Here is a 57,671-nt window from a genome sequence, read left to right as displayed (position 1 = left end):
ATGTACATACTGTTAATTTACAGAATGTTTGGGTGGCTAGTATAACATTATTGATTCATAAATTTATGTAATAACTCACTTTTCTCAATACATAAATAAAAAAAAGCCACCCATTGGGTGGCTTTTTTTGTAACTGTATATTTTACTATACAGTTATTTTGCTAATACTTACTGAACAACCATATCTTTAGTTTGTTCAACAGTCATTGTTTTGTCACCAGTGATGATGGCATAAACACGACGGTTCATAGCACGACCTTCTTCAGTGTCGTTTGAAGCGATTGGGTTGTTGTAACCATAGCCTACAGTTGATAGACGGTTTGGAGCAATACCGAATTCGTTAGTTAGCATAGATTTAACAGCAACGGCACGAGCTTCAGATAGACGTTGGTTATAACGTGCTGAAGGACCAGTCTTAGAAGCATGACCTTCTACACGAGCGGTAGAGTTAGGATACTCACGCATCTTCTCTGCTACTTTAGCGATTTCTGGCTTGTACTGGTTTTTGATAGCTGACTTGTCGTTATCAAAGAATACACGTAGTTCCATTTTCAGTTCGTCAGTAATGTCTACTGGTACTGGGCAACCGCGCTCATCAACTACAACGTTCATTGGAGTGCCTGGACATGCATCGATGCTATCAGGTACGCCATCACCGTCAGAATCAAGATCAGCTTCAACAAGGACTACTGGAGTGTTGTCAACTACTGGCTCTTGCATAGGTGGTACTGCTACTGTAGGTGCTAAATGGCCACCTAGTACTACTTCTAGACCGGCCAAAGCCATGCCTTCCCACCAGTTGTTGTCAAAGTTATGAATCGCACGAGCTTCACCACGTAGGCTTAGCGCGTCATTGATGCGATACATAGCACCTAGACCTAGGTTACCGATAGTGTCTTTAGAGTTTGATACTTCAGTACCAGCAGCTACTGTAGATGTAGAACCATCGGCGTTAGTTACGTCATAAGACTCTTGGTTTTCTACTTTAATCTTAGATTGACCAGCACCTACTAGTACATATGGCTTAAGTGCGCTATCAGTGTAACCAGTGAATTCTTCAGTACCGATCAAGAAGTTACCAGAAATCATAGTCTGTTCGATATCAAAGCGGTTAACGCCTGCATCAGCTGAATCTTCAGAAGCTTCGCCGTTTGCGTCAGATACACCATACTCTACTTGGAACTGAGTAGAAGGAGTAAGTTCGATACCTAAAGCTGCACCAGTGTATAGGCTGCTTTCTTTGGCTACGCCACCATTGCTGTTACCACGGCTACCATCACCGATAACATCGCCATTAGCGTTTTCATACAAGTTTTTACCACCAGTGGTAAGAACTTCACGCTGTTTGTCAGAGGTATCACTGAATTCTTCAGTCATGTGATAACCAAGTAACAATGGGCTAATAGTAACACCAGCATTAGCTGCCATCGGTGCAGCCGCTACAGCAACAAGGGCTAGAGCTATTTTATTCAATTTCATGGACTTCCTCCAAAGGATAATTTTAGTGATGCATTAAGCAAAACCGATTCTCAAGACGTACTAAGATAGACATCTCTTACGCATTTTAAGTTACAAAGCAAAACCAATTAAGGAGTAGCTTAGCGATTATTAATTCAGTTTACAACTTTTTTCGTTAACGAGCTACACATTATTACACGATAATGTTGTAACTAAAACACAATAAACCGTCTAAGTTACCCAGAACTAACACACCTTACGCTTCTTATCTTTTACACAGCAGTTTGCGATAGATGAATAGTCTATTGATAGCTATTTTCTTGAAGTATTTTATTACAATTAGAATTTTTTCTCTATTGTTAATGTCGTTCTTTCACTAATTGAAACATTTTTTGACAGTCGCTATATATTACATATATATTGTAAAAAACCAATATTCTTCTGAAAATCAAGTAATTAGGTGTTGTATGTGTTTTATATACAGTGGAATAAGAGAAAGTCTAAAGAATTTAGACAATTGGTTAGCTTAAAAGATAGTCAACACAAGGGTGTGTGAGACGTTGTTTTTACTTCAAAGATAAACAGCTATAGGATGTAGCGCATTATGAACTTGCTTAGTAAGATACTGGCCCATTATAAGAGAATAGCCATTTTTACCCTTTGTTTACCTATTTGTAAAAACGGCAGGTATGGAATTGATAATTTATTAGCTATTGCATCTAGGTTATTCAATAAACTATTGAAGTTTGTCATTTATAGGAAACCACTCCTTCAAAACGATAATATTTTAAATGCTAAGCAATCAAACGGCTTTACTCTCGTTGAGCTAACTGTGACGACAATGGTATTAGGAATTATTGCAGCTATTGCGGCGCCAAGCATCTTAACGCACTTAGCACGGATGGAAGCGCAACGTGTCAAGCATCAACTAGAGAGTACCTTATCATTAGCAAAGGCTGAAAGTTACATAAGTCGGCAGGATGTCTTGGTTTGTTTATCGAATGATGCACAGCAATGTCATAGGAACAGTGATAAAACGCTTCTGCTATTCGTAGATAAAAACAATAATAAGCATTTTGATTCTCAAGTAGATACCTTATTAACTCAGCAATCCTTAAACCTAAGATATAGTACAGTGAAATTAAGAGTTGGCGGTAGGCGTCACTATACTAAATTTTGGGGTGATAGTGGCAGACCACGAGGACACTTCGGTCATATAAAATATTGCCCTACCTCTTCTTATAATAAATCAATGTACCAAATCTCTTTTAACCAATCCGGTATCGTCAAACATAAACTTAACGTAGACCACCCTACGAAATGTAATGGGTAATAGATGCCGTATATGCAAACCTATTTATGCATGGCCTCTTTCATCATTGTCACAGCGCTTTCTAGTCCTACGAAGACCGCATCTGCAATAAGTGCGTGACCAATATTTAACTCATAGATACCATCAATCTTTGCAATAGCATTCACATTGTCACACGTTAGACCATGACCCGCGTTAATAAGCAATTTATCGTCTAGGCTCTGTGCTGTAGCTACTGCTTGTTCAAGTCTTTTAAGTTCAGCCAACTGTACGTCAGTATCATTTGCTAAGCCTGCTTCGGCATAAGCACCAGTATGCAACTCTATTGCGTCTGCGCCACACTCTATTGCGGCTGCAATCTGCTTGTCATCAGGATCAATGAATAAGGAAACCTTAATATTAGAGGCTTGCAGTTTATGAACATACTCTTTTAGAGATATGACTTGCCCTGCAACATCAAGACCACCTTCTGTCGTTAGCTCTGCACGCTTTTCAGGTACTAGACATACCCAAAAAGGTTTAACTTTGCAGGCAATTGCAAGCATCTCATCCGTTGCGGCCATCTCTAGATTCATTCTCGTCGACAACTGCCCTGCCATTTCATAAACATCCGCATCTTGTATATGACGACGATCTTCACGTAGATGTATAGTGATACCATCTGCCCCTGCCTTTTCGCACAATAATGCAGCAGCCAAAGGATTTGGATAACTCACACCACGCGCTTGACGCAATGTTGCCACGTGATCAATATTCACGCCTAACAAAGGTTTTTTTGAATTGTTTTCAGATGAGGTAGATACAGAGATGCTCATAAAAAATCCTTCGGACAATTAAGCCTAACTTATATAGTTGATACTACGAGAATATTTGAGAATGCAGTTATTGATAACGCTGCTGTTGCTGCCATAACAAACGACTTTGTAGCGGCTGATAATCAAGCAAATGATCAATAAGATGTCTATGTAGCTTTGACCAATGGCTCAGCGTCTGTTCAGTAATACCTAAACGTGCCATTTCTATGATATCCGTACCCTTAAAAACAGTCTGTCCAGACTCACTGGCTAAATGCTCAGACTCTTCATTATGTACCAATACAGGGAGCAAACCTATATCTGGTAAAAAACGGTAAGTACAATCAGACTCGATGGGATCTTCAACGTTGTCATGCGTTAACGTTAAAGTGAATCCTAATTCGGTAAATAGATACTGCTCAAACTGACGTAGACAGAGACGAAGCTCGCTATTACTTAAGGGCTGCTTGAGTTGTTGTAGACTGATTTGATAATGCTGCCACAATACAGGCATTGGGTCTTCAGTAGGTAACAGCCGCCACAGAATCTCGTTTATATATAGTGCGGCATACTGATGTTGACCGCTGATATTAGCGTAAGGTACGGCTTCTAAAACAGCAGGTGTACTATCTTTTTGAACACTGTCTTTTTGAACACTGTCAGCTTGAGTCGTATCTTGCGAAGCAATATTAATTTGACTAAAGGTTTTTAGGTCGCGTTTACCAGTAGCAAAAAGCTGTAATGGCATAAATAGTGGCGCGCCTTTTTTCCCAACGCCATGTATTACACCATGTTGTTGAGAAAAAAGATAATACAAAGCGCGCTTTTCTTGATAAGGGCGCTGATGCAATAAATACCCGACGAGCGCTTCATTACGCATTTTTTATTACCTAAATAGCTAAAAGGCAGACAGTGCTTTTGAAGCGTTCGTTCTTAACCGCTATCAATAGCCCAAACTGGTCAACGCACGCTCATCATCAGACCAACCACGTTTCACTTTGACCCACAAAGTTAACATGATTTTTTTACCAAACAACTGCTCCATATCTTTACGAGCATCCATACCAACTTGTTTGATACGCTGGCCTTTATCACCGATAACGATGGCTTTTTGACCACCACGTTCAACATAGATAGTCGCATCGATGAAAGTACAAGCTTTGCGTGGACGCCCTGTTTTTGGATCAGTATGTGCAGGTTCGTCTTTAAACTCATCAATCTGTACCGTTAAATCATATGGCACTTCATCACCCGCACTACGCATGATTTTTTCGCGAATGATTTCACTGGCTAAAAATCGCTCAGAGCGATCTGTGATTTGTTCTGTATCGTAAATAGGCGCAGCGACTGGTAAATGTGAGGCAATCACTTCTTGCAAACGATCTAAGTTTTGATTTTTTAGTGCAGATACAGGAACGATATCAGCAAAATCGAAACTATCGTTGAAAGTTTCGATAAGTGGTAGCACGCTGCCTTTATCTTTTAGAGTATCTGACTTATTAATAACCAATACGACTGTTAGATTGGTCTCACCGAGCTTTTGCAAGGTCAATAAATCATCGTCACGCCATTGATCTGAATCGACAACAAACAGTACTAAATCTACATCTACTAACGCCGATACCGCCGCTTTATTCATACGTTCGTTAATAGCACGTACTTCGTTACGGTGAATACCTGGTGTATCAACAAACACCGCTTGCATTTCATGGTTTGACAAAATGCCATGAATACGATGACGGGTGGTTTGTGGTTTGCGTGAAGTGATAGACAACTTTTGACCCAATAAGTGATTCATCAAAGTTGACTTGCCCACATTTGGTCGTCCAACAATGGCCACATAACCTGCTCTAAAATCATCAGCCATCCGAGTATTACCACTTGGCGCAAAAAACTCTTCAATAGCCATATCATTGTCTAATGCAATATCTTCTGCATCAATAGCATGAATCTCTTCGGTAACTTCGATATTGTTTTGGCTTAAATCAATATCTGTATTCTCACCCAAATTTTGGGTGCTGTCTTCATTGTTTGATGGCAAATCAGTATGATTGCTCATAAGTTAATCCTATAGGGTTTGTGACTAGCCGAACAGTCTTTGATGGTAAATTTATTTAGTCACCATTAAAAACGGGCTAGAAACATTTAAAGTTTTAAAATGAATAATATGTGAGGTAGTTTTAATGTATGTTTGCCAAGTTATAAACCAGTCTAAACAGATACTATGCATCTAAAAACGCGTTTATGGATGTCGGCTATACACGTTTTTTGGCAGATCCTGGCAATTTATGTAATTGGTTAATCATAAGCTCTGCTGCTTTCTGTTCAGCAATACGGCGGCTCTCACCAGATTCAGTAATATCAGGGCAATTATTGATATTGACATGGCAACGTACAACGAAAATTTGATGCGGTGCATTACCACGCGTTTCCATGAGTTCGTAGTTGGGCAAGTCAAACTGCTTAGATTGTAGCCACTCTTGTAACCGACTCTTGGCGTCCTTCAGCGCTTTTTGGTCATTGACATTATCAATCAGATCACCATACCAAGAGAGAACACATTTGCGAGTAATATCCATATCTTGGCTGTCTAAATAGATAGCACCAATTAGAGACTCTACGGCATCGGCCAGTATAGAAGCACGATTGCGACCGCCACCTTTGCGCTCACCTACTCCTAATATAAGATGGTTAGACAGCTCTAAATTTTGAGCGATAATTACCAATGACTCTTGGCGCACCAATGTCGCACGCATACGCGTTAAGCGCCCTTCATTTTGACTAGGATAACGATGATATAAAGCTTCACCCACAATCATCCCTAAAAGTGCATCACCTAAAAACTCTAGGCGCTCATAGTTTTTTTTGCTATCAAATGAGCGATGCGTTAACGCAAGTTTAGGTAGACTCAAGTCATTGAACTCGTAGCCTAACTTACGCGTTAATACTGCTAACCGCTGAATAAATTCCGAGCTAACAACAAGCGTGTCAACAGATGTACTATTTTTTTGGGAAGTAGAAGCCGCTTGGGAATGGTGCGAAGTTGGTTTCATGCGTGGTTTGTGGTTATCCCTTCTGCTTGACAGATTTAGTTTAATAATATTATTTGATATATTTTATGAAATAATGAAAGCGCTATGTCGTACTATGATGGCTTACTCTGCTGTTGCCATCTCGATGTTACCTTCGAAACGGTTTACGATGTCGACATTGCTAAAAAAGTTATTAGTTACTGCATATTCTTTATAGATAGCTAATTGACCTGTTTTTTTATCGGTAAAGGTAAATACCTCTTCTGCCTTGGTATCATAGTCAGCATTGATAGATAACTGTTTGTTGACACGTTCAACAAATTGTTTGGCTGTTTCTTTATTATTATTGGCTTCTTTTAGCTGCGCACTTAATACTTTGGTCAGTTGGTAGTCACCAATTTGAGCTGGTACAATAGCTACTGTCAATTTAGTCGCAATACCCAAAAGCATAATAATGAGAACAACATTTGTCACACTGGCGCCGCGCTGCATAGCCAAACCAGATAATTGCTGCATTATGATATCCTTCTAAAGATAAACGACTATTTTGAATAAGTGTATAAATAATAAATAGCTATTTATTAGATAGCAACGATATTAGCATAAAACCATTGTCAACAAATCAACCGATAAACAATCACACCGCCTTAATTGATAGTACCATTACGCTCAAAGGTTGGTAGGTTAAGACCAGGTGGTTTATGCATCCAAATATAAACTGCCTTACCTGCTAGGTTTTCATCAGGAACGAATCCCCAAAATCTACCGTCTGCACTGCGATCTCGGTTATCACCCATCACAAAATACTGACCTTCTGGTACGTCAATGCGCCACTCAGTACCTTCTGACTCAACCACTTCTGGCGATTGTTGTTGTAAAAATGGCGCGTACTGTGAACTGTTCATGCCATCTAAATAGCGCACGAGATGATTGTTGTCACCTTGTACTTCTTCAAAATATTGTGCCGCATCTTCTTCTTGTTGACCCATTGCAGAAGCACTCTCTTCGGTCAGCACTTGACCTGGACCAACCTGGCCTGGTAAGTATAACTGTGAAGTCAATTCAGCATTTGCCGCGAAATCTACAGACTTAGTCTCAACAGGTACATCATTGATAGATAACGTGCCTTGACTATAACTTACGGTGTCACCAGGCAAACCGATAACGCGTTTAATATAATAAATGCTCGGGTTTTCAGGATAGCGAAACACTGCCACATCACCATGCTCAGGTTCACCAGTATCTATCACCTTATTGTAGGTTAACGGCAGGCGCACGCCATATGCGTACTTATTGACAGCAATAAAGTCACCCGTATATAGCGTTGGCACCATAGACGATGATGGAATATTAAAAGGCTCAATTAAAAATGAGCGTACTATCAATACCACTGCTAACACAGGAAAAAAGTCATAAGCCCAGCGAACTAGTAAGCCTTCTTGACCTCGACCACGAGTTTTGCGCTGTTTGAGCGCTAGCTTATCTAACAGCCAAACAATTCCTAGGACTATAGTTAACGGCACTAAAATTAAATTAAAATCAAAATCCATACCAAATTGCCTATTAACGAGCGGCTTATCTAACACCTTTACGATAAGACTCACTACATTTGACTGTTATCTACAATGACTATCTTAGGTTACGTTTAGCGATTAGCTATCAACTTGCAACACAGCTAAGAAGGCTTCTTGTGGAATTTCCACGTTACCTACTTGCTTCATACGTTTTTTACCAGCTTTTTGCTTAGACAGTAGCTTTTTCTTACGTGACACATCGCCACCATAGCATTTTGCTAATACGTCTTTACGCATGGCTTTTACCGTACTACGACCAATGATTTGGCTACCGATAGCCGCTTGAATGGCGACATCAAACATTTGACGTGGAATCAACTCTTTCATCTTAGTAACTAGGGCATTACCACGATAACGTGATTGGGTTTCGTGCACGATCATCGCTAAGGCATCAACTTTATCGCCATTGATTAGTACATCAACTCTCACCAATTTATCAGCTTGATAGCGCTCAAAGTTATAGTCTAACGATGCAAAACCACGTGAAACTGACTTTAGGCGATCAAAGAAATCCATAACCACTTCGCCCATTGGGATATCAAATATCAGCTGTACTTGTCGACCCATAAAACGCATATCAACCTGAACGCCGCGACGCTCAATACATAGCGTCATTACATTGCCTAAGAATTCTTGCGGTACTAAAATCTGACAGCGGGCAATTGGCTCACGGAATTCTTCTATGTTGTTTGGCTCAGGTAGATGTGACGGATTATCTACATAGATTACATCACCGTTCTTTTTCTCAATTTCGTAAATAACTGAGGGCGCTGTAGTAATCAAATCTAAATCATATTCACGCTCTAGACGCTCTTGGATAATCTCCATGTGCAGCATACCTAAGAAGCCACAGCGGAAACCAAAACCAAGCGCATCCGACGTATCTGGCTCAAAAAACAGCGACGCATCGTTAATTTGCAGTTTTTGCAAAGCTTCACGGAATTTTTCGAAATCACTCGAATCTACTGGGAACATACCAGAATAGACTTGTGGCGTGACTTGTTTAAAACCTGGGATACGATCCACATCAGGGGTCTTAGCATGAGTGATAGTGTCGCCTACTGGTGCTCCGGCAATATCCTTAATACCCGCAATAACAAAGCCGACTTCCCCTGCTTCTAAAACACCCGTATCTACAGGCTTAGGCGTAAAGACACCAATCGAGCCAACCAGATGCGCCTCTTGAGTCGATTTGATATATAACTTGTCACCTTTACGTATAGTACCTTCACGCACCCGTACCAATGAGACCACGCCCAAATAATTATCGAACCAAGAGTCAATAATTAGTGCTTGCAGTGGTGCTTCACGGTCACCAGTTGGTGCCGGGATAAACTCCACCAGCGCTTCTAGCAGCTTATCAACACCAAGACCAGATTTGGCTGATACTCGCGGTGCATCAACGGCATCGATACCGATAATATCTTCAATTTCTTGAATGACGCGTTCAGGCTCAACTTGTGGCAAATCAATCTTATTTAACACCGCCATGACTTCTAAGCCTTGATCAACGGCTGTGTAGCAATTGGCTACTGACTGCGCTTCTACGCCTTGAGCGGCATCAACAACCAATAGCGCACCTTCACAAGCTGCTAATGAACGCGACACTTCATATGAAAAGTCGACGTGACCCGGGGTATCAATAAAGTTAAGCTGATAGCGCTCACCATTTGGATGATCATAAAACAGTGTTACTGACTGTGCTTTGATAGTGATACCGCGCTCACGCTCAATATCCATTGAGTCGAGTACCTGCGCCTGCATCTCGCGATCTTGCAAGGCACCGCACATCTGAATAAAACGATCGGCAAGGGTCGACTTACCATGATCAATGTGGGCAATGATTGAAAAGTTACGAATATTGGCTAATGCAGTCACAAAGCGCCTACTAAATTAAGGGTGATAGAATAATAAAACTAAAAAATAAATATTGTCAGATGCAATTGATAACGTGCTTGTACTTCTTTCAAGGTTAACCGTTATAACAAGCCAATTTGGCTAATACCACCGTCTAAAATCCATAGCCAAGCACATTAACTCTTATGCGTAGACATAAAAGAGTATTCTAGCAGTTTTCCACTGCAAAGTAAGGCGATTTTGTTAGAAGAGATGTGACTTACAGATGAAATGACAAGCTAAAAAAGGATAACGCAACAATCGTTACACTTGTTGAACTTCGTTTCTTTATATAGATACTATTATAATTACTATGACTTCTTAGAAACAAAAGCGAATAAATGACTAGGGTAAATTGGTTTTAGACATATCTACGTCTGTAGTTTCACTGCCATTTTGGTACAGATACTTATACATCCATGGCGATCTGCCATAAAAAGCACCATTTATTTGAGTTTGCTCTATCAAGTACTCACGAAATCTCAAATAAAATTCATTATCTGGGCCCTTAGGCTGCTGCCAAAAATCATCAAGCGGCTTTTGATCTGTTAGCTTAGGAATATCGTAAATTGCACGACCCATAACCTTAGTAGGTTTCTTATGATAAACCGACTGCAAGCCTGTCGTACTGTTAATAGTCACCATGCCAATGCTGTATTTCATCAAAGTCGGCAGGTGCATATCACAACCATAGAAAACACGATGAGACACTTGATAGCGCTCAGCTAGGCTAGCTACCAACTCCCGATAGTCTCTATGACCACGATCCAATGGATGATGTTTAAACACGAGTAACTGTTTTTGCTTAGCAAAATTTGCAAAGCTTGCGATAGACTCGTCAATGAACTGTACCACATCACGATAATCACTATGATGGGTAATCTGTGAGTCATTATGTACTTGTAAACTGATCAAAAAGTAATTGTTACTTTCCTGTTTGGTCAGTCTATTTTGCAGGTGTTTGTCTGGTAAATATCCTCGTAGCTTCCGCCACGGTGCTTTTAACCAAGCGATGGCCTCTTGCCAAGCGGTCATACCACGATAATGCGAATAATGTGGATAACGACTTTTATAAAGCCAAGCAATGATGTAATAGACGATGGCCGCGATACTTAAGCGATAAAATCGATTATGTGTGTATAAAGGCTGATCATTGGCTTTCTTAAGTGCTTTAATCTCAGCAGTGTTTAGACGTGAATAGCCATTAATCCCATGCTCTTGTAAGGTAATGTAATCAGGACGCAAGTACCCTTCTTCAAAGACAAAAAATGAAATACCTAGCTTCTCACTGATACACGCTGCTTGAGTATGATGCGGTCGACAATCGCCAAAGCATACAATCGCATCAATGGCATTTTCTTTAATGAACGCCTGCAACCAAGAGGAAAATTGCGCTAATGTATTGGTATATTCGTAGGTATTGTCGTGATGATAAAAAAAGGCATCGCCTGCATTAAAATTGATTTTACTTACTTTAATATCTTGAGTTTGCAAGAATGACGAAAAGCGATTAAAAAACCCACCCATTTTCCCTTGTAGTAGCAAGACATGTCGATGAGTAAGCAAGTGAGACATCGAAGCTGCCATAATACAGGGCTACCATTAAATGAGAAAATAAGAGATAAAAATGAGAAAGGTCGTGCAACCGTGTGAAAACACATAGCGTAAAAGTGATTATACCGAAAAAGCATCTATTTGTCGCAATGCAATTATACGGTGCTACTCTAATAAATTAACGAGACATTTTACGCAATTTCTGTTGCCACTGGTGACGCTGTTGCATAAAACGTGTGGTCACGTGACGTCTCAATTTTGTAGATAAAGACAAGGTCACAGTCTTAGCTGAACTACTTAAAGTACTAGCCATTTCAGATTGCGATTCTTCATTACTCGCAAGCAGCTGTGAGTCTTTAGGAGGATACAAATAATCAATCACCTGCTCTACTTGTGCTAGCCCATAGCCGTCAGGTAGACGATACAACGGGTAACATATAAGCGCGCCATATATTAGCTGCTCAAGAGTCAAAGGTATATCTCGTTGACGCCTTTTTAGATAGGTAGCTTTCGGTAACGACTGCTCATCAATATCTGTGGTCAATCCCCAACCTGCATAAAACGGCAATCCATAACAGGTAACGTCTAACCCTCGCAGCAACGCTTCAAAACCAGTCAATGAGCTGATCGTATGAACCTCATCCACCCATTCTAAGCAATCAGGCATTGCAGTATCGTAGGCAACCGCTTGAACTTGTCGTAGATGAGCTTCTGATACTTTACCTGCTCGCAGTCCTGCCTCAACATCAGGATGCGGCTTATAAATCAAATAAGCGTCTGGGTTATCTTGTCGTACACGTTCGATCAAACCACTGTTTGTCTTTATTGTGGAACCGCAGTACTGTACTGACAAATCGTCCTCTACCTGACCGATAATAAGAACACGTCGTCTCCCAGATATTTTGGCATCCTGCATCCACGAGTTATTTTGAATACTAGAAACATCTATACCAACCCCAACATTGTATTTACTTACCCGCTGATTCAGCAGTTTGTCTTGCAGTTTGTTTACGCGAAGACGCTGTTCAGAACTTAATGGCTGACAATTTTGCAGCAATGTTTCTAAGTCTGAAGGCTGGGTCGCATCGTAATAAATACCTTGTTTGTCTATGACAACAGACAGTGGTGCGAGTAAAGTAGCACCTAAACCATTTGATCGGATAAACCCATCTTCCATACAATAAATAGCTGGCATGTCCGAGCTTTGTTCAGCAAGTTTACTCTGTAGCTTCTTTTGTACTTGCTGACGTTTGGCCAAACCCCATACCAATAAAGGCTGGCTGAAATTGACACGGAAATGGTCTGGATGTAGAAGATTTTTTAGACGCGGTTTTGGTTTGATAAATAATGTCGTACGCGGTAGGTCTATAAAGGCTTTGACAAATGGCAGCTTCCAACGACTAAATTCATATATCGTCAAATCGCCTTCAAGACGCGCTTGCCACCACCGATTGGTCACCAACCACTCAATGGCTGTATCGATATCACAAGCTTGTTTCGTTGCTGGATCTACATAACGACTATAATTAACATAAGCACTATAAAATAATGTTTCTAATGACGTTTCAAGCGTCTTATGTGACGTGGCAGGAAACATTGCTGAGTTTGACAAATCTCTATTACTGAGAAGTATCTCAGCTGACTCTAAACGACGTTTCTCAACTGCTTTAAGTAAGTTTTTAGGTGCATTAGTGTCATCGGTCAGCCCCCATCCGCTATACCAGCTGACTCCAAAGCAATGTACTTTTTTACCTAGCATTAATGCTTCAAAGCCCATATGTGAGCTGACGGTATAGACATCACTTACTTGCTTAAGCAGTTCAATAGGATTGAGAGATTCAGTCAATAGCCTAACGTTTTTAGGCAGTTTTAAGTTGGATAAGTAGCCTGATTTTGACGCAGGATGAGCCTTTATCCAAATATGGGCGTTAGGATGGTTGTGGCATGCAGATTTTAGCATCTTCTTAAATTGACGTTTATTCGCACCAGCACCTTTAACAGAGGCATCACCCGCTACCTGATCAATCAACAAGATATGTAATGGTGAAACACTTTCTTTTTCGTTAATATTTTCTTCATTAATCAATTTGTCCAACGACGGACAATCGATTATGGAATTATATTTACTCAGTTTTTCTTCGCATATACGTGTCATCAGATGATGAGCACGTGCCTCGTCTGCTGCGCGATCATTGCTAGTACTCTTGGTGCGCTCAACAATCAACTGCTCGAGGCGCGAGTGATGCGTCATATCAAAGTAGATACCAACGTCATCGATAACCACACTCAAACCGTGGCGACTATTAATACCTGAATCTAATGAACGCAAAAATCCATCTTCAATACTGAAAGCATTCACATTCTGACGGGTGGCAGCTTTATCAGCTCGTTGAAAGCTTTTCTTGTGTCCCCATCCAATAAATGCCTCAGGTTGTGATTTTTTCTTGTGATTTATCAGGCTTTGTTGCAAGCCTGACCACGGATACCAGCGCTGGATATCAGCTTGCAACACTTGCGAGAGTAGCAAGTTATTGCGACACATACCTTTACCAACTACTGCCAGTTGCTTTGGTGATTGGTACTGTGACGATGGCGAAAGTAGCGCATGATCAGAGGTAGACATAGTAGATACCTTGACTTCATTCGCTACTTCTTTTGCCATACCTTTAATACCTTCACTCGTTAATTTTAGTTAAATCTATTCAACAGTCATCGTTAAGTTATGAATGGCTAACCGTTATAGGTCTAGAACTACCTTGGCAGCAATTGCTAGCTGATAAACAATCTGTGATAGACCGCGAGCAATCTCCACACGCTTAGTTTTAACTTTCGGTAATACCATAATCTCATCACCCTGCTGGATACGATACGCAGTATTGACCACTTGGCTCGCTCCATTTTGATGAATAATTAAGATATCTTTTGTATCAGCGTTATCAGAGAAACCACCAGAATTAGCCACATAATCGCCAACGGTGTAGTCTGGATTAAAGGTAAGTGCCCCTTGTGCTCGTACTTGACCATTGACTGTAATGACTGACGTTTGTGCTGGTATCTCAATGATGTCGCCCTGTTGCAGAATAATATCCTGCCACGAGTTTGGCACAACAACAATCTGACCATCAGTCTGAACATTGCGAGCTTTGGCGACGAACTGCTTAACCAATGCAGCATCATCTTGGCGCAGTGCTGCTTCTTCACGAGTCGTTGACTGAGTGGCTAGTGTTAACTCTTCTAGACGATCGAGCGACTCGTTAATCATGCGTTTTTGTTGCTCAGCAACAGATTCACGATAGATGGTGAGATGCGTTAATTTTGCCAGTGGGCTTGGCTGTAATTGTGGCACGATATCTTTTAGACGCGCACCATATGGCACAACCATCGCACCATTACCAGTATGTGCACCTTTTACCTGCACAGCGATGGTACCTGCGTAACGATCTGACGTTACTACCATTTGATCGCCGTTATAGACAGGAACGTTTTGGGCTTCACTTAATGAGTAGTACTCTGCCGTTTGTGCACGTCCTGCACTGCGAGTGATGCTGACATTAGTAGCATTGGCTGCTGGATTAGACACTTGCAACACATCACCAATAGTCAGATCATTCACATCAAATTCAAAGGTATACTCGTTTTGTACTTGACCGCTTACCACAAATGTCTTTTTCTGCGGGGCCACGGTGATGACATCACCATCACGGAATGAAAATGCCTGTAATTTACCTGCTAGCAAAAAGTCATATAAATTGACTTGCTGTAGCATTTGACCATTGCGCTTGATTTGAATATCGATATAACTACCGCGCGTTGGGTCAACGCCGCCTGCTCTATCTAAATAAGACAATACCGAGTCTGCTGCTAGACCACCGTAATAGCCTGGCTGCTTAACAAAACCTGTGACGAATACTTTAACGGGTTGCGCCTGCTCTAATGAAGCATAAACCCCTACATTCGAGCGGTAAATACGACTGACGGCACTTTTTACCACATTCTGTAAGCTACCATTTTGCACACCAGAGACACGTACTGGCCCAACGTTCGGTAAGAAAATATTACCCTGTGGATCGACGGTCATGGTAGCCGCATATTGGTAAGCGCCCCACATTCTTACTTGGACGTTATCGCCAGGGTTAATCACATAGCTATCATTGAAGGTAGAGCCTGAAGTTGTCGAAAATGCCCCACGGAATAGTTGCTCACCAAACATCATATCTTGAGTTTTAATATCTTGATAAGGACGTGTGGTATTGATAACTGACTGGCTTGGTAAGCTTGCTGCATTAACCGCTTCTTGAGTCGTTGCTTGCCCTGGCACTGCCCCAGCAAATGCTTGGGTAGACACGTTAATATTGCTCTGGTTCTGAGATTGACTCATGTTATTGTTGCTTGTGCCAAAGCCCGAACCTGATATTTGATCTGCATAACTGCTTGCAGCTGTTGCAGACATACTAGTCGCCGCCATTGCCAAGCTTGTCGCTATCACGATAGAACGTGGTTTCATATTCATGAGTTATATTCCTTTCCTGATCTATCGATCATTACTGATATCTGGTTTTTCAAGATTAGCTACGGTGATCACGGACAACTGCCATTACCAAACGCACAAATCCGTATAGCATTAAGAGCAATGCAAGCGATGTCCAAATAAGATACGCTTGGCGCGGATATGTTGCATCTTCAGCTTCATAGGGTGTTGAGATCACAATCAAGTTTTTCATTTTCTTAAACGCTTCTAGTCTTGATTTCTCAAGCGATGACAACGACAGTTTATACAACTCGGTAGCAAAATCCACATCTGCCTTGATGGTCTCAAACTGTACCGCTTGACGGTTTAATTTGGTTGTATTTGGTGATGTCAATTTAGTTTGTTCTTGAGTGATTTGCTCTTCAACAGCCTTTATCTGGCTTCTTAGTGAAACCACTTGCGGCGCATCTGGATTTAGATAACTGAGTAACTGACGCTCTTCGGTACGCAACGAGCTTAATTGCGCTTGCAAGCTGCCAATTAACTGATTGACAATTTGTGCATTGGCTTGTGGGTCATAGATTTCGTTTTCATTCTGATAGTTTAATAGCTGCTCTTTGGCATCATTTAAACGCTCTTCTGATTCATCTAACTGAGTTTCTGCAAACGCCAATTGATCACGAGCCACTTCTTGTGAAATACGGTTCACAAAACGCTCAGACTCTCCTAAGATAGCTTTGTTCAGCTCAAAAGCATACTTTGAGTCAAAGCCTTCTGTTGATACCGAAAGTACATAGCTCTGCTCGTCAAGATCAATGTGAACCCGTTTTTTGAAGTACTCAAGCAAATCTTCTTGGGTTGCATCAGGATCGATTTCATAAATAGGGTCTGAACCATCAACATAGTAAGCGTCTCGGAACTTAAACTTATTATCGAGTCGCTTCACCATATCATTCGACAAAATGTATTCTGTCAAATAGGTTGCATCTTCTTTACTGGTACTATTAACGCCCAATAGAGCTGATATACCACCACCAGATGGTACGCTCGAATCACTGACTTGCTTCACTACCACGTCAGCAGTCGAAACGAAACGCGGGTGCGCCAGTGTCATTACATAGTATATAACGAGCAACCAAGGAAGGATGACCAAGCCAATAAACAGCGAGAAGTTAATTATCTTACTTTTTTGCTTTGTGGATATGCTTTTCATAAACCTCAATCGCTTCTGTTGTATCGTCAAACACGTGTGCTGTTTGATCCATTAGTACAATACCAATATCGCAGTTTCGTTTGATATCACCAATATTGTGCGACACTATTAAAAATCCTGCTTGTGCGCGGCGGGCCGCTAAAATCTCTTCACTACGCTTACGGAATGCTGCATCACCAACAGCACCCGCTTCATCGAGCATATAGTAATCAAAATCAAAGGCTAAGCTTAAACCGAACGTTAAGCGGGCTCTCATTCCCGATGAATAGCTTTTAACTGGCATATCAAAGTAATTACCAATGTCAGCAAACTCTTCGACAAAACGAATTTTTTCATCAATATAAGGGCCGCTTGAATATAAGCGGCAAACAAATCGGACATTTTGACGACCTGTTAAGCTACCCTGAAAACCACCTGCCACCCCAACTGGCCAAGAAATAGTCGAGTTGGTAATAATCTCTCCATGATCTGGCTTATCTAGTCCACATATAATGCGTAACAGTGTTGATTTCCCAGCACCATTACGACCAAGCAAGCCCACACTTTTTTTATCACCAATAGTCAGATTCAAATCTTTGAATAGATAATGCCGACCTTGTTTGGTCATAAATGATTTAGAGACGTTCCTAATTTCAATCATTCATTTACCTGCTATTACTTTGAACGAATAAGGTCTTTTTCGACTGCTTTATACATCAATAAACCTAGAAAATTAACACCTACCATCCACTTTAAAAAATATCCCATATCAATATGATATGCAGGATAAGTAGGAGATAGTGCATTTCTCATTAGCTCAATATTATGGACAAATGGAATATATAACAAATAAGTCAGATATGGCTCAGGAATAATATGAATGGAATACATAATTCCAGATACAAAGTATAAAATAGTAAAAATTAAGCCAATAACTTTGCTAATTTCACCACCATAATAACCAACCACCATCATTATCATTGCTAGCCCAAAACCAAATATAAACAGGGTTAGCCAGCAAAATAACACCACGTGAAGATTAGCAAAACTAATAGGAATACCGATAAAAGCCAGTATGGTTAGTAATAGTACAAATGTAAAAAAGTAAATCACTAACTCTAGAAATGAACGTGCAATAATGACATCAATATGACGTACCGAACGGTACATTAGAAGACCTTGATTGGCTTCTACTGCCCCTAGTGATCGTGTTGCTATTGTACTCATCATACGAAATGGTACTAAACCTGCAACCAAAAATAGCATGTAATCCATTCCAGGTAACACACGAGTCATGATAGCGCCAAATATTATTAGATAAATGGCAACTTGAAACATGATTTCTAAAGGCGCCCAAAGGTAGCCTAAACGATATCCACCAAAGCGAGTCTGTAGCTCGCGCATGATCAGTGCATGAAATGCTGCACCCATGACTTTAAGGCCACTGCGATGCTTGATAGGACGATAAGGAGGTAGTTGTACAGGCATGGCGTTACAGGACTTTACCGAAAACAGCCCCTATGATAAGTAAGCGCGACATAAGTTACAAGAATTAATCTGTATATAGACAGATAAACCTATGATTTAGTAAGAAATCTGTAAGTAAATCACACTTAAAAATCTATGTATCAATTGCTTCTGGTTTATAAAACCATTTATTTTGGGCAAAAAAAAACCAATCTCGATAGATTGGTTTTTTTCGTACTGCTATATATGGTGGCGATGAAGAGACTTGAACTCTTGACCTCACGATTATGAGTCATGCGCTCTAACCAGCTGAGCTACATCGCCGTTTTAGGCTGCACATTATGCCCAAGCTGTTGACTGCCGTCAACCCCTAATGAACATTTTTTGCAAAAAAATGAAGGTAACTCATATTAATTGCAATGATTACTACAACAAACAATAAAAAAGGTTTGGTAAACCGATAAGCCGGGTTCTGTCGTGGACGATCATTCCTCTAGGCGTATCATCGCTAATACGCTCAAGCAACCTACCCGCATCGAACGCGGGCCGCGCCATGCCGATGCCTATTTGGTCTTGCTACGCGTGGAGTTTACCATGCCGTGAAATGTTGCCATTCACGCGGTGCGCTCTTACCGCACCCTTTCACCCTTACCGATAATACCCTAAGATACTAAAGGCGGTCTACTCTCTGCTGCACTGGTCGTCAAGTTACCCTGCCCAGCCGTTAGCTGGCACGCTGCCCTATGTAGCCCGGACTTTCCTCCCCTGCTCATCTGTTGCCAGTGTGCAGCGGCGATCGCCTAGTCTACCAAGCGCGCTAGTATAGCAAACTTATGAGGGTCTGCGACTATCTTTTGGATTTATTTTTGAAGACAATACAAATAAGCTAAACAAAATTTTCTGGCAGTGTTTCAATATTACCGACCAAGTTATCTTTTAGATATGGTATCTGTAGCCAGTGCGCTTCGGGATAATGGCGAGCCAAATAATTTTGCAAAAAATCAATGGTACTGTTTGCAATCTCAGCATCCGTTTGCTCAGCATCGTCATGGATATGGTTATAAATCACACTATGTACCGTTAAGCCACGCGATTTTATGGCTTCTAAACTCAGTAACGTATGACTAATACTACCTAACCGACCGGAGGTGACCAAGATAATAGGATAGTCTTGCTCCGCAATATAATCTAAGGTTAACAACTCGGTGGTGATGGGAACCAACAAGCCGCCCGCTCCTTCGAGCAATACCACATCGTAATCGGATTGCAGTGTTTTGGTAGAACGCGTAATAATATCAGGGTCAAGCGGTTCATTCGCGAGTGCAGCAGACAGATGCGGTGACGCAGGCTTCTCATAGCGATAAGGACAGGTGGTAAAATCTAAATCACAATGTTGCAGCGGAATCTTCATCAGCTTGCGGTGGCTCAAGATATCATCTGCAATGCTTAGCTCGCCATTTGCTTGTTTACTAATGCCCGTTTGTACCAGCTTTTGAGTGATGACATTCACGCCTTGCTGCATCAACGCTTTGGCAAGCAGTCCAGTAGCATAGGTTTTACCGATATCGGTATCGATACCAGAAACAAATAAAACACTCATGGTTGACCTCGGTTTTCTAAATACGTACGCACCACTTTTAGCAGTGCTTGGCATAAGGTAGTTAGCTCATCATCAGTAATCACATAAGGTGGCATGATGTACACCAGCTTGCCAAATGGTCTGACCCAGATACCGTTATCAATCAACAAAGACTGAAAAATGGGCATATCGACCGCTTCATGCAACTCAATCACAGCGACTGCGCCCAAGCAGCGCACTTCAGCAACGCCTCCTAATAACGTAGCAGGCGCTAGTCGTTGCTCCATAATGCGTTGCATATTTGCGGTACGCGCTTCAATATCATAAGACATAATCAAATCAATCGATGCACACGCAACTGCACAAGCCAGTGGATTGCCCATAAAGGTTGGACCATGCATCAGCGCTGGATAGTCACTATCATGGATGGTATCGGCAATTTTTCGGGTACATAGCGTTGCGGCAAAAGTCATATAACCACCCGTTAGCGCCTTGCCAATGGTCATGATATCAGGGCTAATAGCTGCATGTTCACACGCAAATAATTTACCACTACGTCCAAACCCAGTGGCGATTTCATCCGCGATCAAGAGTACATCATATTCATCGCACAGTTGACGCAGCAATTGCAGATATTCAGGACTATAAAAACGCATCCCGCCTGCGCCCTGAATAATTGGCTCAATAATAAAACCTGCCAGCTGCTCGCCATGCTCTACAAAAAACTGAGCTAATGATTCACGCTCATCTACTGTCAAGGCGCGATCAAAGCCAAGTGACGGCGCAGGGACAAAATGCTGCATCGGTAACTGTTTACCATACAGGCTGTGCATACCATTAACAGGATCACAGACACTCATGGCATGCCACGTGTCTCCGTAATACCCTGAATGGGTTGAGGCAAACTGTTGCTTGGTTGGATGCTTGGCAGCTACTTGATATTGCAGCGCCATTTTTAGCGCCACTTCTACCGCAATACTGCCACTGTCAGCATAAAAAATTGCATCAAGTCCAGCAGGTATAATGTCGAGCAGTTTTTTGCCCAAATCTATCGCCGGCTGATGGGTTAACCCACCAAACATGACATGCGCCATTTTACCCAACTGCTTAGTCAGCGCGTCATTCAGTTTTGGATTGTTATAACCATGAACACTCGCCCACCATGACGACATACCATCGATCAGGCGCATGCCATCTTCGGTGATGATATAAACACCTTCAGCTCGATCGATTACGATATTAGAATAAGTGGGTGGCAGGCTGGCATAAGGGTGCCAAAGGTGTTGTTGATCAAAGTCGTTTGTGACTTGGATAGATTGCGTGGTTGTTGTTTGCGTGGTTATTATTTCCATGGTCATCGTGTTGTCCCTAAAACGTTGTAAACCCAAACGTCATCAATCGCTTATAGATACTTTATTGACCCGTAATACGTTTGTATTTAGATAGCAGGTCGCTTTCAGTCTCGACATGATTGGGATCGTGAGGAATACAGTCGACTGGACAAATCACAACGCATTGTGGCTCGTCAAAATGTCCGACACATTCTGTACATAGATCAGGGTCGATGACATAGATATCATCCCCTTCTGAGATGGCTTCATTGGGGCAAGCAGGCTCGCACACATCACAGTTGATACACTCATCAGTGATTAATAGTGCCATGAACTGTTCCTTATATTTTTACTCGTATTAGGGCTTGTCCCTAATTCAAACGTTTATCACTAAATGGCTGCTCCTTACTGTTTTAGCAAGTGCTAGCAGCATATCTTTAATGCAACATCTTTTATTTAATATTTAACTTTTTATCGAATGCTTGCAAAACACAAGGTGGAACGAATTTGTTGACGTCACCGCCGAGCTTGGCAATTTCACGAATCATGGTAGATGAGATAAATGAGTAATTTTGAGATGGGGTCAAAAATACCGCCTCAAAGTTTTCATCAAGCTCACGATTCATATTGGCTAGCTGAAACTCGTACTCAAAATCTGACATTGCACGCAAGCCACGCAAAACTGCCGTGGCGTTTTTCTCACGCATAAAGTCAACAAGCAGGCCTTCAAAACCAATCACAGATACTTGCGGTAAGTCTGCAAACACGGTTTCGACCAAAGCAACACGCTCTTCAAAATTGAACAAGGGTTTTTTATGATGGCCTGAGGCAACCGCGATAACAACCTCATCAAATAGCTTGACGGCGCGTGTGACCAAATCTACATGACCATTGGTAATAGGATCAAAGGTACCAGGGTATAGAATTTTGGTATGTAGCTTTGAGGAATTGGGAGAAATAGAGTGGCTCATAGCATGACTGATATAATCGGTGATATTAGGCCATATGCTAGCAAATTTTGCTCAAACTTAATACTTATCTGCTACATTTGTCCTAACAGCTGATTTACCTTTTCATCAGAGGCTTTGATACAATAGGCAGTTCGACTCATCCATCTCATAATCGAAATAAAAAACAAGACTAGTTATTGGATTAGGATGAGGAATTAGTGGGACTGATTAAATAAGGAGCCTGTGTCTTAGGTCATCCTTATGGAGAAATTATGTCAAAAAAATCAAAAAAGCCAGATAATCAGATTTGCGCCAATAAAAAGGCGCGTCATGAGTATTTTATCGAAGAAACCTTTGAGGCAGGACTGGCATTACAAGGTTGGGAAGTCAAAGCCATTCGTGCAGGAAAAATGACGATTACTGAAGCGTACGTCATATTCCGTAATAACGAAGCCTTCTTGTTTGGGGCGCACATTCAGCCATTGCTATCGAGCTCAACGCACGTTAGTCCAGACAGTATTCGTACCCGTAAACTGCTGCTGAACCGTCGTGAGATCGAAAAACTATCTGGGGCAATCAACCAGAAAGGCTACGCTTGTGTACCGTTGTCTTGCTACTGGAAAAACTCATTGGTGAAATGCCAAATTGGCCTAGCCTTAGGTAAAAAGCAGCATGACAAACGTAAAACGCTAAAAGATCGCGACTGGGAACGTGATAAGCAGCGCGGTTTCAAACAGCATTTAGATTAAGCATTATTTAATCTAAATAGAAAAGGACGGCTCAATAGTTATGAGTCGTCCTTTTTTTGTTGTCTATAACAGTTTATAACTAACTATTTTAAACGCTAGTTGGTAAAAGTAGGCCTTGTACAGTAGTAGTTTTATAAAATGGTCACCTTTATAACATCTAGCTAGCGACCTTTTATGCTATTTGATATTCTAGAGATAATGCTGTCTTTCTACTAGCCTGACGCAATTGCTCAACACCATGAGCAATCAAACACGCAATACCTAACCAAATCAGACCATAGCTATAGATCATCGCTGATTCAAATGGGTTACCTAGTACGGTCACTGCCAAGATAAACAGCAACGCTGGCTCTAGATAGCTCATCATGCCATAGACATTGACTGGTAGCATTTGACTGGCATCAATATTGGTCTTCATCGCCAAGACACTGAGCACACCCAAACCTACTAGCATCATGATAAAGAAACCAGAGCCGCTAACTAGCGCCAAACTACTTGGGGCAAAGAAGAACAAGTAAGCCAGCGCAAAAGGCGCAAATATCGTTAAATCAACCAATAACCCAGTTACTGCGCCAATTCCCTGCAGTCGGCGTAAAATGTAGTAAACGGGATACGTACCGCATACCCATAGCGTCGCCCAAGAGACACTTTGCGTACGGATAACTTCACTACCCACGCCCAATGCAGCAAAGGCCACTGCCAACCATTGCAAACGGCTTAGTTTTTCGCCAAAGAGGACACAACCAAACACCACCATCATTAACGGGAATAAGAAGTATCCCATCGCGGTTTGCACACCTTGCCCATTCACTGGCGCCCACATAAATAACCAAAACTGGCTAAGGAATATTGGCGTAGGTAATAGCAGCCAAGCCCACTGCTTAGCGCCTCTTAACACTTTCAATTTATCGATGTGCAATCCCAGACGTCCACTTACCATCAGGTATCCGACCAACGCTGCCCACATCGCGAGCATGCGCCAGATAAAAACCTGCGTCCCTGATAATGGCGACAAAAAACTACTATAGGCATAGAGTACGCCAAATAGCACATTGGACAGTATGGCAAAAGACACCCCTAATATTAATGTACGTTGTTGTGCGCTACCTGTCGTCCAAATCGCAGGTAGTGGCAAACGTGCAACAGTCGTTGCTAGCGTATTAGCGAATACATTGGAGAGCATTGAGATAGACATGATAAGCACCGTAGCTATTAATAGATGATAAAAACCAATTGCTAGCTCTTTTTTTAAAGCAGTTCTGATTGGTATAGTCTATTTTACTAGGGTGATTTGATATATTATCTCTATATAAGTTCATTGATGAATAAATATCTCAAATAGATATCATATAAATCGTTATTTTCTTATATTAAAATTTTTAGTGATAATATTTATAAAAATCGATAGAAAACTCTGCTGTTAAGGATGTCCTGATATGAGCCATACTTTAGATAATATTGATAAAGCTATTTTGAACTTGCTGCAAGATGATGCGACATTACCGCTTAAAACTGTCGCAGAGCGAGTGCATGTATCCATTGCGACGGCGCAGCGGCGTATACAAGCGCTAATAGATAGTGACGTGATTACCAAACAAGTCGCCATCGTCAATCCTGACAAAGTGGGTTATGGCCTGACAGCCGTAGTGATGATAGAAATGGAGCGCTCTAATACCTCAATGCAACATCGGTTTGAGCGCTTGATGGATGCGCAATCGCGAATCATGAGCTGTTATGAAGTATCAGGTGATTTTGATTTTATGCTGATGGTCAATGCAAAAAACATGAGCGACTATCATCAGTTCACTCGCAGCTTACTGACTTACGAAAATAATGTACGCAATTTCAAAAGCCAGTTTGTGATGAACTTTACCAAGAGTGGAACCAAAATCACGCTAGATTAATTATAATTAATCCGTCTCAGCTGAAGTTGCTATCATATGACAATGGATGATAAGTAGCTAAGTTACATATAAACACTGTACGATATTCACCAGACATCCGAGAAGAAATAAAAACTCGATAGTTAATTTCGTAAGCCTATTTTTTAGACAAGGAAGCCTAATCATGACTGACCACACAAATGCTACTCAGAAGAATATGCAAGCGTCATTAAAACCGTTAAACCCATTAAATTCAAAAAAGGTAATAGCAGGCGCTCTGTTTGCTACGGTACTAGCCAGCTCAGGCTGTGCGACCAGCTCATTGTTAGACAATAGCGGGCATGTCACCACGAACACAACAAAGCAGATACTGTCTGAAGATCAAATTGTTGCCTTTGGTCGTCCTGCGCATGCGTTACCAAAAATGCCAAACGCGTCAATGGTTATCGTAGGAGAAAAGAACAGCTACGTTCTTACCCAAGGTGGGATAGAAATGGTGAACTTACTGAGTAACTTGTCTCAAAAAAATATTCAAGTGGATAATGACATGAGCTTTCATGTACCCAAGAATGATGGGTACTTTCAAGGTGAGATGAAATTGTCTTATGCTAAATTAAAAGATGAGTTTGGGCGCTCAGACTATCAGTTCTTTTTGCAAAATAACGGTAAAGAGTGCACCTCAGCGAGTGATCAACGTATCAATGCTCAGCGCTTTTGTTTTAGTGTTCCTGTCAAAGGCGCTATCTATCCGCAAGTTAGTAACTTAGGGTTAATTCAGTCAAACTATCGCGCACTGACCAAACCATATACGGTGAGCTTCTATACACAGACTCAGCAAGATGTCGTCACTCGTAGCGGTCCAAATGGCGCACAAAAGCTAGTATTGCTACCCTTTGCCCTTGCCTTTGACGTGGTTACTTTCCCGCTTCAGTTATTAGATTAGATCGTTAAACTACTAGACCGCTCATCGTCTAGTATCAGGGTACACTATGAAAGCTACGTTATAAAAGCCCCTTTATATAAGGCACGTTATCGAAAGGTATTCCGTACCCGACCGTAACGTGCTTGTTTAATATTTTAGAATAACTTTTCGACCAATGTTTTAGGATAGCTTTGTTTCGCGGTTTCTGCTGCTCGAAACATCATTTCATCTGCTTCGACAGGGCCTGCAACGTCGCATAAGCATATATAAGCCAGCTGCATCAAATTATTTAACAGGTGCTCATTATCAGGTACAGACGGGCGATTGCCTTCTAAAAACTGACTGATGTTAAGACTATGCCCTTTGAAGGTGCGCTCTTGCGAAACAGTTTGGTGCATGGTCAGAAATAGATTGCGACTTTCTGTTTCTGATAGCTGGCTACGCAGCGCTTCTATGACAGTATAAAACGCCAAAACCAGCTCAGAGACAGGGACTGGCGCTTTGACTGTTTCATTATGGCTATTGTGACTGTCAGACTCTACTGTTTGCTGACTGTCCGCTTGCAACGTAGCCCAAAACCCTTTCCTAATATCGGACTTACAAGCTTGCAGCTCAGGATAGCGCCGTGTCGCATCCAAGACGCACTGCTGCATCATTTTTACAGAGACCGTCGAGTATCGCTGCCACTGTGATTTGAGCAGTCGCACCTCTTCAGGATGTAGATAATCGGCAAGTACTTCTGCCATCGCAGTCACAGCTTGGTCTACGGATTGAGTATCAATATTCATCAGCTCTCTCCTATAAATGCCGCTCGGTTAAACTCTTGGAATCAAACATTTGCTTCTGGAACTCAGGGTATCCAAGCTCTGCATGCTCGGTATAATCAAGGCCTCGCTGCTCATGTAAGCGGCTTGCTTTTAACCCAAAGCTTAGATCAATAAGCTTATACATCACTAGACCCAGTCCCAGTCCCCAGCCTAATGCCACGCCGACACCCAGCGCTTGTACGCCAAGCCGTGATAAGTTAAATAAATCTCCTGTATAAAACAATCCTGCGGCGAGTGTACCCCATGCCCCGCCAAAGCCATGTACTGCCACTGCCGAGACCACATCGTCTACCTTGAATTTTAATAATGCTTGCGACGATAAGATATATACCACGGAAGCAACCGCACCGATAATAATCGCAAAGACAGGCGTTGTGGTCGCACAACCTGCAGTAATCGATACGAGACCAATCAAGCTGGCATTGACACTATCGCTAAGTAAAATGGCTTTGTTAAGCGATCGGGAGATCAACATATAACTCACCACCGCACTGACTGCTGCGACAAAAGTATTGACTGCGATTAGACCAATATTGCCCGTGATAGATAATGTCGATCCAGCATTGAAGCCGAACCAGCCAAACCATAGAATAAATCCGCCTAGCGCTAGCAACGTCATGTTATGACCTGCGATGAGTCTTGGCGTGCCATCAGGTGCAAAGCGGCCTAGCCTCGGGCCAATGACCAAGATACCTGCCAGCGCCAACCAACCACCGATAGAATGCACAACGGTAGACCCAGCAAAATCAATAAAGCCAAGCTCAGCTAGCCAACCTGTACCGCCGAAATATCCGCCCCACACCCAACTGGCAAATACAGGATAGATAAACAAACAAATCAAACAGGCGGCGACTGCATAGCCGATGAACGAGACGCGCTCTGCCATCGCACCACTCGCAATCGTCACCGCTGTCGCTGCAAACATCATCTGAAAAAACATCAATGCCCAGTCCATATTGGATAACGCGACTGGCATAAAGTGATCCGTGCCGACAAATCCGGAGTGATTGGTACCCATCATCAGCCCAAAACCCACCAAGTAGAACGCTAGACCGCCGATACACATGTCAGTGTAATTTTTCATCATCACGTTTACCGCGTTTTTCGCTCGTACTGATCCGCTCTCAAGTAGAGCAAAACCTGCCTGCATAAAGAACACCAATACCCCGCCCCAGATAATCCAAGCGATATTTTGATATTCGAGCAGCTGTGCCACGGTCAATGTGTCGGCCTCAGCAGCTTGGGCGCTACCCATTGCTGCAAACAATACTGTACTTAGCACCAGCCTATTACTTAGCGATAGTTTTAATGGTTGTAATAGTTTTAATAATGTCTTTATCGTGTCCAGTCCAACAGATGATGTTCTCATTTTATCTCCAAACACTTATCTAGCCGTTCAAATTTTATCGGTGCACCATTTTCACTCATCAGTGTGCACAAATAAGCCCTAACAGGGGTGGAGCAAAACCTGTGCCAAAATCTACTATGAGAAATTAAGAAAAGTCATAAGTATAAGAAAACAAATGATTAGTATTAACCAAATTCATATTTTGATTATTGTGCTTGTACTCATGTAATTATGAATTGAACGAGGATGGAGAATATTACTTAATATAAGGTTTATAGCGCCAATTATGCGACTGTTCTGCCTAGACTACTTTTGCCATTATCTTGCTGTGCTGACAGCTTACTTTGCATGAGCAGTTTATCTCATGCTATCAATAACTTATCATTAATCACCCATCATAGAATAGGTCGCATAGTGAGTTGAATTCATGTTAAAATGAGCGCTTTTAAATGAGCCGTTAATATTTTTAATAAATAACGGCTTTTTTTAGTGCCATTTTTCTATTCAACAGGTCCGCCCATGTCTGCCGATACCATCGCCCGCACCGCCTTTAAACAAGGCACAAAACCTCTTTTCGATTACGACAAACACTGGGCGAGCTGCTACGAGCCTGCGCCCTATCTGCCTATGAGTCGCAAAGAGATGGATGATTTGGGCTGGGATGCCTGTGATGTCATCATCATTTCAGGTGATGCTTATGTCGATCACCCAAGCTTTGGTATGGCGATCATCGGTCGTCTATTAGAGTCGCAAGGGTTTCGCGTGGGTATTATTGCTCAGCCAGACTGGAAGAGCAAAGACGCCTTTATGGAACTGGGCAAACCTGTCTACGCTTATGGCGTGACCGCAGGTAACATGGATAGCATGATTAACCGCTATACCGCTGACCGCAAGATTCGTAGCGATGACGCTTATTCACCAGGCAACGTGGCAAACAAACGCCCTGACCGTGCCGCTATCGTTTATAGCCAGCGCTGCCGCGAAGCGTATCCTGATGTGCCTATTATCTTGGGCGGTATTGAGGGCAGTCTACGCCGTATCGCTCATTATGATTATTGGTCAGACAAAGTCCGCCGTAGTATCTTGCTAGACGCGCGTGCTGATGTCTTATTATATGGTAATGCTGAGCGTGCGATCGTCGATGTGGTACATGGTCTGTCTAAAGGCTATAGCTTTGAGCAGATGAGTAAATTGCGCGGTACGGCTTATTTATTGACTCCGACTCGTCGTCATTGGCAAGAAGACATGACTGAGGTTGCGAGTAACGATGTCGATACTGTCGGTCGTGTCGATCCAATTATCAACCCTTATGTGATGACCGAAGACGTTGATAGCTGTTCAATTGAGCAGAACAAACCATCGGACTCGCCTGTTGGCCAAGCCATGCCTTCATCTATGTCATCGCAATATCAGGGTTTTGTCGCTGAGCCAGTTGCCAATAAAGTTATCAACGCTGAACAAGTCGATGAAGAGACGCAAGTGGTGCAAATGCGCGGTTTTGATAAGCCAATGACCGCACGTAAGCATAAGCTAAAAATGCCACCACGTGAAAAAACCGTCATTCGTCTGCCTGACTATGAGCATGTCAAATCGGACCCTGTACTTTATGCTCATGCAAGTCGTATTCTGCATTTAGAGACCAATCCAGGTAACGCCCGTGCGCTCGTGCAACGTCATAGTAGCGGTGCTGGTAACTCGCATACCTCTATCGACGTTTGGCTCAATCCGCCACCAGTGCCACTCTCGACAGAAGAGATGGATTATGTGTTTGACTTGCCGTATGCACGCCTGCCGCATCCAAGCTATGGCGATGCGCGTATCCCTGCTTATGACATGATTAAATTTTCGGTCAATATCATGCGCGGCTGTTTTGGTGGTTGTACCTTCTGCTCGATCACTGAGCACGAAGGCCGTATTATCCAGAGCCGTTCAGAAGATTCGATCTTGCGCGAAGTAGAAGCGATTCGTGATACTGCACCGAACTTTACTGGTGTGATATCTGACCTTGGTGGCCCAACAGCCAACATGTACCGCCTCAGCTGTAAAGACGAAACGATTGAAAAGAACTGCCGTAAGCCGTCTTGTGTCTATCCGGACGTCTGCGAAAACCTGATTACCGATCACAGTAATTTGACTAAGCTATATCGCAAAGCGCGTGATATCAAAGGCGTGAAAAAAATCCTGATTGCTTCAGGCTTGCGTTATGATTTGGCAGTAAAAGATCCTGAATACGTGAAAGAATTGGTCAGTCATCACGTCGGTGGTTACCTCAAGATTGCGCCTGAGCACTCTGAAGAAGGCGTGCTATCGAAGATGATGAAACCTGGCATGGGCAGCTATGATCAGTTCAAAGCCATGTTTGAACAGTTCAGCCAAGAAGCGGGCAAAGAGCAATATCTGATTCCTTACTTTATTGCCGCCCATCCGGGAACCAAAGATGAAGATATGATGAACCTTGCGCTTTGGCTCAAAAGTAATGGCTACCGTGCTGACCAAGTACAGGCGTTTTATCCAAGCCCAATGGCGACCGCGACTACCATGTATCACACGCACAAAGATCCGCTACATAAGGTCAGCCGTGATGAAGGTGACATGGATATCGTCAAGTCTGGTAAGCAGCGCAAACTGCATAAAGCGTTCTTGCGCTATCATGATCCAAAAAACTGGGTATTACTACGTAAAGCGCTACAAGACATGGGTCGTAGTGACTTGATTGGTAAAAATCGTGGTTGCTTGATTCCACCATTTAACGCCAGTTTAGAAGGGCGTGATGCCGCGCAAGATACTTATCAGTCAGCGCGCAAAAAGAATAGCCGTGTTGGCAATGACTCAGTGAAGCGTAGTAATGGCTCGTCAAACAACAGTAAGAAGAAAGTCAGCAAAGGCAATTTCCAGACTCAGCATACTGGTCTGCCACCACGTAAAACCAAGTAGTATTCATAGCAAGTAATGTTCATAGTATAAAAGTACACGCTCAATCTAACGCGTGTTAAGTAAAACAAAAGCGTCTATCAGCCACTCGGTGATAGACGCTTTTTTATGCACCAATTTTATAGACGCGCACTTCATAGCTAACACGGCTTACTTTTCACCATGTCGCAAATTGCAAGTTACATTAGACAGCGGTTGGGTAACGAAGCTAACAGGTAATGAACAATTTCTAACATTGAAATAGTTCGTTTTCGCTACTATAACCCTCATATGCTAAACGCATCATTAAGAACAAGTAAATGACATCAGCGAAAAGCTTTGGAGAGCACTATGAAAATGATAACTAAAATTGCGACCACCCTACCAGTCCTTGCCTTATTGAGCGCTTGTGCGACTACCGCACCCACTACCCCAGATGCAACTGATACGCCAGTTCCAGAAAAAGTAACCGCTGCCTATGATCGTATGGCACCAGCACCGTACACCTGTACCGATGACAGCAAAATCATGGCAAAGCAATCTATCAATAAAGAACAAGTGATGCTCAACGCTACCCTACCAAAAGTAAAATGGGCTGAGCAGCCAATCATCCTAAATGGTAAAGTGAAAGGCGAAGTCGCAAGCTATGTAAACGACTCAAACCCAGAAGTCGTCTATGCATGGCACATGAAAGGTGACAAAGGTATTTTTGCGATGAAATGGGCTGATGGTAAAGAATACCAAGTAAACTGCCAAATCTAATCAGCTAGAGATACGCTCATGTCGTAATAGACAAATAGTCGTAATAAACAAAAAGCAGTCATTATATGGTGGCTGCTTTTTTATGCGTGTTCGTTTGATACGTGTATAAAGGTGGCTATAAAAAACAGTATCAGGTAGATAGTTGTATAGTCAGTTCAATATAATTTCGACACAAGGAAACCGAGCGCAATTTATACATTAGTACGCTTAGCGAGGATGACGATGTAGCGGATTTATATAGACTTGACTATATAGTTGATTCAATTTAAAAGTGGTACAAGGCAGCCGAGTGCAGATATAACTGTGATACTGCAAGCGAGGTTAACGTTGTCATTCTTTTATAAAGGATCGCCTATATCAAAATTTACCATCTGATGTATTTCGCTAGAGAAGCACAAAGAAAGCTGTCAAAATAGCAGATAGAGCAAATCAATCATGACCAACAATCAAAAGGGTAACTCGATGGCAAAGCGTCTGATAAGTATGATGGTAATTGCAACGGCAAGCATGTGGGCGCTAATAGGCTGTGACAATGCTACCGATTCCGTCGATGCCACTGAGCAAACTGCGGAGACAGCAACAGATCCAACTGCATCGGCAGCCGATACCATCGACTGGTCACTGGTAGATAGCGGTGCAAAGCCTGCTGACCCTACCAATTATAAGTATCCGTTTGCCATCGATAGTCAAAACGTCCGAGACTATGCAGATTACTTCAAAGTGGACGCTGCGACCGCTCAGCATAATCTGACGGTGAGCATGGCAAGTAACGAAGCGCTATCGAAAGCATTAGATCAGCTGAGCGAAACCTATGTCTCACATGAGCTAACCGATGGCAATGAGATGACGCTTATCATTCATACCACGCCTGATGTCGCTGCCAGTCGCTATGATTATGTGCTGTCTGATGACTTTGCCAAAGGACTGGTGCTACCTATCGTGATTCAGCCAGATGGTAAGAAAGGTGATGTGAAGGCGCATGGGGAAATGAGTGAGTAAAGATTAATAGCGTGTGTTTTGACTTATATGACACACGCTACTATTTTATTACGAAGTATGGCGGTAAGGATTGTTTGAGAGTTCGATTTTTATTTTTTTTCCTAAACTATTCGTACCACATAATAGCTTCGCTAAGTAAGGCTGATATTGCGTTGCAGCTGGTGCGATGTAAATTTTGTCTAAATTCGCTTTTACCTCTGGTTCGTACTCTACGTATAGAAACTTGCCAAAATCCATTTTAACTTTAGGGTCATCAAGTGAGGTGATATATACCATACGGCATTCTTGCTCTTCTTGAAAAGCTGAATGTTTGACTAGATATTTTAGAGGTAAGATTATCATATCCAGTAAGCTATCTATTTTATCTGAATCTTCTTTACTTAGTTTTTTTAAAGATTTCTTCTTATCTATAGCATCGTTATAAATACTTTTTAACTCTATAAACGCCTCTCTAAAATCTTCGGTTTTCTTGTCTATATAATTCTCATATTCAATGCACTCAATTTCAGCTTTAGGGATACTACCTCCTTCCAAATTTTCACGACCAAACTCACGGAAAAATGTTAACCGGTTGCGTTGAGCTAGATGGATATAGTCGGAGGTAGGATCAATATAAACGCATCTCATGACTGATTGCTTTTCTATTCTCTTAGCTGAACTATCACCTTCATCTGAATTATTTTTTACATTTTTTATCGTTCTATTAATAAATATATTGTTCATACAGGACTGGGAGTCATTCTCTTTAAAGAAATCTTTATTAAAAACCAAGCTAACACCAGAAGCTTCTTTGTTATCTTCTTTTCCATATAATCGAAACTGATTTAAACTGTCATGGTTGAAAGTGAAACAGCTGATAAACGCATGTAACCTTTCATCAAAATCAGGCTTATAAAAAGAGTTCTCTTTCACGGACTCAAGGTAGTTTGTAAGCAACTTACCTTCGCTAGGATCATTAACATTATTGATGGTATTTAAACGAAAAGCGCTTGGCTTGTCTTTATTTTTTTCTTTAGAAAGCAGCTTATTGGTTGTATATGTACTTGTATAGTGTGCCAGTTTTCTTTCAGGAGCTTGCTCGTCTTCTGATAAAGGAAGAAAATCTAGTTTTAAGATGTCTATAATTTTCTCTACCTTGCCTTTCAAATCGTTACTCATCTCTCCTATTTTCTTAGTCTCAATATTCATTTTTAATTTACATATTTTTTCGTAGCAACTGGACTGATATGAGTAAGAACCTCCAATTAATTTAAATAAATTTAGAGATTTTATATAGTTTTCTTGGTAAAAATATTTTTTTGCAACCCCAAAAGCATCGCCTCTTATACTATCAAAAGTGTCCTCTTTCACACCATTAAAAGCATATTCACTACCTTCTAAGAACTCAACTATAGAGTCATAAGAAGCATCTAAATCATTCATAAAAAAGTATTGATTAGCAAATATAAGTATTAATGCTTTATAGTAAATAGCACCATCATCTTCTCTTATATTCTTTAAATACTTCACACCTAATTCATATTTTTTATTCTTATCCATGTAGTCTTCTAGCTCAAACTGAGCACTTATATATTCTTCATCTCCATTCTTCTCACGCGTCACTTTCAGTAACTTCTCAACTTCTTTTTGAGTCACTTCATCGAGACCATTTAATTCATCAATATTCATCATTTACTCCCTAACCAACTCTAAAAACTCATCTTCACCCACCACTTTCACACCCAATTTTTCCGCTTTGGTCAGTTTAGAACCAGCCTTATCCCCTGCCAGTAGCGCAGTGGTTTTTGCAGAGATGCTGCCCGAGACTTTTGCACCCAACGCTTGTAGTTTGGCTTTGGCTTCATCACGCGCCATGCTATCGAGCGCACCCGTGATGACCCACGTTTGCCCATCGAGTGGGAGCCCTTCTGAGGCGACTTGCTCGACCTTATCCCAATGTACGCCAGCTTCAAGCAATGAATTAATCACTTCGATATTGTGCGGCGCACGGAAGAACTTATAGGTCAGCTCGGCAGTGATTTCTCCGACATCTGGGGTTTTTATCAGGGTCTCGATACTCGCCGCCATCAGACTATCTAAATCACCAAACTGCTGGGCAAAGTTCTGCGCCGTACCTTCACCGACACCGCGGATGCCGAGTGCATAGATGAAGCGAGCCAATGTCGTATGCTTGCTGGCTTCGATAGCGTTAATGATATTTTGTACCGATTTTTCACCCAGTTTCTCAAAGGTGACCATCTCATCCGCATGATTGTGCAACTGATAGATATCAGCAACGGTTTTGACCAGACCATGCTCAAAGAAGCTAATCAGCCAACTTGCACCAAGTCCATCGATATCCATGGCACGACGTGAGACAAAATGAATAAGTGCTTCTTGCTGCTGCGCTGGGCAAAACAGCCCACCCGTACAGCGCGCCAATGCTTCATCTTCAGGCAGCACGACAGGAGAGTCACAGACAGGACAAGTCGAAGGTAGCGTGACCGGCTCGCTATCGGCTGGGCGCTGATCGTGCCAGACACGAGTGACTTTTGGGATGACATCACCTGCACGGTGAACGCTGACCGTGTCGCCTGCGCGCACATCTAAACGTTGAATCTCGCCAAAGTTATGCAAGGTGACATTGCTGACAGTGACGCCGCCAACTTTGACAGGTTCAAGCTTGCCGACTGGTGTGATTTGACCCGTACGGCCAACTTGCCATTCGATATCGTTGAGACGTGTCATTACCGTTTCGGCAGGGAATTTATAAGCGGTTGCCCAGCGTGGCTCACGTGATAGGTAGCCTAACTGCTGCTGTAACGCAAGGTTGTTTACCTTAATCACCATACCGTCAATCTCAAATGGCAGATCGCTACGCCCTTCTATCACTGACTCATAATAGGTCTGGGCGGCGCGTGGATTTGCTACCACTTCTACGGCGCTGACCGTAAATCCAAGCTCGGTAAGCCATGCCAACGCCCCTGACTGAGTGTCGATATTCTCAGGCAAACCCTGATTGACCGAATAGCCATAGAAAGCCAATGGACGACTGGCTGCTATCGCTGGATCTAACTGACGTAAGCTACCAGCAGCGGCATTACGCGGGTTAGCAAAGGTTTTGCCCTCATTCTCTTCTGCCAATCGATTAAGACGCTCAAAGCCTGCCTTAGGCATCAATACTTCACCGCGCACTTCTAGCAACTCAATATCAGCAGCATCAGCTATCCATAGGGGCAAGTTACGAATGGTCTTAGCATTCTGGGTAATATCTTCACCGGTCTGCCCATCACCGCGCGTGACCGCTTGGACAAATTTACCATGCTCATACTTCAGTGAGACCGCCAGTCCATCGAGCTTTAGCTCCATCTCGTATTCAGGGTTTTGCTGCGAGTCGCTGAGGCGATCATTGACACGGCGCATAAAATCGCGCAAATCATCATATTCAAAGACATTGCCTAATGACAGCATCGGAATATCATGCGTGACTTGAGTGAAGGCCGATAGTGGCATATCGCCGACTTGATTGATTGGACTGTCTGGCTGCACCAAATCTGGATATTCTTCTTCAATCTCAAGCAACGAGCGACGCAATTGGTCGTACTCGCTGTCTTCTAAAATTGGATTGTCGAGCACGTAATAGGCATAGTTATGCGTCTTAATCGCTTCAATAAGCGCACGCATTTTTGAGACAATCTCTGCACTATTATTGGTACTACTGTCGGTCGGACTAGGCACATTAGATTTGGCAGGTGCTTGATTTTCTACTTGAGCAGGTAGGTTTTTAGAGTTATTTGATGAGGTAGAGTCAGTCATAGTCGGCGTCTTTTTTGCAATTCAAGATGTCGATATGATAACAAGTTTGTAGGAAGCTCGGTATAGTCAATCCTATATAAATCAGATACTGTGTCAGGCTCGATCAGTCTACTATGGTTAGCATTTTGCAGAAACTATAGCCCATTAAAAAAGGCAAACAACGTTAAGCGCTATTTGCCTTTTTTATGATTTCTGCTATTAATCAGCTTTTAGCCTTTACACTGCTAGCCCTCATAATCACGGACTTGGTTACGTAGCTGCTGCTTGTATTCAGGCGTGATTGGTTCGTTCTCTTCATCAAGCATAATCGCGTCAAGGTCGCTTGCCATCATATAAGCAATGCTCATCATGCTATCGAAGCTGCGCACGGCTTGTGGATGCGGCAATGACAAGAACACGACGACACCGTTATAGGTATTGGTCGCAACACTATGCGGATCAAACGGTGCGATACCGCTATCAGTGATGCCCATCATGCTAAACCACAACATACCCGTGCCGTCTTTTTGCTCGTAGCGATGGAACATATTCATCGCGCCATAGCGTAGGCCGTATTTATCAATCAACGCTAGCAGGTCACGACCACGGATAATCGCCGCTGGACGATCGCGATACTGGTGCGGCAAGATGGTGATATTGATATTGTCTTTGGCATTAATCAACGGGCCGTTTTGCGCATCATCACCTGACTCTGATAGATGCTGATCCAGTATCGGGCTATTGTCATCGAAGCTTGGCTCTTCTGCCGTATCGATAGTTGGCATCAGGCTATCGGTCGCTGACATTAGGCTAGAGAACGCATCAGGCTCTTGCTCGATATGCATCTGATCGGCGACTTCTACAAACTCAGCACTATCGGCACGGCGTTGCTCTTCTTGCCAGCGCGCGTAGTCGGCTTCATCGATTACGTCATGATCGTCAGCTGCTACATGGTCACGATCAGCCGTTAGTTGAGCATCAACGTTGGTATGCGCTTGCGTCAATGGATCTTCTTCAACGACGGCATCCAAGTAGCTACGATCTGGACCGATGCTCGTCTCGCCTGCGACTGTATCATCGAGATCTGGCTGATCGACGATGTTGCGCTCGTGACGCGGTATGATGGGAATACCATTTTTATCATAATTGACCGCAGCAGCTTCGGTAGCACCGCGGCGCTTAAAGCTACGAATGACCATAAACAGCCCTGCGAGCACGATAAACGCGGCAATGGCAATCAATATAAACTGAATAACGGTCATGATAAATACATCCTAGTATATATAACAAAAGGGAATACACAAACGAGCATAAATGGCAATATTCTAGCATGGCTGACCTATATCGTCACCACATTGTGTACTTTATAACCAGTATGCTGGACTGAGGTCAAGCTTATTTGCATTTATGCCAATTGATTGATTATATTTGCATCGCGCTGATTCTCATAGCACTTTTAATGTCGACTATTTCACTCTTAGCTCTCTACGTAACGCGCAGCTTCATCAAGCGACACACTGACTAGTGTAGAAATGCCTGCACTTGGCATGGTAATACCTTTTAGCTCATCAGCAATTTGCATCGTCAATTTATTATGGCTGATAAAAATAAATTGCAAATCATCTGCTAACTCATGAATGAGACTGGTAAAGCGCGCGACGTTGGCATCATCAAGCGGTGCATCAACTTCATCAAGCACACAGAACGGTGCAGGATGCTGCTTAAATATCGCAAAAATCAAACTTAGCGCGGTAAGGGTTTTTTCACCACCCGATAATACCGCTAAGCGACTGTTGCGTTTGCCCTTTGGCTGCGCCATTAAGGTAAGCCCTGCGCGCCACTGTTCTGACTTTGGCGTATTGGCTGGCATCTCGTCAGTGTTCAACGTCAGGCTAGCTTGTCCACCGCCAAAGACTTTGGCAAATAAATTGGCCAGCTCATTATTGACCGCATCAAGTGTCTGCATAAACAGTGTCTTGGTCGTCTCATCAATAGAGGCAATCGCTTCAGTCAATGTCTGCATACTGGCCGCGATATCTGCCGTCTGCTGTGCGAGTGGATCTAGGCGTTCGTTTACCTCGGCCAACTCTGCGACCGCTGCTAAATTAACTGGCCCAATCTTGCTCAACTGCTGGGTCAACTTGGCGCGCTCAGATTCAAGCTCAGCGATTTTGTCTGGACGGACGCGCCGATCATGAGCGATAAAATCTGCTAGCAAGTTTGAGACGCTCATGCTTTGTCGAGGTTGCTCAGCTTGCGCTTTATATTTATGACTCACACGATAATAAGCATCTAAAGCGCTCTGCGTGTGTGCGCTAGCATCCTCTAACCGTGCAGCACTCAGTGCCAGCTCAGTAGCATGACGGGCAAGCTCGCTTTGCTGCGTTTGCAATGTATTTTGCAATGTATCAAATGCTGTCTGCTGCTCAGCGTACGTTTGTTTTAGTGCTGTTAGCGCAGTATCACGCTCGTTCAATAGCACTTGCTGCTCATCGCGCGTTGTCTGGGCAGACTGTAGCGTTGCTTGTAGCTCTGGCAACTTGGCCTGCTGCTGATCGTGATGCATCTGTAGACTTTGCTCATTCTCTAACGACTTGTCGTGTTGCTCAGTCGCACGATCCAGACTGCTAACACTATGTTCTAAACGCATCTCGTATTGCTGAATACGCAGCTGCAGTGCTTGCCACGCGTCATCATCGACTTGACGCGCGCGGTTTAGATCGCTGCGCTCAGCTTGCAGTTGCTGAGTTGTCGCTCGTGCCTCTGCTATTTGCGGAGTGAGTGTGGCGATCTCACTTTCAATGTGCTGTTGTTCTTGCTCAAGGGTTTGTTGCTCTTGTACCAGTTCTTGCTTTTCTTGCTCAAGCGTTGCTTTATCAGCGTTCAAACGCTGGCTATCCGCTTGCAACCGCTCAGCATTGGCTCGCTCGGTCGTCAGTTGCTGCTGGTATTGATGCTTATCACGGGTTAACTGCTCAGCTTGCGCGCGCGTTTCTTCCAAGCTAACCATCAACGCATCATAATCGCGCTGGTCTTTTGCAATAGATTTTTGCTGCTCTTGTATTTTGCTTTCAAACTCATCAAGCAAGTCTTCTAACGCTTGCAAACGAGTGCGCTGCTGCAAACGCTGCGTGAGAAATTGACTGCTGCTATCACTTTGATTATCTTGCGCACCAGCGAATTTGCTTAAATTAATCGTTCCATGACGACTGATGAGCCAACCATCTGCGGTAAGTAGGATAGCGGACGATGGTAATAATTTTAGTACATCAGTAAGTGTGTCAATCTCATTCTGTTGACTGGTCTCAAACTGCGCCGTATATATATAGCACTGCTGCCATAGCGAGAGTAGCGGCTGAGTAATCAACTGCGATAATGGCAACACTTTATCAATCAAATTGTCTGGCAATTCGCTGACAAATTCTTGGTCACTAATATCACTTTTCGCAGTTGGCAACCATAAGCTATGACCTGTCTCTATTAGAGTTTTATCTTTTGCACTGGCAGGCGTATTTTGTGCCGTCTGATAAGTCCGTAAATCTGCAATGTCATGCTCAAGCACTTGCCAGAGGCTATCAGTTTTCTGAGAAATGCTATTAGCGTTGTTAACGTCTGATTGCTTGATTTGATTAGCTTGTTGATTAGCAACCAGCACATGGCTATCTAGCCACAATGCTAGGATACTATCGAGTAGCGGCGCATACTCCTGCCCCTTCGCACTTAGCTCAATTTGCTCACGTAGCGTTGCAATGGCTAACGGCTGATGATGTATGCCATTGTTATCCGTCTTATCTTTCGCAGTAGTTTGGGTCTTTGCTGATTGCTGTTGTGTAGGTTTCGGATGCAGTATTTGATGCAGGGTATCGTATTCGCCTGCCAGTAGCGCATGACGCTTTTCATTATCGCTCAGCTCACTCTGTTGTGCGTTTAGTCTCTGCTGCAAGCTATGTGCTTGCGGTTGTATCTCGGATAATCGTTCATCGACGGCTTCGTATTGACGCTTAACCTGCTGCAACTGCATACTTAGCTCAGTGATTTGCTGTTCTAGCACCTGACTTAGATCTTGCGCATCATCCGTCTTACTCACATTAGTACGACTAGATGGCGCTATAGACTGCTGTAATTGCTGCCACAGGTTTTGCCAGTTTTGCTCGCGGCGTTGCCATTTATCATAGCTTTGCTGATGGCGTTTTTGTGCTTGAGTGTTGATAGCTTGCTGCTGCTCAAGCGAACGGGCCTTATCTTGTAAGCGTGACAGATTGTTTTGCGCTTCATGCCACGCGCGTTGTAGTGGCTGCTCATTGCGCTTATAGTTATCACGTTTATCTGTTAGCTCAGTCAGCTGCGGACGCAAGGCTTCTAGCGCTTGATTCTGCTCAGCTTGTTCAGCGTTGAGGCGTTCGATATCAGCGAGTGATTGTGCACGTTGCTGAGCCAAGTCAGACAGTTGCTGCTCAATAGTAGCCAGCTGTGATTTAGCATCACTTAGCTTATGTTCCGCTTGTTGATAGCCGAGCTGCTGCTGATAGTGAGCGCTTTGGGCATCGTCTTTGAGCCATTGCTCTTGATTGATACGCGCAGTGAGCTTATCTTGCTGAGCTTTGAGCGTGTCGTAGTCAACTTGTAGTGTCGACACCTCCGTAGCACTACGTTCATGCGCTACTTTCTGCTGTTGATGCGTTTGCTTAGCTTGATAGAGCTGTTGAATGGCGAGCTGCTGCTCGATATCAGCTAGTGTTAATGCCAATTCTTCGTAACGCTGCGCACTGGCCGCCTGCTTAGACAGTGTCTTTTGTTGACGCAATAACTCGCTTTGCATATCGTGCAAACGCGCTAGGTTGTCCCTTGTCTTCTCTAACTTCTTTTGCGTTTCTTCACGGCGAGCCTGGTAGCGCGAGACACCTGCCGCCTCTTCAATAAACTCACGCAGCTGCACAGGACTAGACTCAACAATGCGCCCAATCATGCCTTGCTCAATTACCGCATAACTACGTGCACCCAGCCCCGTACCTAAAAACACATCGACCACATCACGGCGACGACAACGCGTACCATTGATAAAATAATCTGAGCGGCCATCTTTATTTACCTGACGACGAACCGATAGCTCTTGGTACAAGTTAAACTCGTGGCGAATGCCAGTCTGCTCATCTTGGGTATGCTCAAACGTCAGCTCGACACTGGCGACGCTTTTGGCTGTCTTATCCTGCGTACCAGCAAAGATAACATCGCTCATCGCCCCGCCGCGTAACTGCTTGGCAGAGGTTTCGCCTAGCACCCAGCGGATGGCATCAATCACATTGGATTTGCCACAGCCGTTCGGCCCGACGATGGCAGTGATGCCATGACGAAAAGTAAAAGTGGTTGGATTGGCAAAGGATTTGAAGCCTGCCAGCTTTAGAGATTTTAAACGCATGAAGAGTCAATAAACTTAGCAAAAACAGGCGGCTATTCTACCTGAAATTGTGCTGGGTTTTTAGGGTTAAACGGCTAACTGCATAAACGATTTTGATTCAAGGCTTTGATGGAACCCTCGTAGCAGTTTTTGTTCCACTTGGCAGGTGTCATTTTCTGCTAAGTAGCGATTATTAAACTCAATAAGGGCTGACCATGTGATACTTGCTACTTCTAAATGATCGACTATTTTTAACAGCTCTGGTCTTAGCAAATGCTGATACTTTCTTGGCCGTTTATGACACAGAGCCAGCTCCCTATTTACGAGCGTTTGCTTGTTTTGCTTTAGCGCATCACCACCGATAAATAACAGCAAAAATTTTGCCCCTTTATCGATAAAGCCTTTTTCTAATAAATGCTCGTACATCAAGCAGTATTTTAGGATTGGGTCTGGGTTTTTCCGACCAGCGAGTTTTAACTCATTCGCTATCAATACATTCGCCTGATGGTTGTAGGCTAGGTTGTCCATATACATTGCTTTTAGCTCTGTACTGTTTTCAAACATGTCGCTATTACCATGTGTCGACCATGACCCACTTGGCTCAAAGCTAATAAATTGCTGATAAAATAAGTTCAGATAAACATCACTGCACAAACTCAAAAAGATATCGAACTCTTTATTTAGGTAATCCTCAGAAAAGAACGTTACGCGGCGCACGGCTTCTCTCGCATTACAGATACCCATCGTTTGCGTTGAATACGTCTCTAGCTGCTCAGTTTCATTCATTTTTGTATTGAGCTTTTTGATGACTGATTGCTCAATTTCTTCTATATTTTTATCTTTCAAATCTGGGTGAGATGCCCACTCAATGATTTGGCGTACATATTGCTTTTTAGTAATACCTAAAATACGCTGCGGCTCCCATGCCAAAAACTCTACCATATTAGAGAGACCCGTCGTCCATGATAACTGGTCTTTTAGATGATTCATTGAGCCGAAAACACGGCGGTATTTTTCTGCAGCTTTCATACTAATAATATCTCACGGTTTGCATACTAATTTTATAAAAACTCATTATTGCTATAAAACACCTAATCCACTCAATAACAACTGCCCTCCAGCAAATATTAACAACATACCAAATGCGCGCTTAAGCATCAGTGCAGGTAAGACATGGGCAAGCTTGGCGCCAACTTTTGCCATCGCAAAGCTGGCGACTGAAATAAACAAAAATCCTGTGACATGGACAAACCCTATCGTACCCTCAGGCAGGTTGACCACGTCTTGACCGAACCAAGCAAACCCTGCTGCCCCAGCCAAGGCAATTGGTAGACCGCATGCTGCTGATGTGCCGACCGACTGTTTCATCGGAAGCCCTGCCCAGTTCAAAAACGGTACGGTCAAGCTGCCGCCGCCAATGCCAAAAATAGAGGACGCCATCCCAATGCCAGAACCTGCACCAAACTGGATGCCGGCCGATGGTAACGGTTTACCCACTTGCTCTTTATTCGAAAAAAACAGCATTTTTAGCGCGACCAATAGCGCACCGAAACCAATGATAGCCTGTAGTGCTTGTCCATCAATCATATCCGCGATACTAGCGCCGACCAAACTACCGATGACCAATCCAAGCGCCATCTTGCGCCATACTTCCCAGCGCACGCCGCCACGCTTGTTGTGTGCAGTCAGTGAGCTGATTGAGGTCACAACGATGGTCGCCAGTGACGTCCCAATGGCCAGATGGGTGATTACTTCTGGCGAAAAGTCATATGCGATAAAAATCCAAACCAATGCGGGCACGATAATCATGCCGCCGCCGACGCCAAACAAGCCCGCGCTGACACCGGCAAACGCGCCTGCAATCACAAACCACACATATAACATCATAGAACGAACCTTTTATAATACTGACTGGCGCTATAGTACTTACTAGCGCTTAGGCGTGCTTAATTGTATTTGCCAAATCTCAGCGTGACCTTTATGCTGTTTACTCGGTACTGTCTGACCGCAACAATCGCTCAGTATATCAAAGTTTCCTTTAACCACATCGATTAAACTTATGCCACCACTCACCAATTTTTCTCCCGCTTTATCCGAGCTTAACCACCGCCACGTTGCCAGTAGCGCCTCGACCAATAGCGAGCTGATCGCAGCGCTGCAAGATGGCACGCTAGATGCTGCTACCGTACACGTCTTGACCGCAGAGACGCAGAGCGCGGGACGTGGACAACATGGGCGCTCATGGCAATCACCGCGCGGCAATGTTTATCTGTCGCTATATCATCCGGTGCATATGCCGATTAGTGGTTTATTGTCTTTGATTATTGGTCTTGAGCTGGCAAAAATGCCTGTTATCCAAACCGTAAATCAGCAACTACAAGCGCAAGGTCTGACGCCAATTGGGGTGAAATGGGCAAATGATTTGGGGTTTTATCCATCTCAAGATGTTAAGCGTGCATTATTGGATAGCGGTGAGGCACATCAGCAAACACTACCCTTTCAAAAACTCGCTGGCATCTTGATAGAACCCGTGACCAAATCTGGTAAGCTGGTTGGTGTGGTGCTAGGCATTGGGTTAAATGTAAAAGCTGCGCCAACACTCACCGCTCAAACGTCTGAGGGGATGAGTTATCAAGCGATCAGCCTCCAAGATATCTATGCAGTGCTGCAGCCAGCAACACAAGCCACTCGCCTGCCAGACTTACAAACATTGTATCAGCAGATGAGCAAAGCACTGATGGCAGCGATGACTCGATTTGAGCATTTGACCATCGAAAAACCAACGGGGCATACCTATTATTTAGATGGATTTTTGCAGCAGTTTGCTGCGATGGACGCACTAGCGGGTCTGCGATTGCGCGTTACCCAAGACTATAATAATGAGAAAAAAGTCATGACGGGAGTCGCTTGCGGTGTCGACACTCATGGGTGTTTGCAATTACAGCAAGATAACGGTAAGATTTCTACGCTTTTTACTGGACGTATTGACGTTATTTATTAGGGACACGCCCTAGGCTTAATCATAACACTGACGAGCACCATCATTAACGAGCGCTATATAAAGGGATTTTTATGCTCTGGCTTGATCTTGGCAATACCCGCCTAAAATACTGGCTGACCGACGATATCGGGCAGATAGTCTCACATGATGCCAAGCAGCATCTGCAAGCACCCGCTGAATTACTCATGGGTCTGACTGACCGCTTTGAGCGTTATGCGCCCGATTTTATTGGTATCTCATCCGTACTGGGCGATGCGCTAAATGCTAAAGTGTCAGAGACGCTCAGTCGTTTGAACATTCCATTTGAGTTTGTCCATGTTGATGCCGCGCATGCGCTTATGAAAAGTGCTTATAATGACCAGCAGCTCGGCTGTGATCGCTGGCTACAGATGCTCGGCGCCGTCGATAAGAAAAAACGCCAATGCGTGATCGGCTGCGGTACGGCGGTGACTATTGACTTGATTGATCACGCTGAGCATTTGGGTGGTTATATCTTCCCCAGTATTTACCTACAACGCGAGTCTCTGTTTTCTGGAACCAAGCAAATCACCATCTCTAACGGCACGTTTGATAGTGTCAGCCAAGGCATGACCACCCAAGATGCGGTGCACCGCGGTATCTTGCTCTCTATCGTTGGTGCGGTTAATGAGATTAGTCGTCGTCACCCAAACTTTGAAGTGATCATGACAGGCGGCGATGCGGCCACTATCTCTCAGCATGTCAATCGCCCCGTACGCTTGCGCGATGATTTATTATTAAATGGTCTGGCACGGTATTTTGATTATCGTAATAAGCCATAATCCGTCATAGATAACTCAACATCATACTGTCACACTGACAAAAAAAGCAGCACGTTTAAAGCGTGCTGCTTTTTTATTAGATACTTTTCTCTTTTATAAGGTCAAAGCTTTGCTAGCTACTGCCCTAACCCTTTTTTATTTGGTCTCGTTAAACAGCTCACGACCGACCAGCATACGACGAATCTCGCTAGTACCTGCGCCAATCTCATACAGCTTAGCATCGCGCCAGTAGCGACCGAGTGGATACTCGTTGGTATACCCATTACCGCCAAATATCTGAATGCCCTCACCTGCCATCCATGTGGCTTTTTCGGCGCACCATAGAATCACGCTTGCACAGTCTTTACGCACTTCTCGGCTGTGTCCTGCGCCGTGCGCGTCTAGCATATCGAGGTTTTTACCCACGGTATATAAGAAGCTGCGTCCTGCCTGCAAAATAGTATACATATCAGCCACTTTGCTTTGGATAAGCTGAAACTCACCAATTGCTTGACCAAACTGCTTGCGCTCATGGATATAAGGGACGACATTGTCCATCACCGCCTGCATGATACCGATAGGCCCTGCCGCCAAGACGGCACGCTCATAATCTAGGCCACTCATCAGCACTTTTACGCCTTCATTGAGATTGCCCAAGATATTCTCGCTTGGCACTTTTACATTGTTAAAAATCATCTCACCCGTGTGGCTGCCGCGCATGCCAAGCTTATCGAGCTTTTGCGCGGTACCAAACCCTTCCATACCTTTTTCTACGATAAAGGCGGTCATACCTTTGGCGCCCATCTCAGGATTGGTCTTGGCATAGACCACCATCACATCCGCATCAGGGCCATTGGTGATCCACATTTTGCTACCGTTCAAGATGTAATTGCCGTCTTTTTCTTCGGCTTTGAGCTTCATGCTGACGACATCTGAGCCAGCGCCTGTCTCACTCATTGCCAATGCACCGATGAACTCGCCGCTGATTAGCTTTGGCAGATATTTCTGCTTTTGTGCCTCAGAGCCGTTACGTTTGATTTGGTTGATACATAGGTTTGAGTGCGCACCATAGCTGAGCGCCACCGAGGCTGACGCGCGGCTGATCTCTTCCATCGCGACCATATGTGCGACGTAGCCCATGTTGGATCCGCCGTACTCTTCTGGAACGGTAATACCATGTAGACCGAGGTCACCCATCTTCTGCCATAAATCCATTGGGAACTCATCGCTGCTATCAATCTCAGCAGCACGTGGAGCGATCTCGTTTGCCGCAAACTGCTGTACGACATCACGTAGCGCGTCAATATCTTCGCCAAGTTGAAAATTTAATCCAGGTAAACTCATAACCATTCCTTGTTTTTAGTATTTAATTTTTACGATAATTTTTTAAGACTTACGTTTATTAATGATGGCACGCGCCACATTTGAGCCATTCGGACGCTTTAAGAACGCACTGATACGCTCGCCTGCCACGACCAATTTATCCAAATCGATACCCGTGCTGATACCCATGCCATGCAGCATATACACCACATCTTCGGTCGCGACATTACCCGTTGCGCCTTTGGCATAAGGACAACCGCCCAAGCCAGCGACAGAGGTATCAAACTCACTCACACCCATCTGCAAGGCAGCCAGAGTATTGCTTAGTGCCTGGCCATAAGTATCATGGAAATGACCTGATAGCATAGAGATATCAGCATACTCAAGTGCAGCTTGCAATGCTCGTTGTACTTTGAGCGGCGTACCCACACCGATCGTATCGGCAATGCCAATTTGCTCTGAACCAATCTCTACCAGACGCTTGGTCACATAGGCTACTTGGCTTGGGTCAATCTCGCCTTCATAGGGACAACCAACCGTACAAGAGATGACGCCACGTACTTTAATACCTTGCGCTTTTGCCGCAGCGGCAACGGGCGCGAAACGCTCAATACTCTCATCGATACTGCAATTGATGTTTTTTTGACTAAAGGTTTCGCTGGCTGAGCAAAAAATAACAATTTCATCAGGACGGTAGGCAATCGCATTGTCAAAGCCGCGCATATTGGGCACGAGTACTGAGTAACAAACGTCCTTCTGCCGCGTTGGCGCAAGCGCATCAAGTAGTGCGCTGTTATCACCCATTTGTGGCACCCACTTTGGCGAGACAAAACTGGTCGCCTCCAATTTTTTGACACCTGCTGCAATTAAATCATTGATTAAGGCTTGTTTAACCTCGGTCGGTACCGTCATGGATTCGTTTTGCAATCCATCACGCGGACTGACATCGACGATGGTGACATGGCTTGGATACGAGTGGCTCATGCTTATTGTCCTTTTCTATTCGCTTTCACTATCGATACGCAGTAGCTTATCACCATCAGCGACCAAATCACCTGCTGCAAATAATAGCTCTGCTACCACACCATCAGTTGGTGCGGTAATGGTATGTTCGATTTTCATGGCCTCGATGACCGCAAGTGACTCACCTTTTTTGACGGTGTCGCCTACCGCAACTTTAAAGGCAACGACTTGCCCTGGCATCGGTGATTTTAAGCTACCAACCGCTGCGGTATCCTCACCCACATGTGCCATCACATCAATCAGGGTAATCTCATCGCGTCCGCTATCTGTGAACGCATAAACTGTCTCATTATTAACCCAGCTCTGCGCACTGATACGTGCACCCTCTAACCATAAGGTATGATTGTGCGCATCACTGCTATCATAGCTGACTTGGCCTTCATAAACCGTTTCAGTCTGAGCGGCGACATTGATATTGCTATCATCCTGCGTATTCGCGATTTCTTTACCAATGACAAGCGCAAAGCTACTGAGATTGTCACCGCCCTTTTTGCGTTCAGCGCCACTCGAATTGTGCCAGTTACTGATACGGGCATAATAGGACTGCTCATCATACACCAAGCTAAATGAACGAGTATAATCGCTATAAGCACGGAAACCAGTAGGCTTGCTAAAGGGGTCATTGTCTATCTTTTGTAATACGGTTTCGCTCGCAAGCTGCTGCGTAATAGCCGTCACCACAAGCGTCGATAATCCAAGCGGATGCTGATCAAACAGCTTGTCCTGCTCACGCTCTATCAATGCCGTATCAAGATTGGCGTTGTTAAATGAGTCGGTATTTAAGATATAACGCAAAAATGCCACGTTATTTGGTAGACCCACAATACGCGTCTGCGCCAATGCACGATCTAGTCTCGCCAACGCTTGCTCGCGTGTGGGCGCATGGACGATAAGCTTGGCAATCATAGAATCGTAGAAGGGACTGATGACATCACCCTCGCGTACGCCATCATCGATACGCACATCAGCGCCGTTTTTATCAATGACAAAGGTGCTGTGCTCAGGCTTCTGATAGGTAAACAACGTTCCTGTCGCTGGTAAAAAATTATTGTCAGGGTTTTCAGCACAGATACGCGCTTCGATCGCATGACCATTGATCGTCAAATCGTCTTGCGATTTTGGCAATGGCTGACCCGCAGCAACCAACAGCTGCCACTCGACCAAATCCACACCAGTAATGGCTTCGCTGACCGGATGTTCAACTTGCAAGCGCGTGTTCATCTCCATGAAATAAAAATTCATCGTGCCTTCGCGCTGCTCCACAATAAACTCAACCGTGCCAGCGCCGACATAATTAACCGCACGCGCCGCCTCAATTGCAGCCGTACCCATCGCTTCACGCATGGCCGTATCGACACCCGGTGCCGGCGCTTCTTCTAATACTTTTTGATGGCGACGCTGCACGGAGCAATCACGCTCAAACAGGTGCACATAATTACCATGCGTATCACCGAATACTTGAATTTCAATATGACGTGGTTTTAGCGCGTATTTTTCAACCAATACTTGATCATTGCCAAAACTGGTAATCGCTTCACGGCGACATGAATCTAACAGGTCAATAAAATCGCTGCTTTTTTCAACGATACGCATACCTTTACCGCCACCACCTGCACTCGCTTTAATCAAGACAGGATAGTCAATACTATCGGCCTGCTGCTGCAAAAACTGTGCGTCTTGATTGTCACCATGATAGCCCGGTATCAGCGGCACACCAGCTGACTCCATCAAGCGCTTGGACTCAGACTTGCCACCCATAGCACGGATAGCATCTGCCGATGGGCCAATAAATACCAAGCCAGCATCTTGGCAAGCCTGCGCAAAGTCTGCATTTTCACTCAAAAACCCATACCCCGGATGAATCGCTTGAGCGCCCGTTTCAAGCGCTATCGCAATAATAGCATCGCCTTTTAGATAACTGTCTTTTGGTGCCGAACCACCCAAATAGATAGCTTCATCACAGACGGCCACATGCTTGGCCTCACGATCCGCATCAGAATAAACAGCAACGGTACTGACGCCCAGACGCTTAGCAGTCGCGGCCACTCGGCAAGCAATTTCACCACGGTTGGCGATTAGAATTTTAGAAAACATAACTATCCCTGTGTCTTGTCGTTATTATTTGACGTCTTGTCTATTTGCCTATCATTGTTCTACTACTAGTTAGTCTGCCATTAGCCAATCAGGTTTACGCTTTTGCAAAAACGCTTGCACCCCCTCTTTACCTTGCTTTGATGAGCGGATATCAGCGATACCTTTAACCGTGTCAGCAATAAGCTCATCTGTAATAGGTGCACCAGCGATATTGTGTAATAGTTGCTTACAGGTTTTTACCGCGTCAGGGCTGTTTTTGACGACCTTATTACAGAATGCAGCCACTTCATCGGCCAGCCCTTCTTCGCTAACACGCTCATGGATAAAACCAAGCTGACGTGCCTTTTTAGCATCAAATACCTCAGCACTTAAGAAGTAACGCTGCGACGCTCTAGCGCCTAGCGCACGGATAACATAAGGACTGATAGTGGCAGGTGCCAACCCCAAACGCACTTCACTGAGGCAGAAATTAGCAATCTTAACGGCGATAGCCACATCGCAAACAGCAACTAAACCCATGCCACCTGCGTATACATCGCCTTGAATAGCCGCGACTGTTGGCTTAGGACATTCATAAATAGTCTTAAGCATTTGCGCCAATTTATCAGCATCCGCTAGATTCTCTTCATAGCTATAATCCGCCATGGCACGCATCCAATTGAGGTCAGCGCCTGCACAAAACGCCTTGCCAGCTGCTGCTAGCACAATGACACGTACTTCATCATCAGCACCAAGCGTATTGAATGCATCGGTTAGCTCGGCTATCATTTCATCGTTAAAGGCATTACGTATTTCAGGGCGGTTTAATGTCACCGTAGCCACGTGCTGTTCAACATTAACCAGTAGGCTTTTATAATTTTTATCACTATCTTTTTGCATAACTTTCTCTATATTTTTTATGTAAATACTCAAACAAACTCTTGGTCAATCCATAATAATGTTAATACAAGGAAACCAAGTACAAAGACTAAGCGTAGATGTACCAATCATACTTTAAATAAGGTTAACGCCGTAGTCGCTTACTATGAGAAGACCTTAGAAGTCTTACATTCTAAAGACCCCAAATGTCGTCTCTTCAATCGGTGCATTATATGCAGCGCTTAGTCCTAAAGCCAATACATTACGGGTATCGGCAGGATCAATTACGCCGTCATCCCACATGCGTGCGGTAGCATAATACGGATGACCTTGCTCTTCGTACATTTCACGAATCGGTGCTTTAAATGCCGCTTCGTCCTCATCGCTCCACGCTTCACCTTTGCGATCAAAATTATCACGCTTGACCGTTGCCAGTACTGATGCAGCTTGCTCGCCGCCCATGACAGAGATACGGGCATTTGGCCACATCCATAAGAAACGCGGGCTATAAGCACGACCGCACATACCGTAGTTACCAGCTCCGAACGAGCCACCGACGATAACCGTGAACTTTGGCACTTTTGCATTGGCCACTGCCATTACCATTTTGGCGCCATGACGAGCGATCCCTTCGTTCTCGTATTTACGACCCACCATAAAGCCAGTAATGTTCTGCAGGAACACTAATGGAATTTTGCGCTTACAGCACAGCTCGATGAAGTGAGTACCTTTTTGCGCTGACTCACTGAACAAGATACCGTTATTGGCAATAATACCAACAGGCATCCCTTCGATATGAGCAAATCCACAGACCAGCGTCGTACCAAAGCGTGCTTTAAACTCATCAAAGGCACTGTCATCAACGATACGTGCAATGATTTCTCTGATATCAAATGGCTTGCGCTTGTCCGTTGGAATCACGCCGTACAATTCTTTAGCATCATAACGTGGCGGACGCGCTGTGATTTGATTAGGAATATTTTTCGCAGGGCGATTTAGGTGACTGACGATATTACGCGCAATCGATAACGCGTGCGTATCATTCTGCGCTAGATGATCGACCACGCCCGAAAGTCGGGTATGTACATCGCCGCCACCTAAATCTTCTGCCGTGACCTCTTCACCCGTCGCTGCTTTAACCAGTGGTGGACCACCTAAAAAGATAGTGCCTTGTTCTTTGACGATAATAGATTCATCGCTCATGGCAGGCACATAAGCACCGCCAGCCGTACAGCTGCCCATAACCACAGCAATCTGTGGAATACCTGCCGCACTCAGATTGGCTTGGTTAAAGAAGATACGGCCGAAATGTTCTTTATCCGGGAACACATCGTCTTGGTTCGGTAAATTGGCACCACCTGAATCAACCAGATACACACATGGCAGATGGTTTTCTTGCGCAATCTCTTGTGCTCGTAGATGCTTTTTGACCGTCATTGGGTAGTACGTGCCGCCTTTTACCGTGGCATCATTACAGACAATCATACACTCGATGCCATTGATACGGCCAATACCTGCAATCACGCCAGCCGCCGGAATCTCTTCGCCATACATATCATGTGCAGCCATCGGTGCCACTTCTAGGAAAGGTGTACCTACATCCAACAAACGCTCGACGCGTTCACGTGGTAACAACTTACCACGCGCTAGATGCTTGGCTCGTGCGCGCTCTGAGCCACCTTGGGCAACTTTACGCAAGTGTACATACAGGTCATCGACTATCTCTTGCATCGCGGCACTGTTTTGCTGAAAATCGCTTGAGTTTGGACTCAGTTTACTGGTTATGATAGCGCTCATGATATCCCTTTTTTTCTTATACATAGATAGATACGTAGATGTGAGTAGCTTTTTATATAAATGATACTAACTGCTATTTTTAAGCGTTGCTCACATATAGTCGATTCAATTTAAAAGTAGTACAAGGCAACCGAGTGCAGATGTATGTGTGATACTTCAAGCGAGGTTAATGCTGTAATACTTTTATAGTGAAATGAATATGGTTAGTCTTTTGTTTTTTAGAGCAGATAAGTAAGCTTACTACAAACCCAACTCTTCTTTCATTTGCTCAATGATTTTATATTTTTGAATCTTGCCAGTGATGGTCATTGGATATTCAGTCACAAAGCGATAGTAAGTTGGCACTTTATAATGAGCGATATGCTCGCTACAGAACTCGCGTACTTCCTGTTCAGTCAAGCAGCCAGGTTCTTTTGGAATAATCCATGCCGCAAGTACTTCACCATAACGCTCATCTGGTATACCCACGATTTGCACATCACGAATCTTTGGATGGCGATAGAGATAATTTTCAATTTCTACTGGATAGATATTTTCGCCGCCGCGAATCACCATATCTTTACTACGGCCGACGATTTTGACATAGCCGTCTTCATCCATTGTGGCCAAGTCACCCGTATGCATCCAACCATCTTGGATAGCCTCACGCGTTTTAAAACGGCTACCCCAATAGCCTTTCATCACTGAATAGCCTCGTGTGAGCAACTCACCTGTCTCGCCTAGCGGTACAATTTCACCTGTTTCTGTATCGACGACTTTCACCTCAAGCGCAGGCTGTACCAGTCCTACCGTCGAGACTTGCTTATCAAGTGGCGTATGCTCATTGGTCTGGCAAGATACAGGACTGGTCTCTGTCATGCCATAGGCAATGGTGACTTCGCTCATATGCATCTTATCGATGACACGGCGCATAACCTCAATCGGACAACTAGAGCCAGCCATTATGCCAGTACGTAAGGTAGACAAATCAAAGTTTTCAAATTCAGGATGGTCAAGCTCTGCGATAAACATCGTTGGCACGCCGTGCAGACCTGTACATTTCTCTTCTTCGACTGCCTGCAATACGGTCAATGGCTCAAAGCCGTCGTTTGGATATACGATACAGCCGCCATGTGTGAGAATCGCTAGATTACCAAGCACCATACCAAAGCAATGATACAGAGGTACTGGAATACACAGCCTATCCTCTTCAGTGAGATTCATGGCCTCACCGATAAAGTAGCCATTATTTAAGATATTACGATGGCTTAAGGTGGCACCTTTTGGTGTACCAGTCGTACCACTGGTGAACTGGACATTGATGGCATCAGTGTTTTTAAGCTGGGCTTGGCGCTCGGCAACACGCGGATCGTTGGCATCGCCCTCGCTCATCCACGCAGAGAATTTTTGCATAAAACCAAAGATCTCGTCCGACTCTGGCTCATCAATCCAGATGATGCGTTCAATCGTTGGAATCTCGACCAAATCAAGCTGAGTGTAATCTTTATGGTAAATCTCAGGACACAGCTCGCGAATTAAACTGGCGTAGTCACTGGTTTTGAAATGGCGCATCAGTACGAGCGCTGAGCAGCCCAGTTTATTTAAGGCATATTGCAGCTCAAAAGTACGGTAGGCAGGATTGATATTAACGAGGATAACGCCGACTTTTGCCGTGGCCAATTGCATGAGCAACCACTCGGCATTGTTGTGCGACCAAATACCGATACGATCACCAATCTCTAGTCCCATCTCAATCATACTACTGGCTAGCTGATTTACTTGCTGCTGTAGCTCACGATATGTCCAACGGATATTTTGATGGCGGACGACCAGTGCTTCGCGCTCAGGATATTTGGAAACAATAGCATCAAAAAAGTCACCGATTGTCGCTTCAATCAGCGGTACATCAGGACCTTTGTCATAGCTTTGAGTAAGTGGTGCATTGGCTGAGCGTGCGCCCATATTGATACTAGGAATGTTGCTTAAAATAGTGTCGAAGTCAACGCGAGTCGAATCGAAATCAGAAGTTTGAGTCATAACGAGTCCTTTCGTTTTACTTTTTATATTATTTATAAATAGCGCTTATTAATAGCCTGCGTGCAAACCTTCTTCCTTGGGCAGGTCTTACATAGTATTCAGCTACTATAACGCCATCAATGAAAGCCTGTCAACAATATCAATACAGTATGTATCATTTAATTAGGCAGTCTGCCTTTCTACTTAGTAAAAGGTAACATAGAATCATGGCAAGTTTTTGACACAAAAAAGCCAGCCACATTATAAGTAATGGGCTGGCTCGATCATCAACACTGTCGTTTAACTGAATTTTCTGGAAAGCATCTAATAAAGGACATCACTTATAAACGATGTCCTTTATTAGTTTTTCAAAAAACGGTATTGCAATCGTTATGCTTTAGGAACTGCAGGCGCTTTAATCGTTACTGTTGCGCTAACGGCTTCATTATCATCGAGCAAATCCATGATTAGCTCATCATCATTCTCAGTCTTCACTTGCCAATTGCCCACTGCTTGCGGTACACCCGTCACCATCACAGAGATGGCTTTGTTCTTAAGGCGAATCATTGGCGGCTTATGATCATAACCGCTGTGCTCGTGACCTAAGATATCATCAGCGATAGTCGCAGCCTGCGCGCGCAATGGCGCAACATAACGACAAGCAACCCCGTTGATAGACATACAGTCGCCGATGGCATAGATATTCGCTGCATTGGTACGCAACGTCGCTGCATCCACCACGATACCTGTACGGCGATCGAATTCTACACCAGCCGCCGTAGGTAATTGCTCATCGACTGTCAGACCTGTACTGGCAATCACATGATCTACAATCAGTGGTTCGAGCGGCTGAATATCAGCATTGTCTGCATCCGATGATAATGGGGCATAGTCTACTTGTAGCTTCTCGGCATCTTCGCTATCGTCGTCATTACTGCCAACACGAGTAACAGCTGATACTTGATAACCACCTAAGAATTGAATACCTTGCGACTCGATTGCTTTGGCGATACGTGCGGTCGCTTTCGCTGGTAGCATCTGTGAAAGCGGTGCATCATTTAAATCAATAAGCGTTACTTTATGACCAGCTTTAAGTAGGTCTTCTGCGATTTCTGTACCCACCATACCAGCACCAACGATCGCAACGTGCTGGCTACCTGTTGCTAGCTTTTCTTGTAGCTGACTAAAACGCTCGATATGATTGACATGCCAGACCAAATCTTGCGGCAAACTTTTAGGGAAGATAGGATGCGCACCCATCGCTAGCACCATTTTCTCATAGCCGATAGTCGTCAATGCGTCATCTGATTGCGCAGTAGATCGTACCTGTACGGTTTGGCTCACTGGATCGATATCTGTCACTTGCGTATTGGCTAACAACGTCACTTCTGCTGTCTTAGCCGCTTCGCTACCAGATGCCCTTACCAAATCTGATGCGCGTTTGTTTTGGCTGATTGCCATCGTCAACATCGGCTTATGATAACGGTCGCCACTATCAGCTGTGATTAGGGTGATGGAGATATCTGTGTCTTTGGCACGAATGGCATCAATGACATGCCAGCCTGCCAGTCCTGCACCAATAATAACCACACCTTTTTTTGATGCTGTGCTTGTTGCTACAGATAGATTTTCTACGCTCATATAAACTCCAAGATGGTTTATGACTTATTTTAATTATCAAAAATATTGACCGCTATTGTACCAGTAAACAGCCATTCACTCACCTATCTAACAATTCACTTAGTCAATATCGAACTCCATGCGATGTGCTGTTGCACGCATGATTTCACTATCTATTAATTTTTCTATACAGTATAGACTTGCGTGGATGCCTGCACTTATCTCCGCTGATGTGATGATATTACCAGTATCGTCACTAGCATCTACAAAACGCGTATGCGAGATCACATCGATATCAGGATAGGATGCTAAATTATCTAAATCTATCCAGTGCGTGGTTGCTGACTTACCAGTTAATAAACCTGCCTTAGCCAATAGCAATGCTCCTGTACACACTGAAAGCGTCAGCTCTGCCAAACTTGCTTGAGTGATAATCCAATCAATTACTACCTTATTATATATTTCTGTTTTTTCGGCACCGTAACCACCGGGGACGATTAAGACATCAATGTCTGGATGATTGGCAAAGCTATAGTCAGGAATGACTTGTAGACCATTCCTAGCGGATATCGTTGCTTGGTTCTCGGCAATAGTGATAACCTCAAAGTACTTATCATCACTAGCAGGGGTAGCATTTTCAGCCAGCGAAAACACCTCAAAAGGTCCTGCAAAATCCAAGACTTCTACTTCATTGAACAGTAGTATGCCGACGGTTCGTTTTAGCGTCATATTCAATCCTAATTCAGTTAATAACGTTAAATTAAATTAAACTCATCTATATTATGACTACTATCTTTTCAAACTTGTTTGGTTAATCAGATGAGCCATTTCATCTACCTTTGCCGTTTGCAACCTCTCTAATCATGCGACTATTCCCGCTCTATTTTCAGCGGCTTTATAGTCTCAAAGCTATAGTCACTGCACTACAAAAGAGTTATGTTTTGGATGAATATCATAAAACAATTTAGATAAGTCATTTTCCATCCAACCTTGGCGTAAAAACTT

At 43.7% G+C, this 57,671-nt stretch carries 44 protein-coding genes, 1 tRNA gene and 1 other RNA gene; 9 read left to right on the top strand and 37 right to left on the bottom strand.

Annotation, left to right across the window (positions count from 1 at the left end; all coding sequences use genetic code 11):
• Nucleotides 1-168: 168 nt before the first annotated feature.
• Nucleotides 169-1,479, bottom strand: coding sequence for an OmpA family protein (locus ACQKCG_RS09120; RefSeq protein ID WP_427585383.1), 1,311 nt, complete (start codon nt 1,477-1,479; stop codon nt 169-171).
• A gap of 583 nt (nt 1,480-2,062) precedes the next feature.
• Between ACQKCG_RS09120 and ACQKCG_RS09115 the strand changes: the two genes are divergently transcribed.
• Nucleotides 2,063-2,791, top strand: coding sequence for a GspH/FimT family pseudopilin (locus ACQKCG_RS09115; protein WP_201571493.1), 729 nt, complete (start codon nt 2,063-2,065; stop codon nt 2,789-2,791).
• A 20-nt stretch (nt 2,792-2,811) separates the two neighbouring features.
• On the opposite strand, the gene ACQKCG_RS09110 is transcribed toward ACQKCG_RS09115, so the two are convergent.
• From ACQKCG_RS09110 to coaD, 19 genes are all read right to left on the bottom strand, one after another.
• Entirely contained in the window at nt 2,812-3,585 is a 774-nt protein-coding gene (locus ACQKCG_RS09110) for a pyridoxine 5'-phosphate synthase (protein ID WP_427585382.1), read from the bottom strand.
• Between the two features lie 67 nt (nt 3,586-3,652).
• Nucleotides 3,653-4,444 carry a DNA repair protein RecO gene (gene recO / locus ACQKCG_RS09105; RefSeq protein WP_238051704.1) on the bottom strand — a complete coding sequence of 264 codons (792 nt, stop codon included), beginning with the start codon at nt 4,442-4,444 and terminating at the stop codon, nt 3,653-3,655.
• Nucleotides 4,445-4,507: 63 nt separating this feature from the next.
• Nucleotides 4,508-5,473 (bottom strand): GTPase Era, encoded by a 966-nt coding sequence (gene era, locus ACQKCG_RS09100; protein WP_227526679.1) that lies wholly within the window; start codon nt 5,471-5,473, stop codon nt 4,508-4,510.
• 346 nt (nt 5,474-5,819) lie between these two features.
• Nucleotides 5,820-6,617: a ribonuclease III gene (gene rnc, locus ACQKCG_RS09095; protein ID WP_160021522.1), complete on the bottom strand. Its 798-nt coding sequence runs from the start codon at nt 6,615-6,617 to the stop codon at nt 5,820-5,822.
• Nucleotides 6,618-6,719: 102 nt separating this feature from the next.
• Nucleotides 6,720-7,112: a DUF4845 domain-containing protein gene (locus ACQKCG_RS09090; protein WP_240990948.1), complete on the bottom strand. Its 393-nt coding sequence runs from the start codon at nt 7,110-7,112 to the stop codon at nt 6,720-6,722.
• A 131-nt stretch (nt 7,113-7,243) separates the two neighbouring features.
• Nucleotides 7,244-8,146, bottom strand: a complete 903-nt coding sequence (lepB, locus tag ACQKCG_RS09085) for a signal peptidase I (RefSeq protein WP_160021523.1) — start codon at nt 8,144-8,146, stop codon at nt 7,244-7,246.
• Nucleotides 8,147-8,248: 102 nt separating this feature from the next.
• Entirely contained in the window at nt 8,249-10,048 is a 1,800-nt protein-coding gene (gene lepA / locus ACQKCG_RS09080) for a translation elongation factor 4 (protein WP_101204270.1), read from the bottom strand.
• 363 nt (nt 10,049-10,411) lie between these two features.
• Nucleotides 10,412-11,653 carry a capsule biosynthesis protein gene (locus tag ACQKCG_RS09075; RefSeq protein ID WP_201556098.1) on the bottom strand — a complete coding sequence of 414 codons (1,242 nt, stop codon included), beginning with the start codon at nt 11,651-11,653 and terminating at the stop codon, nt 10,412-10,414.
• A 145-nt stretch (nt 11,654-11,798) separates the two neighbouring features.
• A complete protein-coding gene (locus ACQKCG_RS09070; RefSeq protein WP_227543692.1) occupies nt 11,799-14,282 on the bottom strand; it encodes a capsular polysaccharide biosynthesis protein in 2,484 nt (827 codons plus the stop codon).
• A 75-nt stretch (nt 14,283-14,357) separates the two neighbouring features.
• Nucleotides 14,358-16,130: a polysaccharide biosynthesis/export family protein gene (locus ACQKCG_RS09065; RefSeq protein ID WP_057758382.1), complete on the bottom strand. Its 1,773-nt coding sequence runs from the start codon at nt 16,128-16,130 to the stop codon at nt 14,358-14,360.
• A gap of 55 nt (nt 16,131-16,185) precedes the next feature.
• Nucleotides 16,186-17,301, bottom strand: a complete 1,116-nt coding sequence (locus ACQKCG_RS09060) for a capsule biosynthesis protein (protein WP_134292613.1) — start codon at nt 17,299-17,301, stop codon at nt 16,186-16,188.
• Complete coding sequence (locus ACQKCG_RS09055; RefSeq protein WP_134292612.1) at nt 17,270-17,941, bottom strand: ABC transporter ATP-binding protein; 672 nt, start codon at nt 17,939-17,941, stop codon at nt 17,270-17,272. Before ACQKCG_RS09055 ends, ACQKCG_RS09060 begins: the two co-directional genes overlap by 32 nt.
• A gap of 14 nt (nt 17,942-17,955) precedes the next feature.
• A complete protein-coding gene (locus ACQKCG_RS09050; protein WP_134292611.1) occupies nt 17,956-18,768 on the bottom strand; it encodes an ABC transporter permease in 813 nt (270 codons plus the stop codon).
• Nucleotides 18,769-18,994: 226 nt separating this feature from the next.
• Nucleotides 18,995-19,071, bottom strand: a tRNA-Met gene (locus ACQKCG_RS09045).
• Between the two features lie 121 nt (nt 19,072-19,192).
• Nucleotides 19,193-19,559, bottom strand: an RNA gene (gene rnpB / locus ACQKCG_RS09040) — RNase P RNA component class A.
• A 74-nt stretch (nt 19,560-19,633) separates the two neighbouring features.
• Nucleotides 19,634-20,347 carry a dethiobiotin synthase gene (gene bioD, locus ACQKCG_RS09035; protein WP_101204275.1) on the bottom strand — a complete coding sequence of 238 codons (714 nt, stop codon included), beginning with the start codon at nt 20,345-20,347 and terminating at the stop codon, nt 19,634-19,636.
• Entirely contained in the window at nt 20,344-21,684 is a 1,341-nt protein-coding gene (gene bioA / locus ACQKCG_RS09030) for an adenosylmethionine--8-amino-7-oxononanoate transaminase (RefSeq protein ID WP_227522860.1), read from the bottom strand. Before bioA ends, bioD begins: the two co-directional genes overlap by 4 nt.
• A 55-nt stretch (nt 21,685-21,739) precedes the next feature.
• Nucleotides 21,740-21,988, bottom strand: a complete 249-nt coding sequence (locus tag ACQKCG_RS09025) for a YfhL family 4Fe-4S dicluster ferredoxin (protein ID WP_021814308.1) — start codon at nt 21,986-21,988, stop codon at nt 21,740-21,742.
• A 121-nt stretch (nt 21,989-22,109) separates the two neighbouring features.
• Nucleotides 22,110-22,628, bottom strand: a complete 519-nt coding sequence (coaD, locus tag ACQKCG_RS09020; RefSeq protein ID WP_102078894.1) for a pantetheine-phosphate adenylyltransferase — start codon at nt 22,626-22,628, stop codon at nt 22,110-22,112.
• A 251-nt stretch (nt 22,629-22,879) separates the two neighbouring features.
• On the opposite strand from coaD, the gene smpB reads away from it, so the two are divergent.
• The gene (gene smpB, locus ACQKCG_RS09015) at nt 22,880-23,356 is read left to right on the top strand and encodes an SsrA-binding protein SmpB (protein WP_057758370.1); all 477 of its coding nucleotides are present in this window, start codon (nt 22,880-22,882) and stop codon (nt 23,354-23,356) included.
• A 172-nt stretch (nt 23,357-23,528) separates the two neighbouring features.
• On the opposite strand, the gene rarD is transcribed toward smpB, so the two are convergent.
• Nucleotides 23,529-24,551 (bottom strand): EamA family transporter RarD, encoded by a 1,023-nt coding sequence (rarD, locus tag ACQKCG_RS09010; RefSeq protein ID WP_227543691.1) that lies wholly within the window; start codon nt 24,549-24,551, stop codon nt 23,529-23,531.
• Between the two features lie 241 nt (nt 24,552-24,792).
• Between rarD and ACQKCG_RS09005 the strand changes: the two genes are divergently transcribed.
• Together ACQKCG_RS09005 and ACQKCG_RS09000 are read left to right on the top strand one after the other, a co-directional pair.
• Nucleotides 24,793-25,260 (top strand): Lrp/AsnC family transcriptional regulator, encoded by a 468-nt coding sequence (locus ACQKCG_RS09005; RefSeq protein WP_101204277.1) that lies wholly within the window; start codon nt 24,793-24,795, stop codon nt 25,258-25,260.
• A 163-nt stretch (nt 25,261-25,423) separates the two neighbouring features.
• Nucleotides 25,424-26,182, top strand: coding sequence for a hypothetical protein (locus tag ACQKCG_RS09000; protein ID WP_134292610.1), 759 nt, complete (start codon nt 25,424-25,426; stop codon nt 26,180-26,182).
• A 134-nt stretch (nt 26,183-26,316) separates the two neighbouring features.
• On the opposite strand, the gene ACQKCG_RS08995 is transcribed toward ACQKCG_RS09000, so the two are convergent.
• Both ACQKCG_RS08995 and ACQKCG_RS08990 read right to left on the bottom strand, forming a co-directional pair.
• Nucleotides 26,317-26,949, bottom strand: a complete 633-nt coding sequence (locus tag ACQKCG_RS08995; protein WP_101204279.1) for a hypothetical protein — start codon at nt 26,947-26,949, stop codon at nt 26,317-26,319.
• 10 nt (nt 26,950-26,959) lie between these two features.
• On the bottom strand, nt 26,960-28,243 hold the full coding sequence (locus ACQKCG_RS08990; protein WP_101204289.1) for an ammonium transporter: 1,284 nt from the start codon (nt 28,241-28,243) through the stop codon (nt 26,960-26,962).
• 612 nt (nt 28,244-28,855) lie between these two features.
• Between ACQKCG_RS08990 and ACQKCG_RS08985 the strand changes: the two genes are divergently transcribed.
• From ACQKCG_RS08985 to ACQKCG_RS08975, 3 genes are all read left to right on the top strand, one after another.
• The gene (locus tag ACQKCG_RS08985; RefSeq protein ID WP_134292609.1) at nt 28,856-31,270 is read left to right on the top strand and encodes a YgiQ family radical SAM protein; all 2,415 of its coding nucleotides are present in this window, start codon (nt 28,856-28,858) and stop codon (nt 31,268-31,270) included.
• A 327-nt stretch (nt 31,271-31,597) separates the two neighbouring features.
• Nucleotides 31,598-32,008, top strand: coding sequence for a hypothetical protein (locus ACQKCG_RS08980; protein WP_134292608.1), 411 nt, complete (start codon nt 31,598-31,600; stop codon nt 32,006-32,008).
• Nucleotides 32,009-32,443: 435 nt separating this feature from the next.
• Nucleotides 32,444-33,007: a hypothetical protein gene (locus ACQKCG_RS08975; RefSeq protein WP_227543690.1), complete on the top strand. Its 564-nt coding sequence runs from the start codon at nt 32,444-32,446 to the stop codon at nt 33,005-33,007.
• A 48-nt stretch (nt 33,008-33,055) separates the two neighbouring features.
• Here the strand turns inward: ACQKCG_RS08975 and ACQKCG_RS08970 are convergent, their stop codons facing one another.
• The 6 genes from ACQKCG_RS08970 to ACQKCG_RS08945 all read right to left on the bottom strand — a co-directional run bounded on the left by ACQKCG_RS08970 (nt 33,056) and on the right by ACQKCG_RS08945 (nt 44,060).
• A complete protein-coding gene (locus ACQKCG_RS08970; protein WP_201556097.1) occupies nt 33,056-34,675 on the bottom strand; it encodes a DUF2971 domain-containing protein in 1,620 nt (539 codons plus the stop codon).
• Nucleotides 34,676-34,678: 3 nt separating this feature from the next.
• Entirely contained in the window at nt 34,679-36,670 is a 1,992-nt protein-coding gene (gene ligA / locus ACQKCG_RS08965; protein WP_227543707.1) for an NAD-dependent DNA ligase LigA, read from the bottom strand.
• A 356-nt stretch (nt 36,671-37,026) separates the two neighbouring features.
• A complete protein-coding gene (locus ACQKCG_RS08960) occupies nt 37,027-38,043 on the bottom strand; it encodes a cell division protein ZipA C-terminal FtsZ-binding domain-containing protein (protein WP_057758356.1) in 1,017 nt (338 codons plus the stop codon).
• Between the two features lie 215 nt (nt 38,044-38,258).
• A complete protein-coding gene (locus tag ACQKCG_RS08955) occupies nt 38,259-42,197 on the bottom strand; it encodes an AAA family ATPase (protein WP_134292800.1) in 3,939 nt (1,312 codons plus the stop codon).
• A 66-nt stretch (nt 42,198-42,263) separates the two neighbouring features.
• Complete coding sequence (locus tag ACQKCG_RS08950; protein ID WP_134292799.1) at nt 42,264-43,205, bottom strand: hypothetical protein; 942 nt, start codon at nt 43,203-43,205, stop codon at nt 42,264-42,266.
• Nucleotides 43,206-43,256: 51 nt separating this feature from the next.
• A complete protein-coding gene (locus ACQKCG_RS08945) occupies nt 43,257-44,060 on the bottom strand; it encodes a sulfite exporter TauE/SafE family protein (RefSeq protein ID WP_201556100.1) in 804 nt (267 codons plus the stop codon).
• 175 nt (nt 44,061-44,235) lie between these two features.
• Here ACQKCG_RS08945 and ACQKCG_RS08940 point away from each other — a divergent pair, with 175 nt between their 5' ends.
• Both ACQKCG_RS08940 and ACQKCG_RS08935 read left to right on the top strand, forming a co-directional pair.
• Nucleotides 44,236-45,177 carry a biotin--[acetyl-CoA-carboxylase] ligase gene (locus tag ACQKCG_RS08940; RefSeq protein ID WP_134292797.1) on the top strand — a complete coding sequence of 314 codons (942 nt, stop codon included), beginning with the start codon at nt 44,236-44,238 and terminating at the stop codon, nt 45,175-45,177.
• A 71-nt stretch (nt 45,178-45,248) separates the two neighbouring features.
• Nucleotides 45,249-45,977 carry a pantothenate kinase gene (locus tag ACQKCG_RS08935; RefSeq protein ID WP_134292796.1) on the top strand — a complete coding sequence of 243 codons (729 nt, stop codon included), beginning with the start codon at nt 45,249-45,251 and terminating at the stop codon, nt 45,975-45,977.
• 135 nt (nt 45,978-46,112) lie between these two features.
• On the opposite strand, the gene ACQKCG_RS08930 is transcribed toward ACQKCG_RS08935, so the two are convergent.
• The 8 genes from ACQKCG_RS08930 to ACQKCG_RS08895 all read right to left on the bottom strand — a co-directional run bounded on the left by ACQKCG_RS08930 (nt 46,113) and on the right by ACQKCG_RS08895 (nt 57,395).
• On the bottom strand, nt 46,113-47,300 hold the full coding sequence (locus tag ACQKCG_RS08930) for an isovaleryl-CoA dehydrogenase (protein ID WP_134292795.1): 1,188 nt from the start codon (nt 47,298-47,300) through the stop codon (nt 46,113-46,115).
• 42 nt (nt 47,301-47,342) lie between these two features.
• The gene (locus ACQKCG_RS08925; RefSeq protein ID WP_134292794.1) at nt 47,343-48,263 is read right to left on the bottom strand and encodes a hydroxymethylglutaryl-CoA lyase; all 921 of its coding nucleotides are present in this window, start codon (nt 48,261-48,263) and stop codon (nt 47,343-47,345) included.
• A gap of 15 nt (nt 48,264-48,278) precedes the next feature.
• Nucleotides 48,279-50,396 carry an acetyl/propionyl/methylcrotonyl-CoA carboxylase subunit alpha gene (locus ACQKCG_RS08920; protein WP_134292793.1) on the bottom strand — a complete coding sequence of 706 codons (2,118 nt, stop codon included), beginning with the start codon at nt 50,394-50,396 and terminating at the stop codon, nt 48,279-48,281.
• A 69-nt stretch (nt 50,397-50,465) separates the two neighbouring features.
• The gene (locus tag ACQKCG_RS08915) at nt 50,466-51,275 is read right to left on the bottom strand and encodes an enoyl-CoA hydratase/isomerase family protein (RefSeq protein ID WP_101205587.1); all 810 of its coding nucleotides are present in this window, start codon (nt 51,273-51,275) and stop codon (nt 50,466-50,468) included.
• 165 nt (nt 51,276-51,440) lie between these two features.
• Nucleotides 51,441-53,051, bottom strand: coding sequence for a carboxyl transferase domain-containing protein (locus ACQKCG_RS08910; protein ID WP_101205585.1), 1,611 nt, complete (start codon nt 53,049-53,051; stop codon nt 51,441-51,443).
• 240 nt (nt 53,052-53,291) lie between these two features.
• Nucleotides 53,292-55,067 (bottom strand): AMP-binding protein, encoded by a 1,776-nt coding sequence (locus ACQKCG_RS08905; RefSeq protein ID WP_101205583.1) that lies wholly within the window; start codon nt 55,065-55,067, stop codon nt 53,292-53,294.
• A 369-nt stretch (nt 55,068-55,436) separates the two neighbouring features.
• Nucleotides 55,437-56,687 carry an FAD-dependent oxidoreductase gene (locus tag ACQKCG_RS08900; RefSeq protein WP_101205582.1) on the bottom strand — a complete coding sequence of 417 codons (1,251 nt, stop codon included), beginning with the start codon at nt 56,685-56,687 and terminating at the stop codon, nt 55,437-55,439.
• A gap of 99 nt (nt 56,688-56,786) precedes the next feature.
• Entirely contained in the window at nt 56,787-57,395 is a 609-nt protein-coding gene (locus ACQKCG_RS08895) for a DJ-1/PfpI family protein (protein WP_101205581.1), read from the bottom strand.
• Nucleotides 57,396-57,671 lie beyond the last annotated feature (276 nt).

It is taken from the genome of Psychrobacter sp. NPDC078929 (assembly GCF_050267985.1).
In the GTDB taxonomy this organism is placed as follows: domain Bacteria; phylum Pseudomonadota; class Gammaproteobacteria; order Pseudomonadales; family Moraxellaceae; genus Psychrobacter.
The sequence above is the reverse complement of the archived record's forward strand: the minus strand, read 5'-3'. Positions and strand labels throughout refer to the sequence as shown.

What these genes read in the sequence shown, in the direction of transcription:
- rnc (WP_160021522.1), bottom strand. Translation starts at nt 6,617, where the DNA reads ATGAAACCAACTTCGCACCATTCCCAAGCGGCTTCTACTTCCCAAAAA.
- coaD (WP_102078894.1), bottom strand. Translation starts at nt 22,628, where the DNA reads ATGAGCCACTCTATTTCTCCCAATTCCTCAAAGCTACATACCAAAATT.
- ACQKCG_RS08910 (WP_101205585.1), bottom strand. Translation starts at nt 53,051, where the DNA reads ATGAGCGCTATCATAACCAGTAAACTGAGTCCAAACTCAAGCGATTTT.
- bioD (WP_101204275.1), bottom strand. Translation starts at nt 20,347, where the DNA reads ATGAGTGTTTTATTTGTTTCTGGTATCGATACCGATATCGGTAAAACC.
- ACQKCG_RS08905 (WP_101205583.1), bottom strand. Translation starts at nt 55,067, where the DNA reads ATGACTCAAACTTCTGATTTCGATTCGACTCGCGTTGACTTCGACACT.
- ACQKCG_RS08955 (WP_134292800.1), bottom strand. Translation starts at nt 42,197, where the DNA reads ATGCGTTTAAAATCTCTAAAGCTGGCAGGCTTCAAATCCTTTGCCAAT.
- ACQKCG_RS08950 (WP_134292799.1), bottom strand. Translation starts at nt 43,205, where the DNA reads ATGAAAGCTGCAGAAAAATACCGCCGTGTTTTCGGCTCAATGAATCAT.
- ACQKCG_RS08895 (WP_101205581.1), bottom strand. Translation starts at nt 57,395, where the DNA reads ATGACGCTAAAACGAACCGTCGGCATACTACTGTTCAATGAAGTAGAA.
- ACQKCG_RS08970 (WP_201556097.1), bottom strand. Translation starts at nt 34,675, where the DNA reads ATGAATATTGATGAATTAAATGGTCTCGATGAAGTGACTCAAAAAGAA.
- ACQKCG_RS08975 (WP_227543690.1), top strand. Translation starts at nt 32,444, where the DNA reads ATGACCAACAATCAAAAGGGTAACTCGATGGCAAAGCGTCTGATAAGT.
- ACQKCG_RS09110 (WP_427585382.1), bottom strand. Translation starts at nt 3,585, where the DNA reads ATGAGCATCTCTGTATCTACCTCATCTGAAAACAATTCAAAAAAACCT.
- ACQKCG_RS09050 (WP_134292611.1), bottom strand. Translation starts at nt 18,768, where the DNA reads ATGCCTGTACAACTACCTCCTTATCGTCCTATCAAGCATCGCAGTGGC.
- ACQKCG_RS09000 (WP_134292610.1), top strand. Translation starts at nt 25,424, where the DNA reads ATGACTGACCACACAAATGCTACTCAGAAGAATATGCAAGCGTCATTA.
- ACQKCG_RS09070 (WP_227543692.1), bottom strand. Translation starts at nt 14,282, where the DNA reads ATGGCAAAAGAAGTAGCGAATGAAGTCAAGGTATCTACTATGTCTACC.
- rarD (WP_227543691.1), bottom strand. Translation starts at nt 24,551, where the DNA reads ATGTCTATCTCAATGCTCTCCAATGTATTCGCTAATACGCTAGCAACG.
- ACQKCG_RS09060 (WP_134292613.1), bottom strand. Translation starts at nt 17,301, where the DNA reads ATGAAAAGCATATCCACAAAGCAAAAAAGTAAGATAATTAACTTCTCG.
- ACQKCG_RS08935 (WP_134292796.1), top strand. Translation starts at nt 45,249, where the DNA reads ATGCTCTGGCTTGATCTTGGCAATACCCGCCTAAAATACTGGCTGACC.
- lepB (WP_160021523.1), bottom strand. Translation starts at nt 8,146, where the DNA reads ATGGATTTTGATTTTAATTTAATTTTAGTGCCGTTAACTATAGTCCTA.
- ACQKCG_RS08985 (WP_134292609.1), top strand. Translation starts at nt 28,856, where the DNA reads ATGTCTGCCGATACCATCGCCCGCACCGCCTTTAAACAAGGCACAAAA.
- ACQKCG_RS08925 (WP_134292794.1), bottom strand. Translation starts at nt 48,263, where the DNA reads ATGAGCCACTCGTATCCAAGCCATGTCACCATCGTCGATGTCAGTCCG.
- ACQKCG_RS09005 (WP_101204277.1), top strand. Translation starts at nt 24,793, where the DNA reads ATGAGCCATACTTTAGATAATATTGATAAAGCTATTTTGAACTTGCTG.
- ACQKCG_RS08995 (WP_101204279.1), bottom strand. Translation starts at nt 26,949, where the DNA reads ATGAATATTGATACTCAATCCGTAGACCAAGCTGTGACTGCGATGGCA.
- ACQKCG_RS09055 (WP_134292612.1), bottom strand. Translation starts at nt 17,941, where the DNA reads ATGATTGAAATTAGGAACGTCTCTAAATCATTTATGACCAAACAAGGT.
- ACQKCG_RS09120 (WP_427585383.1), bottom strand. Translation starts at nt 1,479, where the DNA reads ATGAAATTGAATAAAATAGCTCTAGCCCTTGTTGCTGTAGCGGCTGCA.
- bioA (WP_227522860.1), bottom strand. Translation starts at nt 21,684, where the DNA reads ATGACCATGGAAATAATAACCACGCAAACAACAACCACGCAATCTATC.
- ACQKCG_RS08900 (WP_101205582.1), bottom strand. Translation starts at nt 56,687, where the DNA reads ATGAGCGTAGAAAATCTATCTGTAGCAACAAGCACAGCATCAAAAAAA.
- era (WP_227526679.1), bottom strand. Translation starts at nt 5,473, where the DNA reads ATGGCTATTGAAGAGTTTTTTGCGCCAAGTGGTAATACTCGGATGGCT.
- ligA (WP_227543707.1), bottom strand. Translation starts at nt 36,670, where the DNA reads ATGCGTGCGCTTATTGAAGCGATTAAGACGCATAACTATGCCTATTAC.
- ACQKCG_RS08915 (WP_101205587.1), bottom strand. Translation starts at nt 51,275, where the DNA reads ATGCAAAAAGATAGTGATAAAAATTATAAAAGCCTACTGGTTAATGTT.
- ACQKCG_RS09065 (WP_057758382.1), bottom strand. Translation starts at nt 16,130, where the DNA reads ATGAATATGAAACCACGTTCTATCGTGATAGCGACAAGCTTGGCAATG.
- smpB (WP_057758370.1), top strand. Translation starts at nt 22,880, where the DNA reads ATGTCAAAAAAATCAAAAAAGCCAGATAATCAGATTTGCGCCAATAAA.
- ACQKCG_RS08980 (WP_134292608.1), top strand. Translation starts at nt 31,598, where the DNA reads ATGAAAATGATAACTAAAATTGCGACCACCCTACCAGTCCTTGCCTTA.
- ACQKCG_RS09075 (WP_201556098.1), bottom strand. Translation starts at nt 11,653, where the DNA reads ATGGCAGCTTCGATGTCTCACTTGCTTACTCATCGACATGTCTTGCTA.
- ACQKCG_RS09090 (WP_240990948.1), bottom strand. Translation starts at nt 7,112, where the DNA reads ATGCAGCAATTATCTGGTTTGGCTATGCAGCGCGGCGCCAGTGTGACA.
- ACQKCG_RS08920 (WP_134292793.1), bottom strand. Translation starts at nt 50,396, where the DNA reads ATGTTTTCTAAAATTCTAATCGCCAACCGTGGTGAAATTGCTTGCCGA.
- ACQKCG_RS08960 (WP_057758356.1), bottom strand. Translation starts at nt 38,043, where the DNA reads ATGACCGTTATTCAGTTTATATTGATTGCCATTGCCGCGTTTATCGTG.
- ACQKCG_RS08930 (WP_134292795.1), bottom strand. Translation starts at nt 47,300, where the DNA reads ATGAGTTTACCTGGATTAAATTTTCAACTTGGCGAAGATATTGACGCG.
- ACQKCG_RS08990 (WP_101204289.1), bottom strand. Translation starts at nt 28,243, where the DNA reads ATGGGTAGCGCCCAAGCTGCTGAGGCCGACACATTGACCGTGGCACAG.
- ACQKCG_RS08940 (WP_134292797.1), top strand. Translation starts at nt 44,236, where the DNA reads ATGCCACCACTCACCAATTTTTCTCCCGCTTTATCCGAGCTTAACCAC.
- ACQKCG_RS09025 (WP_021814308.1), bottom strand. Translation starts at nt 21,988, where the DNA reads ATGGCACTATTAATCACTGATGAGTGTATCAACTGTGATGTGTGCGAG.
- recO (WP_238051704.1), bottom strand. Translation starts at nt 4,444, where the DNA reads ATGCGTAATGAAGCGCTCGTCGGGTATTTATTGCATCAGCGCCCTTAT.
- ACQKCG_RS09115 (WP_201571493.1), top strand. Translation starts at nt 2,063, where the DNA reads ATGAACTTGCTTAGTAAGATACTGGCCCATTATAAGAGAATAGCCATT.
- ACQKCG_RS08945 (WP_201556100.1), bottom strand. Translation starts at nt 44,060, where the DNA reads ATGTTATATGTGTGGTTTGTGATTGCAGGCGCGTTTGCCGGTGTCAGC.